The 57,671-nt window shown below is 45.2% G+C and carries 48 protein-coding genes (1 of these 48 running past the window's edge); 17 read left to right on the top strand and 31 right to left on the bottom strand.

The features are described from left to right. Positions 1 to 207: 207 nt before the first annotated feature. Complete coding sequence (locus IAQ59_RS18835; protein WP_209332404.1) at positions 208 to 429, bottom strand: antitoxin VbhA family protein; 222 nt, start codon at positions 427 to 429, stop codon at positions 208 to 210. A gap of 652 nt (positions 430 to 1,081) precedes the next feature. Then, the gene (locus IAQ59_RS18840) at positions 1,082 to 1,846 is read right to left on the bottom strand and encodes a hypothetical protein (protein WP_209332405.1); all 765 of its coding nucleotides are present in this window, start codon (positions 1,844 to 1,846) and stop codon (positions 1,082 to 1,084) included. 358 nt (positions 1,847 to 2,204) lie between these two features. Between IAQ59_RS18840 and IAQ59_RS18845 the strand changes: the two genes are divergently transcribed. Continuing rightward, on the top strand, positions 2,205 to 2,684 hold the full coding sequence (locus tag IAQ59_RS18845; RefSeq protein WP_209332406.1) for a hypothetical protein: 480 nt from the start codon (positions 2,205 to 2,207) through the stop codon (positions 2,682 to 2,684). Here IAQ59_RS18845 and IAQ59_RS18850 read toward each other — a convergent pair. The 13 genes from IAQ59_RS18850 to mutY form a co-directional block, all read right to left on the bottom strand. Beyond that, positions 2,681 to 2,995, bottom strand: a complete 315-nt coding sequence (locus tag IAQ59_RS18850) for a DUF6804 family protein (RefSeq protein ID WP_209332407.1) — start codon at positions 2,993 to 2,995, stop codon at positions 2,681 to 2,683. The two genes, IAQ59_RS18845 and IAQ59_RS18850, sit on opposite strands and share 4 nt — an antisense overlap. Continuing rightward, positions 2,985 to 3,524, bottom strand: coding sequence for a tellurite resistance TerB family protein (locus tag IAQ59_RS18855; RefSeq protein WP_209332408.1), 540 nt, complete (start codon positions 3,522 to 3,524; stop codon positions 2,985 to 2,987). The genes IAQ59_RS18850 and IAQ59_RS18855 overlap by 11 nt, the downstream gene beginning before the upstream one ends. A 2-nt stretch (positions 3,525 to 3,526) precedes the next feature. After that, positions 3,527 to 5,302, bottom strand: a complete 1,776-nt coding sequence (locus tag IAQ59_RS18860) for an AAA family ATPase (RefSeq protein WP_209332409.1) — start codon at positions 5,300 to 5,302, stop codon at positions 3,527 to 3,529. Further along, a complete protein-coding gene (locus tag IAQ59_RS18865; protein WP_209332410.1) occupies positions 5,303 to 5,848 on the bottom strand; it encodes an SH3 domain-containing protein in 546 nt (181 codons plus the stop codon). It abuts the gene before it with no gap. A 12-nt stretch (positions 5,849 to 5,860) separates the two neighbouring features. Next, entirely contained in the window at positions 5,861 to 8,386 is a 2,526-nt protein-coding gene (locus IAQ59_RS18870) for an Hsp70 family protein (protein ID WP_209332411.1), read from the bottom strand. Positions 8,387 to 8,399: 13 nt separating this feature from the next. Beyond that, positions 8,400 to 9,341: a hypothetical protein gene (locus tag IAQ59_RS18875; protein WP_209332412.1), complete on the bottom strand. Its 942-nt coding sequence runs from the start codon at positions 9,339 to 9,341 to the stop codon at positions 8,400 to 8,402. Positions 9,342 to 9,343: 2 nt separating this feature from the next. Further along, positions 9,344 to 11,359, bottom strand: a complete 2,016-nt coding sequence (locus tag IAQ59_RS18880) for a hypothetical protein (RefSeq protein WP_209332413.1) — start codon at positions 11,357 to 11,359, stop codon at positions 9,344 to 9,346. 343 nt (positions 11,360 to 11,702) lie between these two features. Next, on the bottom strand, positions 11,703 to 12,128 hold the full coding sequence (locus IAQ59_RS18885; RefSeq protein ID WP_209332414.1) for a hypothetical protein: 426 nt from the start codon (positions 12,126 to 12,128) through the stop codon (positions 11,703 to 11,705). Continuing rightward, positions 12,100 to 13,578 carry a glutamate synthase subunit beta gene (locus IAQ59_RS18890; RefSeq protein ID WP_209332415.1) on the bottom strand — a complete coding sequence of 493 codons (1,479 nt, stop codon included), beginning with the start codon at positions 13,576 to 13,578 and terminating at the stop codon, positions 12,100 to 12,102. Before IAQ59_RS18890 ends, IAQ59_RS18885 begins: the two co-directional genes overlap by 29 nt. A 1-nt stretch (position 13,579) precedes the next feature. Then, the gene (gltB, locus tag IAQ59_RS18895; RefSeq protein ID WP_209332416.1) at positions 13,580 to 18,070 is read right to left on the bottom strand and encodes a glutamate synthase large subunit; all 4,491 of its coding nucleotides are present in this window, start codon (positions 18,068 to 18,070) and stop codon (positions 13,580 to 13,582) included. 369 nt (positions 18,071 to 18,439) lie between these two features. After that, the gene (gene gldE / locus IAQ59_RS18900; protein ID WP_209332417.1) at positions 18,440 to 19,783 is read right to left on the bottom strand and encodes a gliding motility-associated protein GldE; all 1,344 of its coding nucleotides are present in this window, start codon (positions 19,781 to 19,783) and stop codon (positions 18,440 to 18,442) included. Positions 19,784 to 19,919: 136 nt separating this feature from the next. After that, positions 19,920 to 20,366, bottom strand: coding sequence for a single-stranded DNA-binding protein (locus IAQ59_RS18905; protein WP_209332418.1), 447 nt, complete (start codon positions 20,364 to 20,366; stop codon positions 19,920 to 19,922). A 52-nt stretch (positions 20,367 to 20,418) separates the two neighbouring features. Then, positions 20,419 to 21,492, bottom strand: coding sequence for an A/G-specific adenine glycosylase (gene mutY, locus IAQ59_RS18910; protein WP_209332419.1), 1,074 nt, complete (start codon positions 21,490 to 21,492; stop codon positions 20,419 to 20,421). 161 nt (positions 21,493 to 21,653) lie between these two features. On the opposite strand from mutY, the gene IAQ59_RS18915 reads away from it, so the two are divergent. The 3 genes from IAQ59_RS18915 to IAQ59_RS18925 all read left to right on the top strand — a co-directional run bounded on the left by IAQ59_RS18915 (position 21,654) and on the right by IAQ59_RS18925 (position 24,579). After that, the gene (locus tag IAQ59_RS18915) at positions 21,654 to 21,962 is read left to right on the top strand and encodes an HU family DNA-binding protein (RefSeq protein ID WP_035807102.1); all 309 of its coding nucleotides are present in this window, start codon (positions 21,654 to 21,656) and stop codon (positions 21,960 to 21,962) included. A gap of 26 nt (positions 21,963 to 21,988) precedes the next feature. Beyond that, complete coding sequence (locus IAQ59_RS18920; RefSeq protein ID WP_209332420.1) at positions 21,989 to 22,807, top strand: tetratricopeptide repeat protein; 819 nt, start codon at positions 21,989 to 21,991, stop codon at positions 22,805 to 22,807. Positions 22,808 to 22,998: 191 nt separating this feature from the next. Further along, positions 22,999 to 24,579: an Rne/Rng family ribonuclease gene (locus IAQ59_RS18925; RefSeq protein ID WP_209332421.1), complete on the top strand. Its 1,581-nt coding sequence runs from the start codon at positions 22,999 to 23,001 to the stop codon at positions 24,577 to 24,579. A gap of 30 nt (positions 24,580 to 24,609) precedes the next feature. Here IAQ59_RS18925 and IAQ59_RS18930 read toward each other — a convergent pair whose 3' ends face one another. The 8 genes from IAQ59_RS18930 to IAQ59_RS18965 all read right to left on the bottom strand — a co-directional run bounded on the left by IAQ59_RS18930 (position 24,610) and on the right by IAQ59_RS18965 (position 34,745). After that, positions 24,610 to 25,305: an SIMPL domain-containing protein gene (locus IAQ59_RS18930; protein WP_209332422.1), complete on the bottom strand. Its 696-nt coding sequence runs from the start codon at positions 25,303 to 25,305 to the stop codon at positions 24,610 to 24,612. Positions 25,306 to 25,362: 57 nt separating this feature from the next. Beyond that, positions 25,363 to 26,148 carry a tRNA pseudouridine(38-40) synthase TruA gene (gene truA / locus IAQ59_RS18935; protein ID WP_209332423.1) on the bottom strand — a complete coding sequence of 262 codons (786 nt, stop codon included), beginning with the start codon at positions 26,146 to 26,148 and terminating at the stop codon, positions 25,363 to 25,365. 79 nt (positions 26,149 to 26,227) lie between these two features. Next, positions 26,228 to 27,580 carry an enolase C-terminal domain-like protein gene (locus IAQ59_RS18940; RefSeq protein ID WP_209332424.1) on the bottom strand — a complete coding sequence of 451 codons (1,353 nt, stop codon included), beginning with the start codon at positions 27,578 to 27,580 and terminating at the stop codon, positions 26,228 to 26,230. Between the two features lie 84 nt (positions 27,581 to 27,664). After that, positions 27,665 to 28,933: a galactonate dehydratase gene (gene dgoD / locus IAQ59_RS18945; protein ID WP_209332425.1), complete on the bottom strand. Its 1,269-nt coding sequence runs from the start codon at positions 28,931 to 28,933 to the stop codon at positions 27,665 to 27,667. Positions 28,934 to 28,953: 20 nt separating this feature from the next. Continuing rightward, a complete protein-coding gene (locus IAQ59_RS18950) occupies positions 28,954 to 30,198 on the bottom strand; it encodes a mandelate racemase/muconate lactonizing enzyme family protein (RefSeq protein ID WP_209332426.1) in 1,245 nt (414 codons plus the stop codon). Between the two features lie 212 nt (positions 30,199 to 30,410). After that, entirely contained in the window at positions 30,411 to 31,601 is a 1,191-nt protein-coding gene (gene fdhA, locus IAQ59_RS18955) for a formaldehyde dehydrogenase, glutathione-independent (protein ID WP_209332427.1), read from the bottom strand. A 198-nt stretch (positions 31,602 to 31,799) separates the two neighbouring features. Continuing rightward, the gene (gene lysS / locus IAQ59_RS18960; protein WP_209332428.1) at positions 31,800 to 33,524 is read right to left on the bottom strand and encodes a lysine--tRNA ligase; all 1,725 of its coding nucleotides are present in this window, start codon (positions 33,522 to 33,524) and stop codon (positions 31,800 to 31,802) included. Positions 33,525 to 33,533: 9 nt separating this feature from the next. After that, a complete protein-coding gene (locus IAQ59_RS18965; protein WP_209332429.1) occupies positions 33,534 to 34,745 on the bottom strand; it encodes a proline dehydrogenase family protein in 1,212 nt (403 codons plus the stop codon). A 623-nt stretch (positions 34,746 to 35,368) separates the two neighbouring features. Here IAQ59_RS18965 and IAQ59_RS18970 point away from each other — a divergent pair. The 13 genes from IAQ59_RS18970 (at position 35,369) to IAQ59_RS19030 (ending at position 51,805) form a co-directional block, all read left to right on the top strand. After that, positions 35,369 to 38,797, top strand: a complete 3,429-nt coding sequence (locus IAQ59_RS18970; protein ID WP_209332430.1) for a hypothetical protein — start codon at positions 35,369 to 35,371, stop codon at positions 38,795 to 38,797. A gap of 47 nt (positions 38,798 to 38,844) precedes the next feature. After that, complete coding sequence (locus tag IAQ59_RS18975; protein ID WP_209332431.1) at positions 38,845 to 40,584, top strand: glycoside hydrolase family 3 protein; 1,740 nt, start codon at positions 38,845 to 38,847, stop codon at positions 40,582 to 40,584. A gap of 35 nt (positions 40,585 to 40,619) precedes the next feature. Then, positions 40,620 to 41,894: a glycosyl hydrolase family 17 protein gene (locus IAQ59_RS18980; protein ID WP_245189708.1), complete on the top strand. Its 1,275-nt coding sequence runs from the start codon at positions 40,620 to 40,622 to the stop codon at positions 41,892 to 41,894. Between the two features lie 53 nt (positions 41,895 to 41,947). Continuing rightward, the gene (locus IAQ59_RS18985; protein ID WP_245189709.1) at positions 41,948 to 44,281 is read left to right on the top strand and encodes an MFS transporter; all 2,334 of its coding nucleotides are present in this window, start codon (positions 41,948 to 41,950) and stop codon (positions 44,279 to 44,281) included. Between the two features lie 2 nt (positions 44,282 to 44,283). Beyond that, the gene (locus IAQ59_RS18990; protein WP_209332432.1) at positions 44,284 to 45,168 is read left to right on the top strand and encodes a glycoside hydrolase family 17 protein; all 885 of its coding nucleotides are present in this window, start codon (positions 44,284 to 44,286) and stop codon (positions 45,166 to 45,168) included. A 95-nt stretch (positions 45,169 to 45,263) separates the two neighbouring features. Further along, positions 45,264 to 46,838, top strand: coding sequence for an alpha-L-arabinofuranosidase C-terminal domain-containing protein (locus IAQ59_RS18995; protein ID WP_209332433.1), 1,575 nt, complete (start codon positions 45,264 to 45,266; stop codon positions 46,836 to 46,838). A gap of 435 nt (positions 46,839 to 47,273) precedes the next feature. Further along, positions 47,274 to 47,471 (top strand): hypothetical protein, encoded by a 198-nt coding sequence (locus IAQ59_RS19000; RefSeq protein ID WP_209332434.1) that lies wholly within the window; start codon positions 47,274 to 47,276, stop codon positions 47,469 to 47,471. A 364-nt stretch (positions 47,472 to 47,835) separates the two neighbouring features. Then, entirely contained in the window at positions 47,836 to 48,111 is a 276-nt protein-coding gene (locus IAQ59_RS19005) for a hypothetical protein (protein WP_209332435.1), read from the top strand. Between the two features lie 1,732 nt (positions 48,112 to 49,843). Continuing rightward, positions 49,844 to 50,167: a hypothetical protein gene (locus IAQ59_RS19010; RefSeq protein WP_209332436.1), complete on the top strand. Its 324-nt coding sequence runs from the start codon at positions 49,844 to 49,846 to the stop codon at positions 50,165 to 50,167. A 27-nt stretch (positions 50,168 to 50,194) separates the two neighbouring features. Beyond that, on the top strand, positions 50,195 to 50,557 hold the full coding sequence (locus tag IAQ59_RS19015; protein ID WP_209332437.1) for a hypothetical protein: 363 nt from the start codon (positions 50,195 to 50,197) through the stop codon (positions 50,555 to 50,557). 7 nt (positions 50,558 to 50,564) lie between these two features. Beyond that, on the top strand, positions 50,565 to 50,771 hold the full coding sequence (locus IAQ59_RS19020) for a hypothetical protein (RefSeq protein WP_209332438.1): 207 nt from the start codon (positions 50,565 to 50,567) through the stop codon (positions 50,769 to 50,771). A gap of 97 nt (positions 50,772 to 50,868) precedes the next feature. Further along, complete coding sequence (locus tag IAQ59_RS19025) at positions 50,869 to 51,015, top strand: hypothetical protein (RefSeq protein ID WP_209332439.1); 147 nt, start codon at positions 50,869 to 50,871, stop codon at positions 51,013 to 51,015. Between the two features lie 244 nt (positions 51,016 to 51,259). Next, positions 51,260 to 51,805 (top strand): hypothetical protein, encoded by a 546-nt coding sequence (locus IAQ59_RS19030; RefSeq protein WP_209332440.1) that lies wholly within the window; start codon positions 51,260 to 51,262, stop codon positions 51,803 to 51,805. Positions 51,806 to 52,312: 507 nt separating this feature from the next. On the opposite strand, the gene IAQ59_RS19035 is transcribed toward IAQ59_RS19030, so the two are convergent. The 8 genes from IAQ59_RS19035 to IAQ59_RS19070 form a co-directional block, all read right to left on the bottom strand. Beyond that, positions 52,313 to 53,575 carry a replication-associated recombination protein A gene (locus tag IAQ59_RS19035; RefSeq protein ID WP_209332441.1) on the bottom strand — a complete coding sequence of 421 codons (1,263 nt, stop codon included), beginning with the start codon at positions 53,573 to 53,575 and terminating at the stop codon, positions 52,313 to 52,315. Between the two features lie 162 nt (positions 53,576 to 53,737). Next, a complete protein-coding gene (locus IAQ59_RS19040) occupies positions 53,738 to 54,208 on the bottom strand; it encodes a DUF4252 domain-containing protein (protein WP_209332442.1) in 471 nt (156 codons plus the stop codon). An 89-nt stretch (positions 54,209 to 54,297) separates the two neighbouring features. Next, on the bottom strand, positions 54,298 to 54,834 hold the full coding sequence (locus IAQ59_RS19045; RefSeq protein ID WP_209332443.1) for a DUF4252 domain-containing protein: 537 nt from the start codon (positions 54,832 to 54,834) through the stop codon (positions 54,298 to 54,300). Continuing rightward, the gene (locus tag IAQ59_RS19050) at positions 54,831 to 55,271 is read right to left on the bottom strand and encodes a hypothetical protein (protein WP_209332444.1); all 441 of its coding nucleotides are present in this window, start codon (positions 55,269 to 55,271) and stop codon (positions 54,831 to 54,833) included. Before IAQ59_RS19050 ends, IAQ59_RS19045 begins: the two co-directional genes overlap by 4 nt. Continuing rightward, positions 55,261 to 55,749 carry an RNA polymerase sigma factor gene (locus IAQ59_RS19055; RefSeq protein WP_209332445.1) on the bottom strand — a complete coding sequence of 163 codons (489 nt, stop codon included), beginning with the start codon at positions 55,747 to 55,749 and terminating at the stop codon, positions 55,261 to 55,263. Before IAQ59_RS19055 ends, IAQ59_RS19050 begins: the two co-directional genes overlap by 11 nt. Before the next feature lie 181 nt (positions 55,750 to 55,930). After that, entirely contained in the window at positions 55,931 to 56,950 is a 1,020-nt protein-coding gene (locus IAQ59_RS19060; RefSeq protein ID WP_209332446.1) for a threonine aldolase family protein, read from the bottom strand. A 27-nt stretch (positions 56,951 to 56,977) separates the two neighbouring features. Then, positions 56,978 to 57,403, bottom strand: coding sequence for a DUF2721 domain-containing protein (locus IAQ59_RS19065; protein WP_209332447.1), 426 nt, complete (start codon positions 57,401 to 57,403; stop codon positions 56,978 to 56,980). Positions 57,404 to 57,539: 136 nt separating this feature from the next. Further along, positions 57,540 to 57,671, bottom strand: partial view of an anti-sigma factor gene (locus IAQ59_RS19070; protein WP_209332448.1) — the 3' end only. It continues 696 nt past the right edge of the window; 132 of the gene's 828 nt are visible here — the last part of the coding sequence; its start codon lies off the right edge, out of view — the gene reads right to left on this strand; the stop codon is at positions 57,540 to 57,542.

Below are 57,671 nucleotides of genomic sequence, written 5' to 3' on the forward strand. Positions count from 1 at the left end.
AAGAAGAGGGTGGTCAAGATCACCGGATTGGTGGTCAAGATCACCGGAATTTACATCGGATTATTATAAAGCTCTTGAAGTCGTTTTGTAATGGCACCACTTTCAACAAATAGTAATACATCTGAATCTGTAATTCCTTGCAGATTTTTTAAAATTCCTGTTTTTGGGTCAATGTAAGTATAATCAAAGTCTATGTATTTATAGGAATCAGACATATGCCTTTTCTTCTGCAAATTTCACTAATTCGCTCAATGAAATTCTTCCTGTTACATAATCCCTGATTATTTCAACCCCTTTTGGAGTTGGTTTAAACCCTTCAAACATATTACTTCCTAAAGCATTTGCTGTGCTTTCTAATGTCTTTAGATCTGAAAATTTCACTCCCATTATAGTGAGATTATCCCTGTCAATATCGATGGTATTAAACATATGTTTTGATTTTAAACCTTCTACTAATTTACAAAATTTCTCGGACATTTACACTTATACCTCTCTGTTTTAGAATAGTGCACAACGGTATATCGCTTCCATCTAAGCGGAATTTATGGCGGAAATCCTTGTGATGCAATGAAAGTACCTAAAATCCACGAAGTTGCCAAGGCGCGGTTGGGCCCGCTTTGATGGAAGTGACTTGTTGTGTGTTGTTTTCCTCCAGGGCCCTTTTTTGCGCGTTGGCCCAATTTTGATCTAGCAGTGGAGGAAAACACGTCAGTTTCTAAAAAACGCATCCTTCACTTCACTTGCCCGGTGCTTTAGCTTTTGCAATGCCTGTAATCCTGGGATTATTGTCGTTACAAAAGCGGGGTTGCGGCCCCATCACAATCCCATCCGAGGGGCGCTATGCCTGACTTTGGGGCCCCGGAAAAAGCTGTATCGCCCGACGGATTCCGATCGCAACCCAAAGCACGGAAAGTGATTATTCGTTTTTTAGAAATTGCACCACAACGGTTCTCATATTTGCGAAGGCGGGGATTTTTAGCACAAATGTTCAATTGAAAAACTAAACTTGAACCTTGCAATAAACTTTCATAGAAGCACGCCCCCCCCGCTTTTGCAAATATGATGTTGTGTGCTGCCATTCTCATTTTAGTCTTGATTTTAGTCTTGTTAAGCCGTCATTAAGTTCGTTTATATATTTTGTTTCTTGTCTTTGCATTGCTTCAAAGAACTCAACGCATTTTTCGTTACCAATTTCACCTAATACATAATATACCAAGTCTCTATGTTCATATTCTGGAACGGTCAAAAGGTGTAAAAGAGGGATAATAGAATATTGTCCTAAATGTAGAAACGCACCAAATATTTCAGGTGCCATTTCTTCGTCCGCACATACAAACAAGTATTCAAGTAATGGTGCAATAGCTTTTTCTCCGTATGTCGTAAGAGTTACAAAGTCTCTTGAGTGTAAGTAGTAATTTATTGACTGTTCAGTATTTTTGGGTTGAAAATTATTCTCTTTAAGTTTTAAGGTTGCTTCATATTTTTCCTTGTAAGTTCCATTTATTAATTGGTTTTCAAAGTCAGAAATTGTTCTGCTGTCAGGATAGACCCTTTTCTCAACTATTGGTGGGACAAGAAAGTTTTCAAGTTTTCTGAACTTTACTTTTTCTCCATTCAAGTCAGTTGAAAGTTCATAAATGTATTCGTCAAAGTCCATATAGTAGCTGAAACTTTCTACTCTTAATGGTCTTAGGCTAAGCACTTTTTGGTCAAGGGTGCTTACAAACAAAGGGTGCTTTAAAAATTTCGGAAAAAAACGAAAGTATTTGCTTCTTTCATTTTCTAACTCAATTCCCATCTTTATCATTAGAATTTCCCCTGTCTTGTATTTTGGATTATTATTCATTCTTTGTCAGTGTCTTTTTTATGGTTGCACACAACGGTATGTCGCTTCCATCTGAGCGGAATTTATGGCGGAAATCTTTGTGATGCAATGAAAGTACCTAAAATCCACAAAGTTGCCAGGGCTCGGTTGGGCCCGCTTTGATGGAAGTGACATGTTGTGTGTTGTTTTCCTCCGGGGGGCATTTTGTGCGTTGGCCTTCATTTGATCTGGCAGCGGGGAAAACACGTCAGTTTCTAAAAAACTCATCTGTTTCTTCACTTGCCCGGTGCTTTAGCTTTTGCAATGCCTGTAATCCTGGGATTATTGTCGTTACAAAAGCGGGGTTGCGGCCCCATCACAATCCCATCCGAGGGGCGCTATGCCTGACTTTGGGGCCCCGGAAAAAGCTGAAAACTTGACTTTTTGGTCGGATTCGACTAACTTCGTACAAGTCCGTTGTGACGTTTATACGGCAACAAACACGGGTTTGAGCGGTCTAACCGCCAACGGACTTGAAAACAGCCAATTTTTTGCACTTTTCCCCAAAGCTGTATCGCCCGACGGATTCCGATCGCAACCCAAAGCACGGAAAGTGATTATTCGTTTTTTAGAAATTGCACCACAACGGTCAAGTATAAGAGCAGTAGCGGATTTCAAGGCGATTACCTGTCCGCCACCACAAAAGTTTATTGAATGCACAGACCTTGATTTTACCACTGCACCCGCTATTGCTCTTATACAATGTTGTGCGGTCGTACTTTTTCTTTTTCTGTCCGTCAGCGTTGGCAAAGACATACTCTTTTGCAATTTTTGGTTGCGGCTTGGGCTTGTGCGAATTGCAAATGTGTATGGCTTTTAGCGTTGGCTTTTCGATCTCGTTCTATTCATAATTAAACTTCCAATTAGTCCAACTCCGACAATGACGTCTACAATATTCCACATTTCTCTTCCAAGTGCTATTTTAAAAAATGGTTGAAAGAGTAGGGCAAGTCCACCGTAAATAATCATTTCTGTTTTCTGATTCTGTTCATTTGCTTTGTATGCTAATATTCCGAAACCAATGAGAGCAACAAAACGGACAAATTGATAATATCCGTATGGCATATCCAACAGGCACAAAAACAGCAGAGTTGCTAGAGCAATCTTTATCAAAGCTTCACTATTCTTCATTTTTGTCTTTAACGTTAACAAAAATATCATCATCAATTTCACTTATCAACTCAAATTCATTTGAGATATGTGTGTCAAAGAAATCATCTTGCAACCTTGATAAATAAGAATCAGTAATAATATCTTGCTCCAAATAATCTTCAAAATCAGGATGCTTATTAAGAATTGGCTCGTTGTCAATTTTCAGCTTTGAACGAATAACTTTAAAAAACTTGATTTCGCTGTATTCAACTTTATCGTCTGCTTTAATTGTGTCAATTGCAACTTCAATAAGTTTCAGTTCATTTGCTTCTGTTAATTCAGTAGTTGTAAGCTCATTGAAATAATCTTTTAAAAATTGTTGACCGTCTTTATTGATAGCAAGTAACAAAGTGTCTAATTCGGCATTGATGTCAATTTCTCCAAAGGTTTTACGTTCCTTTTGTAATTGCTTAATAAGTTTGACCTCACGTTTGTCAATATCGCCATCACAAGCCATACAAGAAAATGCAGTCTTGAGCAATAGTTTATTGAAATGTAATGTTCCCATATCTAATTGTTTTTAAAACCGATTCTTGGTCGGTCGTTATTTTCGTTTTCTTCAGCACCTTCCATTTTTGCTTTTATTGCTCTATATTTCTTTAATTCTGAAATAGTTGAGCTAGGACGAGTTAAACTAATTGTATCTAACAGTAGCTTCATTGAAATCCGTTCCTTTAAACGCAAAGCTTGTCTCGATGCTTCATCACAGATGTTCTTTATATCCACCGATGCATAATTCTCAGTAGCTTTTGCAAGCTGTAAATAATCAATACCTAATTCAACAGGTCTTTTTTGTAAGTACATTGTGAATATTGATTGGCGAGCTTCTATGTCTGGTACAGGAACATATATTTTTTTATCCAACCTACCTGCTCTCATTATTGCAGGGTCAATACTGCTTGGTAAATTAGTTGCTCCAATTATAAAAATGCCATCATCTCCGCAATTATTCATTTGTGCTAAAAACTCATTTACAGCACTTGTATTCATATGATTTACATTTGAGTTGTCGCGATTGGGAACAACTGCATCTAATTCGTCAATGAAAATGATACTTGGTGCATTTTCACGAGCTTCATCAAAAAGGTTCTTGATTTTTTCCTGTGATTCGTTTACATACTTACTCTGAATATCAGATGGTTTTAACTGATAGAAATTAAACCCTATTTCTTCTGCCATTCGTTCTGCAAAAAACGTTTTACCACAACCTGGTGGGCCATAAAGCAACATTCCGTTTGGAATGGTCAAGCCATACTCTGCATAACGTTCTTTTTCGTTTAAAGCATCAATTACATCAAGTTGGATAGTGTCTTTCAGTTCTTGCATTCCTGCTATTGCTGAAAACCCTTTTCCTTTTTTTATTTCCTTTAATTTCGGTTTAGATACTTCTTGCGGTGATGAAAGCTCTTGCACTTCCATTTCTCCGTTTATTGATTTTATGAGGTCTTTGACACTATTAAAACGACTTTCAGCATTTGGCTGTAATGCTTTGTTGATTATGTTTTGGGTTTGTTGGTCTGTAACTGACGAAAACTTTAAAGGCTTTTTTCGTTCTTCAATAACAGCATCTTCTAACTTTATGGAATCTGCTTTATATTTTGAAATTTCAACGAACCAAGGTGGTAATCCTTCTAACAAGTGATAATATAATGCACCAACCGAAAACACATCACTTTGAACTGAAAATACTTTATTGAAGGCTTCATTGGCTTGATAAAATGGATTTAATCCGTCCTTTAAAAAGTCCTTGTTGGACTGACTTAAAAAACGAGCATAACCAAAGTCAATGATTTTCGGAATTGCAATTTTTCCCGATAAATCCAACATCACATTCAAGTTTGTAATGTCGTTGTGGATAATTGGATTTTGAAGAGAATGTAAGTAGTTCAATCCGTTTAAAACGCCTGAAATGATGTTTTTAGCTTCATACGGGTTAATGGTTTGTTCTCTTTTCAATTTGTCCGCCAAGGTTTCACCACTGATGAAATCAAGAATTACGTAAGCATATTTTTGACCATCTAAAAGAAGTTCGCCACTATCAGAGTATTTAACCAAATTTGGGTGCTTGATATTCTTTAAAACCTGAATCTCTAAAACGTCACCATTTCCATCAAATTGAGTTCTGTGTAACTTTGAATAAGCAAACAGCTTCAATAATTTGGTCTTTCCTTCTTGGTCTTTTATACGATAGGTTTCGGCATAGCTTCCTTTTTTGAGAAAGAAAGTCACCTTGTAATTCTCCTTAATCGTTTGACCTTTAGCTAATATGTGCTCCTTTTGATTCATTTAATTCCTAGAAGTTGAGACGTAAAAACTCCATTCGTACTCATAATTACTTTGCATATTCTCTGTTCCATAATCAGGTAAAACGCCTGGTGCTGATGCTCTGTAAGTATATGAGCCTGATGATAAAGTCAATGTTTTTCTTTCTTGTGGCGAAAAGGTGTACAAATCATTATTCAGCTTTAAAGTAAGCGTAAGACTTGTATTGTTATGTATTTTGATAATTGGTTTTGTAGAACTTGTTTTCCCGACAGGTGTGAAAATACCATTCTCATTTTTGGGTAGCATCTTATCGAGTTGAACAAAACTCGAATGGACAAATCCTTCTTTGTTGGTTTCAATATTTAGAACCTGATAAAATCCGTTTATTTTATCTTTTGAAATAACAAAAAGTGTGGTACCTCTTGGTAAAGATGAGATAATCTCACAGCTAGTATTTGATTCAGTTCTGAAATTCACTTGTTTAGTCACATACCCTAAATAGCTCTGAGCATTTGAAAGGGTAATTATACTCAAGAATAATATCAGCGACAATATGTATTTTTTCATTTCGTATAAATTTTAACCAACCAATACAGAATCATCTCCACTTGGTTTTTCTTCTGTTGGAATCATATCATATAATGGAATTAAAATTTCTCTTAATTCCTCTTTGTCTGGACCATTTGCGATTTTTTCCATACCTGAATTAACCAATTGCCTTGCTTTGGTTGGATTACTCCAAGAGTAATCTCCAAAATTCTCATTGAAGTTTCTTATCATTCCGATAAACTGATATATCTCTGTCAATTTAAAAAAGAACATACCAATCTCTTCTAATAGTACATTTCCAAGTTTAACATCTTTAGCACGAATTACTTCATCCAATTGTGAACGAAATTGATTGACAACTTGTGTGGTTTTTTCATTGCCTAAATCATTATTTACTTTTTCTAGGCGATAAAACTCTTCTTTTAAAGTTTCTTCCAATTTTGGCCACTCGGTGGTGTCGTTCAGTTCATCAATTGTTTTTAATGACTTTCTCAAATTGGTTAAAACTTCTTGTTTGCCGTCAACATCATTTTTGTTATTCTCAAACGCTTTTTCAATTTTATCTAACTCGGCTTCAATCTTTTGTAATTGACCGTTATCAGAGTTACCATCTTGTTTTAATTCAGCAATACTTCCTTTTGCTTTTCTAATTTCATTTTCCAACCAAGATGTTTCGATTGATGAAACCGTTCTTTCAACTGTCGCTTCATAGGTGAAATCTAAATAAGGAAAGTATGCTGTAACCGTAATTTGTTCTGACCTGTCAATATTTATAGTTAAATCTACATCTTGATTTTCAGGCAGTAAGGAAGGTAAATCGGCTCCGCTTATAATAATATCCTTAACGTGGTCGTTATAAACTGCTCTGGTTCCTTCTGCTCCATAAACTCCTTCATAAATTGGAATTTTGATAAAGTCGGAATCCATTCCTGGTCGAATTTGTTTTTGGGTCTTTAATCCGTTTCTAGTTCCTACTGCTGGAATAGAATTATTTTTCTCTAAACCTTTTACGGTTACAAATCTAATCTTACCTGTTGTTCGATCTTTCAGTTCTATCCCAATACTATGAGCTAAAACCGCACTTCCGATTTTAGAACCTTGAATGACGCTGAAACTTGATGGCTCACTTTCTAAAATATTTCCTTTGTCGTCAAACAGAACAACTTCAAAAATGTTAGTTTTTCCTTCGTTTAGTTGAATCTCAACAACTTCGCCAATCGTGTTAATTTCAACCTTACCGCTTGACCAAGCTTTGTCGCCTCTGGTAACTTCTGCAAATACTTTTTCAGGAATCTCTCCTTCTGTTTTGTCAGCTAAAATCTTGATAGGAACAAATTCTTCGGTTTCCACCGTTGATGATTCATTGGCTATTTCCAATTGAATCTTTGTTTTGTCTCTGGTTTGCTCTCTTACTTCTTCTGAAACATCAACCGTTGATGCATACAAGGCTGCACCCTTTGAAACTACCGTCATTGGGTCGGCACTTGTATCGGGTTTACAAATTTGTTCTTCCAACATTTTTCTTAAAACAGGTGAAAACGTTGGGCCACCAACAAGTATTAATGAATCTAATGAAGAACCTTTAAGGTTGTTTCTTTCCAATAGGCTTAAACTAACATCAATTGCTTTTTGGAAAACGGGCGAAACCGCTCTGGCAATGTCATTTTGAGTTACGGTAATGTCTAATTCAAATTCTTCGCCTTCATCGTCTTCACCGGGAATATCTCCCAAATCAGATAAGATATTATGTGTATCATTGAATGAAAGCTTGATTTTAGTTTCTTCTGCATAAAATTTCATTGCATTACGCAGAATTTGCTTTTTTGTATCATCCGCCAAAATAGAATCAATCACAAAGTTTTCTTGGATGTATGGCAAGATAATTTCATCTACAATTGCGAAGTCTAAGTTTTTACCACCAAGATAATTATCGCCTTCGGTGTCAATCACTTTCATTATTCCTTCTTCAACTTTTAAAAGTGCTGCATCAAAAGTTCCTCCCCCGAAATCGAATACTAACCAAAAACCGTCTTTTTTATTGGAATCTAATCCGTAAGCCATTGAAGCGGCAACAGGCTCTTGCAACAATTCAATATGATTGAACCCTGCTAATTTTGCAGCTTCTCTTGTTGCTTCTTTTTGGTTGTTTTTAAAGGCTGCTGGAACAGTGATAACAATGGAATTGACATTTTCATCTTTCACGAAAGACTTCAGGGTTTTCAAAACTTCTGCTGATAATTCTTCTGAAGTCAAATCCTTTTCAAAATTAGAACTGGGATACTTTTTATCAGTTCCCATAGTCCTTTTGAATTCAATGAAAGCATTATCATCTTCTGAATCCCAACTCTTCATTGCATTCAACTTCTGTCTTTTTAGAGCATTATAAGCAGTTTGCCCAATTTGGATAGCTTTTTTCTTGTTGATATAAACACAAGAGGGCATTGTGTCTGCTTGCATATCCGTTTTTTTAATGGTTGCTTCTCCATTTTCCATTCTTGAAATAGCGGAATTCGTTGTTCCTAAATCAATTCCGTAGTCAATTTTAGTTCTTGCCATTGTTTAATGTTTTTTATTCTCCTACACTAACTTCAATTTGAGCAGCTTGGATCATTGCTCCTTTAAAGTTTACTTGTGGTTTTATGATTCGTGTAATAATTTGTTTTCCCGTTTCTAAATCTTCACTTGGGACAAAGTTTGCTGATACTTTCATACCGTCATTGTATTCTTTCCCAAGCATATCAACTAATTCGTAGCCATTAGATGCGAAATTGTCTTGAATCCGTTGCACAGAAGAATTTAACTGTTTAAGTCCTTTTGTGCTTTCATCCATTCTGCTCAAATTCTTTTGAATTCGAATAATCTCATCTGCCACTTTTAAAGCCAAAGAATGGTCGGCTTTTTCGTTGGAAGCAACTGTCTGTGATTTAGTCGTTTCTTGTTGAAGTTTAAGTTGTGTTTCCAAAACTTCTACCAATTTGTTATCCAATTTCACGCTTTCTTCTTCCAAAGAAGCTTTGGTGTTTCTGATTTGGGTTTCGACATCTGTCTTGCTTGATTTAATGCGTTTGCCCAATAGCCAATAAACCAAACCACCTAATAAAAGTGTAGCCAAAGTGGCAATAATCCAATACAAGCGGTTTTTCTCTACACTATTATCTAATTGGGCTATTTGAGTGTCTGCTTTTTGCCCTGTTTCTTGGATTTTAGTTCCAAGCTCTTTGGAATTGGTTACAATGTTTTGGCTGTTGGTTTGGATTAGTTGGCTTAAACTATCAATGGATCCATTTAGATTGGAATTTTGCTCCTGCAAAACTGAGATAGTCTTGCTCTGCTTTCCAATTATATAATTTTGGTCATTCAGCTTTTTAGTCAAAGCATTAATCTCTTGTTGTTGCTGAAATACGTTGTTTTTTATGGTTGGTATTTCCTTAACCAAAATTGAATCCTGTTGCTGTTGAGCAAAAAGATTGGTTGCTCCAAAAAAGAGCGATATGAGTACAATTTTCTTCATAGTTAATATTTTGCTACTGAAAGCTCCATTTTTAGTTTGTAAATTTTTTCTTCCTGAGTTCGGACATCTTTTTTCTTTTCTTCTTTGGCTTGCTGAATGAGCTTGTCAATTTTAGCCTGTTGTGCTTGAATTTGACTTTGCTTTTCTGAGCTTCCTCTAAACAATTTGAATTTTTGAATTTCGCTCATTTCATTTTTGGCAGACCTGATTTCTGATTCGTAATAATCAGTTTGATTTATCTCCCTTAGTTTCTTTTCTGCACTAGCTATTTCTTTCTCTAACTTTTCAGATGGTGCTAAATCAACTTTGTACTTTTTAGTGTGGATTAAATATTCATCTACATAAACTTCTATTCGATGCTCACCAATATCGTAAGTACATTCATCGGCATTTCCCCATCCTGCAAATGAGATAGTTCTTGAATTTTTATTTAGATTTTTTGTATCTAAGCGAGTGTAACCGTTTGGGGAAGATTTTTTGTTCCGATCAACTTTACCTTTTGGATTGATGTATTTAAGATAAAATGTGACGGTGCTTTCTTGCAGCACTTCTACATTGACTTTTAAACCAATGTATCGTATATACTTAGTGTAAAGTGGTTTGCTATCGGTGTTGGTTATTTCAGACGATACAATTTTGAAGGATAGTTTCGGTGGTATTCTTTTATATTTATCAATGATTCTGCTAATCACAGAATTACTTTGAGAATACTCTTTAAGCCAATTAGCTAGTTCTGTAAATTCAGATTTGAGTTCGTTTTTAGTACTTGCTTTAATTCGTTCTAAACTCTCATCGGGTAAAATTTCTTTTAGTAATTCATTCACTTTACCCCAATCAATAGAATTCTTGATATTATCTTCAACAGCGGACTGGTTAATAGTTCTGTGTCCAAGTTTTATCAATGGGTCACTCTCTTTAAGATCTTTAACTTGTTGTCTTATTTTTTGCTCATTAGTTTCATAAGCATCTTTCACGGATTGTAATAAGGCAATTGCTTGTGCAACCTCTCGGTCTCTCATTTCTTCAAGAGTGGCAAGACTGTCTTTTGCCCTATCTCTTGTTAACTTTCCAGCCGCAATTGACAACGCTGTCTCATTTAATTCCTGGGCTTGTTTTAAGGAATCATCACTCGAATCATTTTCTTGGCTTTCATTGAAATAGTCAATACCACATTGCATTATTTCATTTGCCAATTGGTCAGCTACTGCTTTGTATTTTAAGTCGCTAGTACCAAGTAATGATTTGAGAAGTGATAAATCGTCTTTTGTGTTTGTGAATAATTTTAAACCAAATTCATAAGCTCTGCTTTTGTCTGCTTTTCGTTTCTTTTTACAGCTCTCAATTTGGCTTTCGATTTTGTGTAATGGCTCTTCTGTAAACTTTTTGGAAAGATACCTTTGAGTAGTTCCGTTGCATCCGCTGAACAATTGCAATGTTTCTGAACTTGAATATTGATTTTTGAATTGCGTCAGCAATTCATCAATCAATTTTTCAGATTGTTTCTGGTTGTCAATTGTATAAGTTTCATCCGCAACAGAATGCACAAAGCTTTCAAAGTAGTCTGATTCAATCAACTTGATTTTTGCTTCAATCCCTTTTTTAATATCTAATTTGTCCCTGCTTAAGAGTTTGTATGTACCCAAATTGTTGAATGCAGAGAAGTTTTTGGAATTAACATCCTTGTCGTTTGTCACTTTCTCCCAAATTTCAAGTGCTTTTTCTTCATCACCATTTTTCAGGTATTCAATTGCGGTGTTGTCAAATGGACTGACATTTAAGAACCAAAATAAGGCATAATTTACTTTGTCTTGGTTTTGCTCAACATTTGAAAATGCTTTGTTTACAGATTCTTCCGTTCTGTCAATATTTCCGAGAAATTGAAAGTCAAAGTCTGATTTGATTTCTTTTCCAACCTTTGTGTAGGCCTTGATTTTAGTCTTTTGCTTTTGTAGTTCTCTTTCCGTTGCGTTTGAGAGAATACCTGCAATTCGATAAGGGTTATTTTGAATTAACTCCATATTTCTTCGGGCGGCTTTAAGTTCCTAAAAATACTATTCATTCTACTTCTATTTTTACGGTTTCCCATATTCTGTTCAATTTTCTGTCGAGCGTTGGCAAAAAAACAGCTCTTTTGGTTTTTTCAGCGTTGGCTTTCGTGTCGGCAAAAACCAAATGTGCTGTTTGTGCGGTTGGCTTTTCTTGTATGCCGCACAACTAGTAGCTAACCGCAATCCCTTGCGGTTAGCTGTCCTATGTACCTAGTACCTAGGCACTCTAAAGATAGGGAATTTCCGAGTATGTGCAACTAGCTTTTTCATTTCAATACCTATTAGCTACCTAAAAACCAATACAGAACGGCGGCTAGCAGGTGTCTCCTGCCGAAGGTCCGTACACCCACCCCCCTTTTAGCAAGGCCAAATCCGAATCGACCCCTAGAGTTGCGTTATCCACTTCCCCCTCCCCGATACCATGTACTTCCAAACAACCCCCTCTCTTATTGGGAAAACCGCATAAAAACGGATCCAAGTCTTCCATTACCGGGAGTCCAACGCTTGCTAAATACAAAAGTAAGGTACCAAAGCTAAAACAGATAGCCGTGTTCCTACACGTGTATAAACGTTTATACACGTGTAAAAACACGGATAAACCCCGTCCTCCCCTACAGCCTCCTAAAGCCCATGTGTCGTGATAAGGAGCGCATAAAAAAAGGCCGCCCTCTTCGGACAGCCTCTCTTTTGCATGGATAGCCGTGGGACGATCAAACGGACATTTCCGCGTCAGTCTCATAGGAAAAGAAGGATTGATCCCTCCTGGGCAGCGAAGAAACACCTCCATTGAGAAATTTATCCACCTCCACCGCGCACTCCCTGCCCTCAGCGATTGCCCACACGACGAGCGACTGACCACGTCGCATATCTCCTGCCAAGAACACGCCCGGTACGTTACTCCTGTATTTATGGGACTTGGGAAGGGAATTCTCTTGAAGCTCCACCTCAAAAGCTTCCAACAGCCCCGTCTTGGGCCCTAGGTACCCAATGGCCAAAAAGGCCAAATCACAGAGCAATACCTCTTCGGTACCGGGAATTTCCACAAATTTCATCCTTCCGTTCTCTTCCTTCCACTCAATCTCTACGATCTTAAGACCCGTCACCTCTCCTTTGTCGTTTTTCGTAAACTCCTTGGTAAGTACCGACCAAAACCGCTCAGCTCCCTCTTCGTGCGAACTGGAAGTCCGGATCGTCATGGGCCATTCCGGCCAAGGGTTCAACTCGGTACGAGCGGCAGGCGGCTTGGGCAATAGCTCCAACTGCGTAATGGACGCCGCGCCGTGTCTGTTTGAAGTACCGATGCAATCGGACCCGGTATCGCCTCCGCCAATGACAATGACATGCTTGCCCTTGGCATTGATCGGATTTTCGGCTATCTCACCGGAAACGACCTGATTCTGACGCCCGAGAAATTCCATAGCGAAGTAGACGCCCTTGGCTTCCCTGCCTGGGATAGGGAGGTCCCTTGGCTTCTGTGCACCCGTGGCCAAAACTACCGCATCATAATTTGCGAGAATATTGTCTGCTTTGACGTTAAAGCCTACCTCAGTATCCTTGCTGAAGATCACACCTTCCTCATTCATGATGTCTACCCTGCGGTCGATCACCCACTTTTCCAACTTGAAATCCGGGATACCATAACGCAGCAAGCCACCCACTTCCTTGTCCTTTTCGAAGACGGTCACCTCATGACCTGCCTGATTTAGTTGATCCGCAGCAGCCAAACCTGCTGGACCGGAGCCTATCACCGCCACTTTTTTGCCGGATCGCTCTTCCGGAATCCGTGGCTTGGCAATGCCTAGCTCATACGCCTTTTCGGCAATATTCTTTTCAATCAGCTCAATGGCTACAGGATCTTTGTTGATACCGAGCACACAGCTAGCCTCGCAAGGAGCCGGACAGATCCTACCGGTAAACTCCGGGAAGTTATTCGTACCCTTAAGGATCTGATAGGCCTGCTCCCACTCATTGTGGTACACCGCATCGTTAAATTCCGGAATCACATTTCCCAAAGGACACCCATTGTGGCAAAATGGTATACCGCAGTCCATGCACCTGGCAGCCTGCTGGTTTAGCGTCTTGGGGTCGAGTGGCTGGTATATTTCTTTGTAATCGTTTATGCGATCCTTTGGTGGTCGGGACTTAGGCAATTCCCTCTTGTATTTCAAGAAACCTTCTTTATCCGCCATATTACACTAATGTTTTAGATTGTTCTAACGCTCTTTTTCTCAGTACTTCTTTGTAATCTCTAGGGATGACTTTGATAAACCTATCTTTGGCTTCATCCCAATTCTCCAACAATTGATCGGCAACCACACTTGCCGTAAACTGTAGATGATCTTTGAGTGCTCTTTTGATGGTCGCAAAATCATCCTCGTTAAGCGGGTCAAGATCCACCATCTCTTGGTTGATGTTACCCATATTCTCTTTAAAGATATAGGCCAACCCTCCGCTCATCCCTGCGGCAAAGTTTCTTCCGATTTCGCCCAAGATCAGCGCCATGCCGCCAGTCATGTACTCGCAGCCATGATCCCCGATTCCTTCCACCACGGCTTCCACACCGGAGTTACGTACGCAAAAACGCTCACCGGCCTTGCCACGAATATAGGCTTGTCCCGAAGTCGCTCCATAAAACGCCACGTTACCGATGATGATATTTTCCTCCGCGACAAACTGTGCATTTCGGCTGGGGTATATGATAAGCTTGCCGCCGGAAAGTCCTTTGCCAAAATAGTCATTTGCCTCCCCTTCCAACTCAAAGGATATCCCCTTGGCCAAGAAGCCACCGAAGGTCTGCCCAGCAGATCCCATAAACTTGTATTTGATCGTGTCCTCCGGTAAGCCTACGCTGCCAAAGATCTTTGAGACCTCGTTGGATAGCATGGCACCTACGGTACGATCCACGTTTTTGATTTCAAACTTACCGGTCACAGGATTGGCTTGCTCCAAAGCGGGCAGGGCCTCCTTGATCAATTTTCTATCCAATACCCTCTTCAGCTTAAAATCCTGATCGATTTGCTTGTAGATACCCACATGGTCTGGCACTTCCACCTTGTGGAAGATGGGGCTAAGATCCAGCTTGTCCCACTTCCAGTGGTTAAGGTAACCGGTTGCCTTAAGCACATCGCTCTGTCCTACCATCTCGTCGATGGTCCGGAATCCCAAGGACGACATGATCTCCCTGAGGTCCTCGGCAAGGAATCGGAAGAAGTTCACCACATCCTCTGGACGGCCGGTAAACAGCTTTCTCAGCTCTGGGTTTTGGGTAGCGATACCCACGGGGCACGTATTCAAGTGACACTTTCGCATCATGATACAGCCCTCTACCACCAAGGCGCCCGTAGAGATTCCCCACTCTTCCGCGCCTAGCAGCGTGGCAATGGCAATATCCCGGCCGGTACGTAGCTGACCATCGGTCTGCAGTACCACCCGGCTTCTCAGGTTATTTTTTACCAACGTTTGGTGGGCTTCCGATAGGCCTAGCTCCCATGGGAGGCCAGCATGGCGTATGGAACTCAATGGAGAGGCCCCAGTACCACCATCCGCACCGGAGATCAGGATCACATCAGACTGTGCCTTGGCAACACCCGCTGCCACGGTACCCACACCTGCCTGCGATACCAACTTCACGTTGATGCGTGCCTTTCGGTTGGCATTTTTTAAATCGTAAATCAATTGGGCCAAATCCTCGATGGAATAGATATCGTGATGGGGAGGGGGCGATATCAACCCCACACCTGGCGTGGAGTGTCGTACCCTGCCTATCCAATCATCGACCTTGTGCCCTGGAAGCTGACCACCTTCACCTGGCTTAGCGCCTTGGGCCATTTTTATCTGTAGTTCAGCGGCGTTAGTCAGGTAGTTACTGGTCACTCCAAACCTACCGGACGCGACCTGCTTGATAGCAGACCGTTCCCAGTCACCGTTTTCCTTTACTTCAAAGCGGATTTCGTCTTCTCCACCCTCTCCGCTGTTGCTTTTGGCCCCTATGCGATTCATCGCGATGGCGAGCGTACTGTGCGCCTCGTGCGAAATAGACCCGAAGGACATGGCACCCGTCGCAAAGCGTTTCATGATCTTCTCTGCAGGTTCCACCTCATCCAAGGGGACAGAGATACGTTTTTTGAACTCAAACAACCCACGCAGCGTCAGCGCATCCCGGGTTTGGTTGTTGATTTTCTCCGCAAATTTCTTGTAGAGTTGGTAATCGTTATTACGCGTCGATTTTTGCAGGAGGTGAATGGTCTCCGGGTTGAAGAGGTGCTTCTCTCCCCGGCGTTTCCACTGGTATACCCCACCAGTCTCCAACAGCGGACTGTCCGTCTTATAGGCTGCTCGGTGCCTGAGGAGTACTTCCTCCGCCAACTCGTCAAAGGAGATACCACTGATACGGCTTACCGTGCCTTTAAAGCAGCGCTGAATCACCTCAGGACCCAATCCGATTGCCTCAAATATCTGGGCACTCTGATAAGACTGTAGGGTACTGATACCCATCTTGGAAAGCACCTTAAGCAAGCCTTTGCCTATAGCCGTTTTATAATTTTCAAACAATTTCTTTTGAGGCAACTTCTTGGACAGCAGTTCCTCCTCGTTCATGGCCACCAAGGATTCCAACGCCAGGTATGGATTGATGGCGCTGGCACCATAACCGATTACAGTGGCAAAATGGTGCGTCTCCCGGATATCTCCTGCTTCCGCCACGATACCTGCCTTTGTTCTGATCTTTTGGTTTACCAAGTGATGGTGAACGGCTCCTACGGCCAGCAGGGAAGGAATTGGCGCTGTATCCGTGCAGCATTCCCGGTCAGAAATGATCAGGATGTTTTTACCATTTTTGATTGCCTCTTCGGCTTCGTTGCAAATTTTATCCAGTGCCTCCAAAAGCCTACCAGGCTGCCCGTCAGCCACGAAATGCGCTTGAAGTGTATGGGCATGATAACCCTTCTCTTCCAAGTTTCGAAGCTTCTCCAAATCTTCGTTCAGCAACACGGGCTGAGAGATGTGTATTTGCTTGGTATGCTTGGGGCTTTCATCCAGTATATTGTGGCTTTCTCCAATGCGGGTAAACAAGGACATCACCAAGCGCTCACGAATGGGATCAATCGGCGGGTTACTAACCTGCGCAAAAAGCTGCTTAAAGTAATTGGAGATATGCTGACTTTGCTTGGACAGCACTGCCAACGGCGTATCTGCACCCATGGAGCCTACGGCCTCATAGCCTGTATCTCCCATGGGAGCCAAAACGACCTTGAGGTCTTCAGAAGTATAGCCAAAGATGGTCTGCCGCTTTTTGATATGCTCGGTGGTATAGGGGAAGTGCAGCTCCTTTGGGGCCGGAATCAGGCGCAGCTTTAAGCGCTGCTTTCGGATCCATCCTTCATAGGGCTTGTTTTCACATACTTCCTTCTTCACCTCTTCGTCAAAGGAAACCTTTCCTTTCTCCGTATCTGCCAACAGCATTCTTCCCGGACTCACCCTGCCCTTTTCTGTAATAGTAGATTCCCGTATAGGCAGTGCACCAGCTTCGGAGGATAGGATGAGCCGATCGTCGGAGGTAATGAAATACCTCAATGGACGCAGCCCGTTACGATCTAAAGTAGCACCCAAGGATTTCCCGTCAGTAAACAACAGGGCTGCGGGACCATCCCAAGGCTCCATGAGTGAGGCATGGAACTTGTAGAATGCCTTGCGGCTTCGATCCATCGTCTTGTTATCCTGCCAAGCTTCCGGCACCAACATCATCATTACGTGTGGGAGACTTCTGCCACTCAAAGCTAGCAACTCCACCATAGCGTCAAGGTTGGCAGAGTCGGAGTTTTTGGCGTTGGTAATAGGCATTAGCATCTGCAACTCGTCATCGGTAAAATGTACCGACTTCATCAGCGTCTCCTTGGACCGCATCTTGTTGAGGTTGCCTCGGATGGTATTGATCTCTCCATTGTGGGAGAGGTACCGGAACGGCTGTGCCAACCGCCAATTGGGAAAGGTATTGGTAGAAAAACGGGAGTGAACTACGGCAAGTGCTGAGGTAAGCTTGTTGTTCTGCAAGTCCTTGTAAAAGGGTAGCACTTGATCGGTACGCAATTGCCCTTTATATATGAGGGTCCTGCTGCTGAAACTCGCAATATAAAAAGCGTCGTTTACTCCGGGAATGCCCAGGTTAATCTCTCTGGTGGCGTAATTGCGCAACACATAGAGCTTCCGCTCCAAGTCAAGATCCACCAAACCATCCTTGTGGCGGACAAAGACCTGCTCGATGATCGGCATCACCTCCAAGGCTCCCGATCCCGGCACGGTTTCATCCGTAGGCACTTCCCTATATCCAATCAGTTCAAAGTTGAGGTCTTGTATTAGTTTATTGAAATGCTCTTTTGATTTTTTATACAACTGCCTGTTTCGGGGAAAAAAAACCATCCCAACGCCGTAACTACCTTCCTCAGGCAGGGCAAATCCCAGCCGAAAGGTCACTTCCTTCAAAAAGGAATGAGGCAATTGAATAAGTATACCGGCACCGTCGCCGGTTTTAGGATCGCTTCCTCTTCCTCCCCTATGCTCCATATTACTCAGCATAAGTAGCGCATCGCTTATCGTTTCATGGCTTTTTACGCCTTTCACGTTAACAACGCCACCTATACCACAAGAGTCGTGTTCAAAATGCGAACGATATAATCCTTGAATCATTATATTTTTAATTTTATAAACAGGTCCTCAATCAACTTGTATAATTTACAATAAATTTTTCTTTTTTTAAAATCTAGGCATTAAAGGTAACACAAAAATGAAAGAATAACCGATATCTGGCGAAAAAATTATCATAATCGGAATTACTGTTTCGGTCAAATACGAAACCTATTTTTGGGTTTTTAGCGAAAAAAATAAAAAATACAATTGTTTTTTTAACCCAATTTCAGCAAAAATGTTTGAATCACCATGGGAATATCCACCGTATTACCGAACTTTAAATATAAGAAAAAATTTCTGAAAAAATATTTTTTGCGGTCACCCATCAACGGAACCCCCCCATGATTTCCATTTTTGCAACCGACTGATTTAGGAGGTATTGACGTTCGTTTCTCCTTCGGGATCGATCGTCACCTTTACCTTCTTGATTTTGCGGGTATCCACTGCCAGAACCAAAAACTCAAAATTCGCATACCTGATTTTTGTTCCGTTCTTTGGAAAGTTGGAGTTTAACTCAAGCAGCAATCCGCCCAAGGACTCGCTATCACCCTTCACGTCATCAAAAAGCTGCATGTCCAAATCCAGTTTCTTACAAAAATCATTGAGCGACACCTTTCCCTCAAACACATAGGTGTAATCATCCAGCTTTTTGTAGTTGATGTCTTCGATATCATCAAACTCATCATTGATTTCCCCGATGATCTCCTCTATCAAATCCTCCAGGGTAACCAATCCGGACGTGCCTCCGTACTCATCCACCACGATCGCCATATGGACGCGCTTATCCTTAAAATCCTTCAGCAGCGAGTCCACCTTTTTGTATTCCGGCACAAACAGCCCCTTTCGAATCAACTTCTGCCATTCAAAATGTTCATCTTCTTCGATATGCCCCAGGACATCTTTGATATAAAGGATTCCCTTGATGTGGTCGATGGTTTCCTCGTAAACTGGGATGCGGGAATAGCCACTCTTGTTGATTCTATCCATCAGCTCGTGAAAATCCATCTCCAGATCTACTGCCGTAATATCCATTCTAGACCGCATCACCTGCCGAACAGAAAGTGTCCCAAAGTTGAAAATACCTTTCAGAATATCCTTTTCGCCCACGCTGGAATCATCAGCGGTAATTTCCAGCGCTTGGTGGAGTTCGTTTACTGACAGTGCATATCCTTTCACTTCTATCCGCTTTTCGATCACATTGCTAATGGACATAAGCAATTTGGAAAAGGGATACAAAAGGGTAGAAAAAAACCGGATATAAGGGACCATGGACTTGGAAAAAGACATCCTGGCATTGTTTGCATAGACCTTTGGCACGATCTCACCAACAAAAACGATCAAAAACGTAACACCTACGGTTTGAAAAATAATGATGAGAAGGCCTTTTGCATCTGCCCCAAAAAGGGACCAGGAAACAAAGGTAGTAAGGGTAACGATGCTGATATTAATCAGGTTATTAAGAATCAGAATGGTACTTAGTAGCAACTGCGGTTCCTGAACCATCTTGAGTACTTGCCGGGAAGCAGGGGTATTCTCCTCTTCAAGGTCACTCAAATTTTTATGATCTAATGAAAAAAATGCGACTTCTGAGCCGGAAACCAGCGCTGAACCAATCAGCAGCAATACAAATAACACCAAATTACCAAGCAAATAGCCGGTAGACACTGCCTGAAATTCCACTAGGGATAACAAACTCGGGTAGGGGTCGTCCATCAACGATTTTTTTTCTACAAAATTAGACAATAATAATTGAAAATCGAGGCAGGGAAAAAGCGGAGAAAGCCTTCCAAACCGGTTTTTCCTGCCTCGTCATAAATGAATTCCCAATAAATCCTCAAACACCTACAAATCAAAATGGCAAATCGTCCATTTCTTCATCCATACCGGTGTCAGGTGCGGCGGGAACCGGCTTTCTCTCCATTGCCATAGCAGGAGTGCCTCCTGCTTCACTATCGCCACCGGCGGCCCTTGACCCGAGCATGGTAAAGCTGAGCACACGAATCTTAACCCTCTTTCGGTTATTTCCCTGCTCATCCTGCCAGGTATCTGTCTTAATTTTTCCCTCTACATAAATCTGACTTCCTTTACGCAGGTACTGCTCGGCTATTTTAGCCTGCCCGTCCCACAGCTCCAAGTCGTGCCATTCGGTGTTTTCCACGCGATTTCCGCTACGATCCTTGTAGACCTCTGTGGTGGCCAATGTGAGATTTGCCACCACGCTACCGCTTTCCAAATGCCTCACCTCGGGATCCTTGCCCAGGTTGCCTACTAAAATTACTTTGTTTACTCCAGCCATTTTTTCGTTGGTTTAACGGTTGATGAAAAGTTTACCGTTTAAATTTATTAAATTATTTCTGTTCCGTCAAATACCTTACGATGAGTTTTGGTTTCCCCATTTCTTCCAATTTACCGGAAGCCACTACTTGGTAGGCACGCCGCTCCGCCCAGCGGATCAGATCGGCTTCCCGATCCTCCGAAACCTTCACCTGCACAAAATCCGCCATCAACTTCTGATGGCTCAACACATGCTTGAAAGAAGGTAAATCCTCAAGGCTTACTGTTGGATTAAGAGCGCTAAGTTCCATCAGCATCAAGCTTCGGTCTGGGTCTGGACGCTGGTCCGATTCCGACTCCTCAAGGGGGAAATCAACGAGCCCTTTCCAAATATCGTTCCCGGTCCGGTGGTTTACCACGGTTTTATCTCCACAGGTGATATGGAAATAGTGCAGAAACCTGCTTTTCACTTTGGTGCGCCCCAGCTTCACCGGCAATTCCTTCATTTCTCCGTAGCGGAACGCATGGCAGGCGCTGGCCAAGGGGCAGGCCGGACAGTCAGGTTGATGTGGGGTACACTGCAGCGCACCAAACTCCATGATCGCCTGGTTGTACTGATCCGGAACCTCCCGGGGAATGAGCTCATTAGCGAGGCGTTCAAATTCGCGCTTGCCCGCGCCGCTGCGGATATCGGTGGCAATGCCAAAATACCTCGCCAAAACCCGGTAGACATTCCCGTCGACAACCGCTACCGGTTCCTGAAAGGCGAAAGAAGCGATGGCCGCAGCCGTATAGGGACCCACCCCCTTTAGCTTAAGAAGCTCTTGGTAAGTTTGGGGAAATTCACCACGCCGCTCCCGGACGATCTCCTTGGCGCATGCATGCAAGTTGCGGGCCCTGCTATAGTAACCAAGCCCCTGCCAACAGCGGAGCACCTCCTCTTCCGGGGCGGCAGCCAAGTCCTGGACTGTGGGAAATCGCTCCACGAAAACTTCAAAATAAGGCAAACCCTGTGCTACACGGGTCTGCTGCAGAATGATTTCAGACAACCAAATGAAATACGGTTCTTTGGTTTTTCTCCAAGGCAGGTCCCGCCGGTGAGCCGGATACCACTTCAACAGTTGATTTGTAAAGAGACTGATATTCAAAATTTTCGGTTTTTGGTGAATGCCGCAATAAAGGACAAAACAAACTAATTTTAGGCAATATATTTTTTAATTGATTTGGAAGGTGTAAATTTGCACTCCCAAAATTAGTTGGTTAATAGGCAATTATGCCTGGTTTAAAGCAAACATAAATTTTAAAGACAGTGACTAAAGCAGAGGTAATCACAAAGATTTCGGAGAAAACCGGTATTCAGAAGGACGACGTAACTCAAACCGTTGAGGCATTCTTCAAAGTAGTAAAGGACTCCATGGCAGAGGGAGAGAACATTTATGTCAGAGGATTTGGCAGCTTTATCAATAAGAAGAGAGCCAAGAAAATCGCAAGGAATATCTCCAAAAACACTGCTATTGTTATTGATGAACATTATGTTCCTGCCTTTAAACCTTCCAAGACGTTTATTGACAAGATCAAAAACAGCAAGAAGGTAAAAGAACTGGCTCCACAGGACTAAGTGGGGTATAACTTCCAATTGATCCCATGAAAAAATCCCAGATCATTTTCCTTCTGTTTGGCATCGTGCTAATCGTCGTGTTGTACTCCCTTCCCATGGTAGTGGTGGACAACCAAAACGAGGGCGTGGTAGACGAGGAAGCTGATCTGGTAGATTCATTTAGTTTCGACAACCAACACAGTTCCTCCTTGACGCCCGAAGCCCAATCGCTCATTGAAAAGCTGAAAGGGGAAATGGAAATAGCGGAAGATACCGAAAAATTTGCTATATTCGCCGATTCGACGGCGGCGATCTATGCTGAACGTGGTAAGTTGGATAGTGCGGCCTACTTTTACGGTTTAGCAGCGGACAACGCCCCTACCGTAGAAAAGATTGAAAAAGCGGGAAATGCCTATTACGAGGCGTTCACCTTTGCGATGGATGAAGCGAAGACGACTGCAATGGCCGGCAAAACGCGGATGTACCTCAACAAGGTATTGGAAACCAATCCGGAAAGGCTGGATCTAAAAACAAAGGTAGCGATGACCTACGTGTCCACCTCCAATCCCATGCAGGGAATCACCATGCTACGGGACATTCTGGAGCAGGATCCGACAAACGAGTCAGCACTATACAACATGGGCATCTTGTCCATGCAGTCGGGACAGTACAAGCGTGCGGCGGAGCGGTTTGAAGAGTTGGTAAAGCACCATCCAGGCAATGTGCAGGGTCAGTTTTACTTAGGGGTAAGTTATTTTGAATCCGACCAAAAAAACAAAGCCCGCAAGCAGCTGGAGTCGATGAAAGAACTGACGGATGACGAGCAAATTTTGGCGGCCGTCAGTAACTACCTGGAACGAATGTAATTTTAAGTATTATTAACCCATAAATAGTTAGATTATGCCTTGTGGTAAGAAAAGAAAAAGACATAAGATCGCTACCCATAAGCGAAAGAAGAGACTGAGGAAAAACAGACACAAGAAGAAGTGATAGGCTTCTTCTTTTTTGAATTTTACAAAAACAAGTTCTTTAACATTTTAAACAAAGGAGACACGATTTGAGCACGGAATTAGTAATTGATTCTTCTCAAAACGGTAGTCGAATAGCCCTTTTAAGAAACAAAAGCTTGGTAGAACTCCACGTTGAAGCGGAGGACAGCAAGTTTAAGGTTGGGGACATTTATTTAGGATCGGTCAAGAAGATCGTCAATGGGCTGAATGCCGCCTTTATTGACGTAGGCTATGAGAAGGATGCCTTCCTGCACTATCAGGATTTAGGCCCAAACATCAACAGCCTCAGCAAGCTTATCAAACAGATCAAAAATAACGGTTACTCCGGTCAGAACCTAAAGGGCTTTGAGAAAGCACCTGAGATCGATAAACTGGGGAAGATATCCCAGGTATTGGCCAAAAACAACCAAGTCTTGGTCCAGGTGGTGAAAGAGCCTATTTCTACAAAAGGCCCCCGACTATCCTGTGAGCTCTCCTTAGCCGGAAGATTTCTGGTATTGGTTCCCTTTACAGATTCTGTCAGTGTTTCGAAAAAAATCCGAAGCGCGGACGAACGTAAACGGCTTTCCCGTCTCATTACCTCCATCAAGCCCGCCAACTTCGGAGTAATCATCCGAACGGTGGCTGAAGGGCAATCTGTAACCGAACTCGACAAAGATCTGAGAAATTTGGTACAGACGTGGGAAGAAGGGATGAAAAAGCTCACCAAGGCCAAGACCAGAGACAAGGTAATAGGAGAAATGGGCATGGCATCCTCCATCATCAGGGACCTGCTCAACGAATCATTTGATGCAATCACAGTAGAAGAGGAAGAGGTATACGAGCAAATCAAGGCCTATATCCGATCCATTGCCCCAGAGAAAGAAAAAATTGTTCGGCTTTACAACGGAAAAGCCAAGCTCTTTGAAAGTTTTGGTATTGAAAAACAGATTAAAAGCCTCTTTGGACAGGCTGTCAGTCTTCCGCAAGGCGGGTATCTCATCATCGAGCATACCGAAGCCCTGCACGTGGTAGATGTAAACAGCGGTAACAAGTCCAATCAGGAAAGTGATCAGGAAAACACCGCATTGAAAACCAATTTGGTGGCTGCGAAGGAAATCGCCAGGCAACTCCGCCTCAGAGATATGGGCGGAATCATCGTCATCGATTTTATTGATATGAAGAAAGCCGAAAACAAGCGCGCAATCTTCGACGCCATGAAAGAGGAAATGAAAAGTGACCGGTCTAAAAATACCGTATTGCCATTAACAAAGTTTGGTCTTATGCAGATCACACGGCAGCGCGTAAGACCGGAAATGAATATCATCACCAAAGAAACCTGTCCATCTTGTAACGGGACAGGCAAAATACAAGCTTCCATTTTAGTTGCGGATAAACTGGAAAAAGACCTGGATCACATCGCAGTTAACCAAAACACGTCAAAAATAAAAATCGGCCTGCATCCATACTTGCATGCCTACTTTACCCAAGGAATCATCTCCAAGCGGGTAAAATGGTTTTTTAAATATTTCAAATGGGTTCAATTGATCAAAGACTCTTCCCTACCGGTGACGGAGTACCATTTCCTGAGCGATTCGGGAGATACCATTGAAGTCTTAGTAACGAACGAAAATAGCGAGTCTGAATAGACTCGCTATTTTTTTTGAGCACCCGGCAGCCTAAGGCACCTCAAAGCGAAACGTGACCCGCACCGCGTCGGAGATGGTTTGCTCATCCGCTTGAAGCGTAGGCCCTACCCGGTCATCGGAAGCCTTCATCATCATAGCCTCGGCCCTGTACATGACGGGCGGAAAAGTAGTGCTTGAGGTATAGTCCACCTGATGCACCTGATATTCGGAGATACCCATCGCCTCTGCGATCACCTGTGCCTGCCGCTTGGCATCTTCTAGCGCCCATGTCAACAGCTGCGTTTCGTAACCTTTTCGCTTGCCTTCCGAAATGCGAAATTGGAGCTGAAAGCTCAGATCCACGGCCTGCTGCACAGCTTCCATCGCCTTGACCAAGCCCTCTGAGGTGTCTCCAACTACCACACGTATCAACTGAGAGGCCACGTACCCGCTATCCTTGGCCGTGCCTTTCGTGTAGATACGGTTTACGTTTACGTAGTAGTTTTCTGCCGAAAAATCATAGTCTTTCACACCCGATTTTTTCAGTGCTTCACTTACTTCCTTCGCCTTTTTGTTTAACGCATTGGTCACCTCGGAAGTCGTCATGGCCGTCTCAGAGAGTGTCAACAGCAGCACCGCCTCATCGGGCAATACCTTCATTTCACTCTTTCCCTCTACCAAAATCTGCTGGGAGTAACCCAAGCAGGTGCCCGCAGTAAGCAGGATCGTCAATAGGAATGTCTTCATTTTTTCTCTTAGTTAACAACAGCGATAAGATACGCAAAACCCAGGCCAAAGAGCGGGTTAAAGTTCGTTAAAAAAAACCTCCTCTAAAACCAGTCCTTGTGCCGCTGCCTTTGGACTTACCGGACTGAGCGTAGGATCAGATAAAGCTGCTTTCACCGCCTCCACACTCAACTCCCCACGCCCCACCATAAACAGGGCCGCTGCCATTCTCCTCACCTGATGCATCAAGAAGCCGCTACCGTCTACTCGAAAGACATAGGTATTCTCAGAAGGCCAAAAAACGGAAGTCTTCCCTAAAGGCACCAACTCCGAAACAAATATTTCCCTCACAAAATCGTCCAACTGCTTGCCATGGGTACAGAAACGTCGAAAATCATGGCGTCCCACAAACAGGGATGAAGCCAAGCGCATGCGATCAAAATCCAAGCTTCTACCTGCATAAGCAAGCGCCCCACTTTGCAAGGGATGAGGCTTCTCTCCCAAGGAAAAGTAATAGCCGTAACGCTTTTTGGTAACATGCTGTATGATGTTAAAGCTCCGGTCCACCGCCTTGGCATACAGCAAGCGGATATCCGCAGGAAGGTGTTCGTTGCATTGCTCCAGGAGTCCGCTCCATGACGCTTCCTCCCTGAGGTAAATAACAAAGGCCCCATTCAGACAGGAAACACCGCTATCTGTGCGACTTGAACCCAAGATCGTAAAATCCTCATGCCCCATCACATACCGAAATACACGCTCCAATGTGCCCTGAATGGTTTTCACGCCTTTCTGCGCCTGCCATCCATGGTACCGTAACCCTAGGTATTGAATACCAATCAAGTAGGAAAAGGGACGTGTCAACATGTGACAAAATTAAAAAAGTTTACCGACTAATCGAACAACCGAAGGCAAGTACCGGACAATGCAATGGGACCTTGGGAATCTAGGGTCTGATGATGGTACCGTCAAACTTCCTTACCGTCCAATTGGATCGGGTATGCATGGGATACTTCGCGGCTAATTTTTCGTCAATATCTACCCCCAGGCCAGGCACCTCGTTCACATACATGTAGCCATCTTTCATGGTAGGTGACCCGGGAAAAATCTCCCGTTGCAGATCGTTGATACGGGCAGCTTCCTGAATGCCAAAATTCCATACCGCAAAATCAATGTGCGCATTTGCCGCGTGTCCCACCGAAGACACATCACCTGGTCCATGCCAGGCCGTCCGGACACCATAGAACTCACCCAGCCGGGCCACTTTCATCGCCGGAGAAATACCCCCAATTTGAGAAATGTGAATTCTGATGTAATCAAACAGCCGATTGACCATCGGTTCCTTGAACTCATTGATGTTATTAAAGAGTTCTCCCATGGCAAGGGGAACCGTAGTCGAGTTGCGCAGTTCCTTAAACCACTCCATCTGCTCGGGAGAAAAGGGATCTTCGATGAAAAAAGGATGGTAGGACTCCACACTTTTCACCACCCGAATGGCATCTATGGGATCCAGCCGTTCGTGGATGTCGTGGAGTAGTTCCACTTCCTCTCCGCATTGTTTTCTTACCGCTTCAAACATTTTGGGCACAGACCGTATGTATTTTCCCTGATCCATGTACTGATCCGACTCCCTGGCAAAGCCTGCATTTTTAAAATCAGGGGTCTTTGTGAGGCCCGTACCCCCATAGCCTCCCTGTTGGATACGAACGTATCGGTACCCCTCTTCCATGTACTTGGTGACGTTGTCGGCAATTTCTTCTGGAGAATTACCGCTCGCATGCGTATAGCATGGAATCGCAAACCGACATTTGCCACCCAATAGCTGATATACCGGCATATTGGCACGTTTACCTTTGATATCCCAAAGGGCTTGGTCCAGCCCACTGATGGCATTATTCAACACGGGGCCGTTCCGCCAATAGGAACTGACAAAGGCCGCCTGCCACATATCCTCGATATTGTCTACGTCTTTGCCCACGCAGAAGTCCTGTAGGTACTTTTCAATGGCGGTTATTACCGCAAACGCTCGCTGCGTAAAGGTAGCACAACCCAGTCCGTAAAGACCCGGCTCGGAGGTCTCTACCTTTACTACTATGAGGTTGGAACCGCTGGGTGCTGTTCCTATCGCCTTCACATTGGTGATCTTCAGGGGCGGTAATCCTCGCAGGTAAGATGGCGTTTCTTTTTCTTCTTTGGCTTGGGCAATCTGGCCAGGATAAAGGCCCAACATGCCTGCCATGGATCCTAGACCTAGGCCTTTGAGCAACTTTCTTCGGGTAGGTTGTTTCGGTGTATTCATGTTGTATGGATTATTAGGTTTATGTTTATTAGAGAAAAACGGGATAACCTCGGTAAGGCCATGCCACTGCAAAAGGACCGGGCACTACCAGTCCACCACAGACCCATCAAAGGGATGATAGGTTTCAGGATTCTTCCAGTCATGGCCGATTTTATCCTGGAGGGCATCCTCATCTAGTTCTACGCCCAAACCTGGTCCCCTTGGGATCAATACGCTACCATCAGATTGCAACTTAAAAGGGTTTTTCAGGTACCCTTCTCCTAGGGACACCTGCTCTTGAACCAGGAAATTTGGTATGCTGGCAGCTAGATGCAAGCCGCATGCAAGCGAAATGGGCCCCATGGGGTTATGCGGGGCGATGGCTGCGTAATAGGCTTCCGCCATACCCGCTATCAAACGACATTCCGTGAGGCCTCCTGCATGGCAAATGTCGGGCTGAAGTATACTTGCGGCACCCTTTTCCAAAATCTCCCGAAATCCCCATTTGGTAAAAATCCGCTCTCCCGTGGCAATGGGCAGGTGGGTACCTCGGGCAATGTCGACCATCACATCGACATTCTGGGCCTGACAGGGTTCTTCGACGAACATGGGCTGATATGGCTCCAGTTCTTTGATCAGCAGCTTGGCAGTCTGTGGGGAGATCGCCCCGTGAAAGTCAATGCCAATATCCATTTCGGGTCCCCCGGCCTCACGCAACGATGCAAAGTTATCCGCGGCGTATTGGATAAACGCCGGATTCTCCACAATTCCGGCAGGCTGTCGCTTGGCAACCCCAGTTTTAATCACGGTATAGCCTTCCGCTTTGCGCTTTTTCATGTCTTCCGCATTGCTGGCACGTCCATAGATACGGACCCGGTCTCGGGTAGGCCCGCCAAAAAGCTCATAAACAGGCACTCCCAGAAGCTTTCCTTTAATGTCCCATAAGGCTTGATCTATCCCGCTCAGCGCAGAGGTAAGAATAGGGCCGCCCCGATAAAACGCGTGTCGATAAATGGCCTGCCAGTGGTGGACCACTTGCCGTGGATCTTTACCGAGCAGATAGGGTTCGATTTCCTGAATGGCCGTTTGAATCGTGAGGGCTCTACCTTCCAGCAACGGTTCGCCCAATCCCACCACGCCCGCATCCGTGTGAATCTTGAGGAAAATCCAGCGGGGTTTTACTAGGAAGGTTTCCAGGCGGGTGATCTTCACCTCCCCATACTTGGTAGAGGAGGGTGCCGGCTGTTCGGCATATGAAGTTAATGGCAAGAGTAAACCTGTGCCAGCCAGTCCCAACACCGATTGGATGGCTGCCCGGCGGGAGGACTGCGGGGAAGATTTGACTTTTGGGCTGTTTGGGTTTTTGTTTTTCATAGGATGTGGGTTTGCTTGAATTACCAATTATGTATGGACCCATCCGGTGCCAACAGGAAGGGGTGGGGAAACTTGGTGTTCTCGGTTATTTCAAATTGGAAATCTGCCTTGGAGGGGTCAAACTGCACCCCCAAACCTGGCAGCGGATTTAGGTATAACTTCCCTTCTCTAAAAATCAGGTAATCCGGATTAAAATAAGCCGGATATTCCGGTTCGCCACCGGCAAGTTCCATCATACACCGGGTGGGGCTGGATGAACCGAGGACGTGTACCAAAGCCGCAGAAGACAAGGGACCCGTAAAATGGGGAATAATACCTACATAGTGCGTTTCGGCTATGGCCAAGATCTTTTTCAGTTCCCCAATGCCTCCTGTATTGGGGAGCGTCACCCGGCTATAGTCTATCAGGTGATTTTCAATCAGCACATTCGTATCCCATCTATCTCCAAATTGCTCGCCGACCGCAATGGGTACCTTGGTCATGTGACGTATCCTGCGATAAACCTCGGGGTTTTCGGACCGAATGATATCCTCTACAAAGTATGGTTCCAGCTTTTCCAGCGCATCGCAAATCTTAATCGCCTCCGGCGTATCAAAACGTGTATGGAGGTCGATGGCCCAATTGCCGTTGCCGCCTACCGCCTTATCCAATGCCTCGCACATGGCAATGGTCTTTTTGCTGTGGACGTAAAAGTCAAAAGGCTCTTCCCCATTTCCACCTGTAGGCCCTATGCGGTAGCTGCGAAAGCCTGCCGCCAGGCAGTCTAGGGCGCGTCCCTCCATAGTAGTAGACCTGGAGTTCCTAAATCCTGTTGCATAGCACTCGATGAAATCCCTTGTTTTTCCACCCAGTAGATCGTAAACGGGCACACCAAGTGCCTTGCCTTTTAAGTCCCATAAGGCCATCTCGATCGCTCCCAACGCATGGAGTTTTTCCCTGCCGGGCGGATAGAACATACTTCGGTAGGCATGCTGCCAAATATGCTCGATCCGAAAGGGGTCTTCTCCGATGATCATTTCTGCGATTTGGCGGACCATATCATTGCTACCCCCCTCACCCACTCCGATAAGGCCAGAATCCGTTTCAATCTCCACGATCCCTCGGGCTTGGTTAAATAAGGGTTTGTTGTAACCCGGCGCCGCATAATAGCGGATTTTGGCTATTTTGAAATCCGAGACATCAAGTCCAAGTACCGGGGAAACGACGCCGGAAGCTAGGGCTGCAGCACCTAAAGTCCCCAGCTTCATAAACTTTCTTCTATGCATGAGTAGGTTCTGTTAAATGGACAAAGGAAAGCGATGATAGAAATATAAAATCACCATGAATATTCTAAAAATTACCCCAAAAAGCAACTTTCCTGTTTCCCTATCCTTAAAAAGAAACTATAAGAAGTGGATATGCAGCTTCCGCAAATGGATTGCTGTGTGGGAAATATGTTTAAAAAAGCCATTGCCCGAAAGGACAATGGCTTTTTTTATCAATTTGGAATCATTCCATGGGGGTCAATCACAAATTTCTTGGCCGCCCCACCGTCAAAGTCCTTGTATCCTTGCACCGATTGCTGTAGCGAGATGATCTGTACGTTGACTGCCTTGGCAATTTGCACTTTGTCGTATAGAATCGCATTCATCAGCTGGCGGTGATACTTCATCACCGGGCACTGACCGGTATGTAGGCTATGGGACTTCGCCCAGCCCAACCCAAGCCGGATGCTTAAGCTGCCAATTTTAGCTGCCTCATCCACGGCACCAGGATCTCCGGTTACGTACAAACCGGGAATGCCAATGCTGCCGCCGGCACGGGTGATATCCATTACCGAGTTCAATACGGTCGCTGGCATCTCCTTGCTGGCATCGGCACCGTGGCCCCTTGCCTCAAAACCCACACAGTCCACCGCACAATCCACTTCCGGCACACCCACGATCTGGGCGATCGCTTCATCCAGCGGTGTTTCATTACGAAGGTCGATAGTCTCACAGCCAAAACTACGTGCCTGCTCCAACCGCTCGGGAATCATGTCCCCAACAATTACCACCGCCGCACCCAGCAAGTGACAGGAAACTGCACAGGCCAAACCAACCGGCCCCGCACCCGCTACATACACGATGGTACCCGGACCCACGCCGGCAGTCACCGCCCCGTGAAATCCAGTAGGGAAAATATCCGAAAGAAGGGTGAGGTCCCGGATTTTTTCCATCGCTTGATCCGAATCAGGAAACTTCAACAGGTTAAAATCCGCGTAAGGAACCATCACGTATTCTGCTTGACCGCCTACCCAGCCGCCCATGTCCACATACCCATAAGCTGCTCCGGGACGGGCGGGGTTCACGTTCAGACAGATGCCCGTTTTACCTTCCTTGCAATTCCGGCATCTTCCGCAAGCGATGTTGAAGGGCACTGAGACCAAGTCCCCGACTTTGATAAACTCTACATCGCGACCTGCCTCAATCACCAGTCCCGTGATCTCATGTCCCAAAATCAGGCCCTCCGGGGCGGTGGTCCTGCCGCGGACCATGTGCTGATCGCTACCGCAAATATTGGTGGAAACTATTTTTAATATGACCCCATGATCACATTTCCGGTCGCCCAAGGCGAGTTTAGGATAATCGATTTCACGTACTTCCACTTCTCCGGGCCGTACGTACGCTACTCCGTGGTTTTTACACATTTTTCTGTTGGGTTTAACGAATTGACGAGCAATACCAATCTATCAGGAGCAAAACAAAAACACTCCTTCGAAACTGTAATGGGTTAAGCTAGAAAAAAAATACCGCAACTCTGTGGCAATCAGAAAGGAATCAAAAAAAAACCTACCCAGGAAAAAAGAATCCTGGGTAGGTGGTATCATTCAGGGACAAATGGACGCCTATTTGGCGTTGATCCAAGCCTTCACTTCTTCTTTGGTGGGATTGGCCACGTCGAGCTTTAGCTTTTTTCGACGACCGCAAACATCGTTAAACAGTTTATTGGCGTCTTGGGATTTAAGCTGCTCAATCGTATGGATATTTAAATCCCGCAATGCAGGAATCAAACCGGCATGCACCCCAAGTGCTAGGAAGTCTTCGTCTGTGGCAATCTTGATTTTCTTCTCAGGTTTCATTTGAGGGAAAAACAACACTTCCTGAATCGTATGCTTATTGGTCATCAGCATGCATAAGCGATCTATCCCTATCCCCAATCCAGAGGTGGGTGGCATACCATATTCCAGGGCGCGCAAGAAATCCTCGTCCATTGCCATCGCCTCATCGTCTCCCCGCTCGGCCAACCTCAACTGATCCTCGAAACGCTCGCGCTGATCGATGGGGTCATTCAGCTCGGTGTACGCATTCGCAATTTCCTTACCATTGACAAACAACTCAAAGCGCTCTACCAGGCCCGGCTTGTCCCGGTGCTTCTTGGCCAATGGCGTCATTTCAATCGGATAATCAGTAATGTAGGTGGGCTGTATGAGATGGGCTTCCACTTTTTCGCCAAAAATTTCGTCGATTAGCTTGCCTTTACCCATGCTGTCGTCCACCTCTATGCCAAAATCCGCACATACCTGCCGCAGTTGCGTCTCATCCATCGCACTCACATCCACGCCGGCATATTCCTGGATAGATTCAAACATGGTCAGGCGGCGGTAGGGCCCTCCAAATTCAATCAAGTTGTCGCCTACTTGCACCTGAGTGGTGCCTAATACCGATTCGGCAATTCTACCCAACAGGTCCTCCACCATCTCCATCATCCAGTGGTAGTCCTTGTAGGCCACATAGATTTCCATGGAAGTAAACTCCGGGTTGTGTGTTCGATCCATGCCCTCGTTTCGAAACATCTTGCCAATTTCATAAACCCCCTCAAACCCCCCCACTATCAGGCGCTTCAAGTAGAGCTCGTTGGCAATACGGAGAAAAAGTGGAATATCCAGTGCATTGTGATGCGTATCAAACGGCTTGGCTGCCGCCCCTCCATGTACCTGCTGAAGAATGGGCGTCTCTACCTCCAACCAGCCATGTTCATCGAAATAACGCCTCATGGCGGAGATGACGCGGGACCGGGTTATGAAGGTCTGCTTTACCTCTGGATTAACCACCAGGTCCACATACCGCTGCCGGTACCGAAGCTCAGGGTCGGTAAATCCATCGTAGACATTTCCTTCTTCGTCCCGTTTGACGACGGGCAGTGGCTTGATGGATTTTGACAGCAAGGTAAGCGCTGTCACATGCAGGGAAATCTCCCCTGTTTGCGTGGTGAAGATGTATCCAGTCACCCCTATATAATCTCCTATGCCCAAAAGCTTTTTGAATACCGTATTATAAAAGGTTTTATCTTCACCGGGGCAGAGGTCATCCCGCCTCAAATAGATCTGAAGACGGCCGGTAGCATCCTGAATTTCACCAAAGGAGGCAGAACCCATGATCCTACGGCTCATTAGCCTGCCTGCAATACTGATGTTTTTGTAATCGTTTTTTCGGTTTTCGTAGTTTTGGTGGATGTCTTCTGCGGTCACGTTTACCGGAAACGAGATGGCCGGATAAGGATCAATACCCATCTGCATCAACGCTTCGCGGTCTTTGCGGCGCTCAATTTCCTGTTCGCTTAATAATTGCATATCGCTGGATTAATTTTTACCTATAGTTGGGAAACTGGACCGAACGGTTTTTCTACGGACCAACTCCTGTTTAATTTGTTTGTATTCCCTGCTACGCTGTCCCGCCATGCCGGAGTTTTCCTCTACCCTACGACTAAGGTAAGGTAGCACCTCTGCTACGGGTCCATAAGGAAGGTATTTGGCTACGTTATAGCCTGCCCTGGCCAAGTTAAAGGAAATAGCGTCACCCATACCGTAAAGCTGGGCCGCATATACGCGGGCGTCGTTTCGCTTCATACCATGTAGATCCACCAATTCGCAAAGCACCTGATTACTGAGTTCGTTGTGGGTGCCACTCACCAAGAAAACACGTTGCTTGTTGTTCATGCAAAACTGCAAGGCCCTATCGTAATCCCTATCGGTAGACTCCTTGTCCGGCTGTATGGGAGAGGGGTAACCTTTCGCCTTGGCCCGCTCCCGCTCCTTTTCCATGTAGGCTCCCCGCACTAGCTTGGCACCAAGGAAGTAGCCGTTGGCTACCGCATCGTGGTGAGCGTCTTTCAGCCGTCTCAGCATATCGTGGCGGTATAGCTGAAAGGTATTGTACACCATGGCCGTCTGTCGATTATAGGTTGCCATGGCTGCCAATACCCACCGATCGATTACGTCCTGAAACCAGCTCTCTTCACCGTCTACCATGATCCGGACACCGGCCTTAGCAGCAGCCTCAAATATTTCGGCAATTCGCTTCTCTGCACGTTCAAACGCTTCCGTCTCCGCCGGATCCAGCGCCTCACCCGCCTGCACCTTCGTCAATACATCCACGTTGGCAATGCCCGAAACCTTAAATACAGCAAACGGCAAATGCGGATTGCCACTCCCTTCACGGATAGTCTGAAGGATTTGATCCTTGACGTGCTCGAAGCTGGAAATGGTCTTCTTTCCCTCTACGGAATAATCCAAGATGGTGCCTACACCGTAGCGGGCCAGTTCCTGCACACGAGCGCCGCACGAAGCAATATCTTCACCCCCACAGAACTGCTCAAACACCGTGCTTTTGATCAGCCCTTTGATGGGAAGCCCCCGTTTGAGCCCCCAATTGGCCAATTGGATACCTGCATGAAGCCAAAAGGGATAATGCATTAGCCTGAACAGGAGCCGCATTCTTTTAAGCATCGCATCCGATCTATGTGCAAATGCAACGGCTGTATTTTCAAAAGAAACGTTGGGTTTTGGCTCCATCCTCGTTTTTCAAGCTGCAAAGATATTAAAAAAACAGGTATACAGAGGCTTTTGTTTGTCCATTTTGAATATGGAAACACCTCTACGCTTCCATCCTACGGCATTCCTATCTGACGATTTTGGAACTGTCCCCCTAGGAATATAGGTAATCACACGGTATGCTGGAAATAACACCTTGAATCGGCATTGACTCTAAGATCATCAGCGGTCTGTAACCTAACGAGGTATACCGGCCTATCAAACTCGGAAAAACCTAACCGCAGTGAAAACCCGTGGAAATCGAAAAATAGCACCTAACCCTCCTTCTGGGCTGCTTTTGCCACGCTACGCTACAGCAGTTGAGGTTTTGTAGTAGTGCAAAGAAAGAATTGATGTATTGATATTTTTTTTAATGCAGCATAATAGCCTGACCTTCAACATCACTTTTGACACGCTGGCGAATCTTGTGTGAGGTGCTGTGTGAAAAAAGCAATTTCTATTCAGGCTGTTAAATGAAACCAATCGCTTCTGCCAGCGCTGATAGATCCCTGTAATTTGGCTTACCAACCCACTATAACGCTTATTACAAAGAGGGACATAAGCAACACTTGTCAATCCATCATTGAACCCAAATTCATTGTCTGTTGAAAAATAACGAAACTCCTCAATTAACCTCCATACAACGTAACGGTGAGATTTATTACCGGATATCCGACATCGATCAGATGCGGCCATTTTTTATGAGCATCATCAGCAATTCAAACCATTGGTTGTTTATCGGTAGCAACGGTGGATTGAGTGCAGGAAGAAAAGACCCGGAAAATGCCCTATTCCCTTATTACACGGATGATAAGATCATTGAATCCTCTGAAATCACGGGGTCAAAAACCATTCTGAGGGTGCAAAAGGATGGCAACGTACATGCATGGGAACCTTATTCTATCCATTTCGCTGACCGATACCGCATCACCCGCAATCTCTACAAAAACACCTTCGGCAACAAAATTATTTTTGAGGAAGTCAACCATGACCTAAAGCTCACCTTTCAGTATCAATGGAGCACGAGCGATCGCTATGGCTTTGTAAAAACCAGTACCCTGACCAATCAGGCAGACGTGGAAACATCGATTTCAATGCTAGACGGCTTCCAAAATATCATGCCCTATGGCGTGGGCAGTGCCTTGCAAAACCAACGAAGCAATCTGGTCGATGCCTATAAACGAAACGAACTTGAGAAGGAAAGTGGTTTGGGCATTTTCGCCCTAAGTGCCATTATCGTAGACAAAGCCGAACCCAGTGAAGCATTGAAGGCTACGGTGGCCTGGTCGATGGGGCTGGAAAATGCGCAGCGTCTCCTCTCCTCCACTCAGCTAAAGGCTTTCAGAAACGGCGAAAAGGTGAGCCAAGAATCCGATATCAAAGCGGAAAAGGGAGCCTATTTTGTCCACGCGGAAATGAAACTTACGGCCGGAGCCAAGAAAGAATGGATGCTGGTAGCAGACATCAACCAAAATGCTTCCCAGATTGTCGCCTTAAGCAAAGCCATCCTCCAAGACCCACACTTGATGGACAAGGTCAAACAGGATATCGAGGCAGGAACGCAGCAACTTATCGGATTAAACGCAGCAGCTGACGGTCTTCAAATGACCGCTGATCATCTGAGGGATACCCGCCATTTTGCCAACGCCCTATTCAATATCATGCGGGGTGGAATCTTTGATAATAACTACCAGATCGAAAAAACAGACCTGTCAAATTACCTTGCCAAAGCTAACCTTCCACTATTTGAGCGGCATAAGGAAACCATCGAGGGATTACCCCATCAACTATCTCTAAGTGAACTAAAACAACTGGCGCTGCGACTAGATGAAAAAGACCTTAAGCGGTTGTTGTTTGAATACCTGCCACTCAAATTTAGCCGCAGGCACGGTGACCCAAGCCGTCCTTGGAACCTTTTCTCTATCAATACCCGCAATGAACAGGATGGTACGAAAGTGCTGGATTATGCAGGCAATTGGAGGGACATTTTTCAGAACTGGGAAGCGTTGGCTTACGCCTACCCGGAGTTTATTGACGGCATGATATTTAAATTTCTAAATGCCTCCACTTTTGATGGGTACAACCCTTATAGAATCACCAAACATGGGATTGATTGGGAAAGGATTGAAGCAGATGACCCTTGGTCCTACATCGGGTATTGGGGAGACCATCAGATCGTATACCTTTTGAAGTTTTTGGAGTTTGCTGAAAACTTCGCTCCTGGCAGACTGGCGGCTTTTTTTAACGAGGAAGCATTTGTATATGCCAACGTACCCTATAAAATAAAGTCTTACGAGCAGATTCTTGCCAACCCCAAGGACACAATAGACTTTGACCACCACCTTGATCAGGCGATCCAGGGCAGATGGGCGAGCATAGGTTCCGACGCTGCCTTACTGCTAAACAAGCAGGGAGAAATCCACCACGTAAATTTCATCGAAAAAATCCTCGCCAGCATTTTATCCAAAATGTCGAATTTCATTCCCGAGGCAGGCATATGGATGAATACACAAAGACCCGAATGGAACGATGCCAACAATGCCTTGGTAGGAAACGGTGTCTCCATGGTCACGCTCTATTACATGAGAAGGTTTACGCTCTTTCTGATTGAAATACTGGAAACCAGTGAATTGAAGGAGTTTGGTGTATCCGAGGAATTATTCACCTTTTTTGAAAACATCCAAACAACCCTCCAGCAGTACCAAGGCCATCTGGATGGGCCGATTTCCGACCTAGACAGAAAAGGGATATTGGACAGCTTGGGACAAGCCGGAAGCCACTACCGGCAGCAGATCTACGGGCAGTCCTTTTCAGGTCAAAAAAGTCATTTGGCCAAACGAGACTTGGCCGAGTTTTCCAGCCTTTGTCTCAGGTACCTGGATCATACCATCCAAGCCAACAAAAGAACAGATGGGTTGTATCATGCATACAACTTGATGACCGTAGAAAATGAAACCGAGGTCTCCCTTTCCTACCTAGATGAAATGCTGGAAGGACAGGTGGCCGTATTGAGCTCCGGTTACTTATCTTCCAAGGAGGCCCTGGAAACACTCGATAGCCTAAAGGCCAGTAAACTTTTCAGGGAAGATCAGTACAGCTATTTGTTGTATCCAGCCAAGGAGCTTCCCGGATTTCTACAAAAAAACACCCTTTCGCAATCCGAAGTATCCACATCGGTGCTTTTGACCGAATTGCTTCGGGCGGGAGATACCCGCATCGTAGAACAGGACGCTAATGGAGATTTCCACTTCAACGGAAGCTTTAAAAATGCCAATGACCTTCAAAAAGCATTGGATAAACTCGACGATAGCAGCCTTTCAAGTGCCGAACGCAAAAAGGAAGTGCTCCAGCTATTTGAAACAGTCTTCAATCACAAAGCTTTCACTGGAAGGTCGGGCACCTTCTATGGATACGAGGGGTTAGGTTCCATCTATTGGCACATGGTCTCCAAACTGCAATTGGCAGTGCAGGAATGTTGCCTCAAAGCCCTTCAAGAGGAGGAAAATGACGTGCTCGTTGGTAGGCTTTTGGAGCATTACTACGAAATCAACGAAGGTATTGGGGTCCATAAATCCCCCTCACTCTACGGAGCCTTTCCGACAGACCCCTACTCTCACACTCCGGCAAACAAAGGCGCACAACAGCCCGGAATGACCGGGCAGGTCAAGGAAGATATCATTTCCCGGTTTGGTGAGTTGGGTGTATTCGTTCGAAATGGGCTACTGAACTTTAAACCCTGCATGCTGAGACGGTCCGAATTTCTAACGAAAGCAGCGGTTTTCCACTATGTAGACGTCAGCGGGGTATCTCGAGAGATGCCCGTAAATGAAGACTCCCTGGTTTTCACATGCTGTCAGGTACCGGTCATTTACCAACTCGGTCCCGTTAATGACATCCATGTGTATGGGAAAGATGGTTCAAAAAAAGTATTTGATAGCCTCCTACTGGATAAACAAACAAGCGACGAACTATTTCAGCGCTCAGGAAACGTACTACAGCTAGTGGTTCAATTGACTGCGTCGATGCTACGATAATTACCTCAAGAAAAAGGATGAACTGACCTCTTCTGTACCGAAAAAAAATGAGCAGCACCCGAAAAACGGATCCGACCATTGATGTAAAGGTAGAAGCACTTCTAAAACAGATGACCTTGGATGAAAAAATCGGTCAGATGACACAAGTGCGCCATTTTGACGATATCAGGCTGGAAGATGTTAAGTCAAAGTTTATCGGTTCGGTCATACATACCCAAGGCCCGCTGCCCGGAAGCGATGCGTTGGAGTGGCAGGCCAAATTCGCGGCTTTTCAACAGGAGGCATTGTCCACGCGGTTGGGAATTCCGCTGCTTTTTGGAGTGGATGCAGTGCATGGGCAGAACACCTTTGAAGGGGCTACCATCTTTCCCCATAACATTGGGCTAGGTGCCGCAGGCAATGCCGGGTTGGTGGAGAAAGCCGCTGCCATTACCGCTATTGAGGCTAAAGCTACGGGGTTTCAATGGGTGTTTTCTCCCTGCGTGGCCATCCCCTTCAATGAAAAATGGGGGCGGGTATACGAAGCATTTTCAGAAAGCACGGAATTGACGGCGGAGTTAACGAGGGCTTCCGTAAAAGGACATCAAGGTAGTGACGGGAAAATGGGGGTGATGGCTACCGCCAAGCACTTTATCGGAGATGGAGCCACGGATTTTGGCGTGGAAGGAGGACATACTTCCCTCAGTAAGGAAGAAGTTCTTGAGTTGTTGATTCCTCCCTATCAGGCTGCGATCGAAGAGGGAGTAGCTGCTATTATGGCCTCTTTCAACACGCTGGACCAAATTTCCATGCATGCACACAAGGCCATGCTTACCGATCTTCTGAAAGAAAGGCTGGCATTTGACGGTATTTTGGTGTCGGATTGGAAGGCCTATTCCCGGTTTGGTGAGAATGACATCATCCTCGCGGGAATAGATATGGTGATGGCCGTGGACGGAGATCTTGAGATGTTTCAGGAGGGGGTAAAAAAGGGCGTCAAAAGCGGCGATATTCCCCTTGGGCGAATCGATGATGCCGTCCGCAGGATCCTGCGTCAGAAATTCAGGTTTGGGCTTTTTGATCAGCCCTATCCGGACAAAGAGCTGATAAAAATGATCGGAATCCCCGAGCATCGGTCGGTGGCAAGGCAGACGGTAAGGGAATCCTTGGTGCTCCTCAAAAATGAGAAACAGGTTTTGCCCCTCAAAAAGGATCAAAAGATAGTCGTCGTGGGAGAATTTGCGGATAATGCGGGACTTCAATCCGGAGGATGGACGGTAAACTGGCAAGGTACTTCTGAAAACTATACAGGTGCGACCACCCTCTTGGAGGGAATCAAAAAGTTTGCTAAAAAGGAGGTCTATTATGACCCGGACGGAAGTGCCGATTTTCCAGATGTGGACCTTGCTTTGATTGTGGTGGGAGAAACCCCTTATGCGGAATTCTTCGGCGATATCGGAGGTGAAATGGATTTATTCCAACATACGCTCACTGAAACGCATCAGAACTACCTCAGAAGCTATGCCGAAAAAGGTATTCAGACAGTGGTGGTTTTGATTTCGGGCAGACCTCTGCTCGTTACCGATCAAATCAAGCAGTGCGATGCGTTTGTTGTCGCATGGCTACCCGGGTCTGAAGGAGACGGACTGGCCGAAGTGCTGTTTGGCGAATACGATTTTAAAGGAAAACTTCCCCATTCCTGGCCGAAATCAATAGCGGCATATACCGGAAAATTTGGTCCCAACTTCTGGGATCCTTCCGCTGACCCGCTCTATCCATTCGGCTATGGACTGACCTATGCTACGTAGATGACCGATGTATCCATATTTAAAACGACTCCCGTATGAAAAAAGCATTGATTAAACCGCTTTGGTTAGGAATGGCCCTGACAGCAGCATTTTCGTGCAGCAGCCCAAAAACAACAGAATTATCTGACAAACCAATAAAACAAATGGAAGTGACGGCAAAAGATATTTTAGGAAATCCCTACTACCAAGCAATCTCGTACGAAGGCTACCGGGAAAATTCAAGAGAAATCCAGCCTACCGTAGGACAGCTAACGGAAGACGTGAAAATTTTGTCTGCCATGGGAATCAGAATATTACGGACGTATAATGTACAGTTTCCCCATGCTGCCAACTTACTAAAAGCGATAAAGGAGCTACAGGCAGACGATCCGGATTTTGAGATGTATGTGATGCTGGGTGCATGGATAGACTGCAAAAACGCCTGGACAGACCTTGAACCCGATCATTATGCCGAAAGTGAGCAAAACGAAGGAGAGATCGAACGTGCGGTTGCCTTGGCCAACCAATATCCCGACATAGTCAAAATATTGGCTGTTGGTAATGAAGCCATGGTCAAATGGGCCACCACCTACCATGTGCAGCCTTCGGTGATTCTCAAGTGGGTCAACCACCTTCAATCCCTCAAGGAAGCAGGTAAACTGCCAAAAGACCTTTGGGTCACAAGCTCCGACGATTTCTCATCCTGGGGCGGTGGCGATCCCCTTTACCACACGGAGGATCTAAAAAAACTGGCCCATGCAGTGGATTACATCTCCATTCATACTTACCCGTACCACAATACCCACTATAATCCGGACTTCTGGAAGGTGCCCGCAGAAGAAATGCAGCTCGATGAAATCGAAAAAGTAGATGCCGCCATGCTTCGGGCAAGGGATTTTGCCAAATGGCAGTATGATTCGGTGGCCAACTACATGCAAAGCATCGGAGTAGACAAACCCATCCACATAGGTGAAACCGGCTGGGCCAGTGTTTCCGACGGTTTTTACGGCACCGAGGGATCCCGGGCAACTGACGAATACAAACAAGCCCTATATTATCAGCACATGCGCGACTGGACCAATGCTGCGGGTATTTCCTGCTTTTATTTTGAAGCATTTAACGAGCCTTGGAAAGACGAAAAAAATCCGATTGGTCCGGAAAATCATTTTGGCATTTTTACGGAATCCGGACAAGCCAAATATGCGATATGGGATTTGGTAGACCAAGGTATATTCAGCAACCTCAGCAGGGATGGTAACCCGATTGTAAAAACGTATGGAGGTGATAAAGACAAGCTACTTGAAGAAGTGCTCTCACCTCCCGTCAAATAACCTCCACCTAAACTACAATCCATTCCAAACAACAACTTCAAACCCCAATGACCATGTCTACAATTACCCAAAAAGTCCCTATGGGCCAAAAGATTGCTTTTGGCATCGGCATGCTAGCCAATCAGATGTTCCCGGCCGTATTGGGAATATTTATGGTGGTGCTGGTACAAGACCTCGGATTTCCCGGTTGGATGTGGGGAATCCTGTTCTTCCTTCCCCGCGTATTTGATTCCATTACTGACCCGATAATGGGATTCATTTCGGATAATACCAAGTCCAAATGGGGAAGAAGAAGGCAGTATGTGTTCGTCGGTGCCGTTCTGTTGGGAATTTCCTTCGTGGTGATGTGGCAATTGTATCGGGAGAATGGCGTGGAATTCAATTTCCTGTACTTCCTATTTTGGTCTTTTATCTTTTATCTTGGGTTGACCATTTTCAGTGTCCCCTATGTGGCCATGGGCTACGAAATGAGCAACGACTTTCACGAGCGCACTGACATCATGGCCGTGGCGCAATGGATCGGGCAATGGGCATGGGTGATCGCACCTTGGTTTTGGGTGATCATGTATGACCCCACCTGGTTTGAATCAGCGGATGTTGCCACCCGGCAGCTGGCCTTTGGTGTGGGATTTGTCTGTATGATCTTCGCGTTGGTTCCTGCTATCTTTATTAAAAGTGAATCCACTTTGCATGAAAATTATTCTCCGCTAACGGTTAAAACCATCGGTTCAAGTCTCAAGGAAATCCTACAGGGGTTTAAAGAGGCCTTTACTTCTATCCCATTTCGGAAGTTGTGTATCGCCACATTTCTTATTTTCAATGCCTTCAACACCATCGCCGCCTTTTCCTTCTTTATCGTGGTCTATTACCTATTTAATGGCGATGCGGGTGCAGCGGGTGTCTGGCCAACGCTGTTTGGGAGTGTCGGCGCACTGGTGACCACCTTCATCGTGATTCCCATTGTCGCCAAGATTTCCAAAAAGATAGGGAAGAAAAGGGCTTTTATCCTTTCGCAAGGCATTTCGGTGTTTGGATATATCTTGTTGTGGTTCCTGTTCATTCCCGGTAAGCCTTACATGTTCCTTTTTGCGCTGCCTTTCTTTTCCTTTGGGATAGGCAGCTTATTCACCCTGATGATGTCCATGACCGCTGACGTGATTGATTTGGATGAGTTGAGCTCGGGAAAAAGACGGGAGGGAGTTTTCGGCGCCATCTACTGGTGGATGGTTAAGTTTGGCTTTGCCATAGCCGGCCTGCTAAGCGGGGCTATCTTGACGGTGGTTGGTTTTGATGCAACCTTGGAAACGCAGACGGAAGGAGTTGTGTTGGGACTTCGCGCATTTTATTCAGGGTTGCCTATTCTTGGCACCTTGGTGGCCATGTACGTGATGCGGGACTATGATCTGACAGAGGAACGGTCCAACGAAATCAGGGCGATACTGGATGCCCGCAAGGCCCCTCAGCCCACCAATATAGTCCCGATTTATCAACCCAAGGAACCCCTGATACTTGCCGGTAAAACCACCCTGAAAACGGATATCGGGTTTTCCGAAAATGCGACGCGGGACATCAAAACACTTTTCGGCAAAATGCTCCATGAAGGCCTCCACGGAATCTGCTTTAGCCCCTATCAGGAAGGACAGAACATAGGAGAAATCCTGTCGGAGGAGCAGATACAAAAGCGGATGGAGATCGTGGCACCCCATACAAATTGGATTCGGTCATTCTCCTGCACGCAGGGAAATGAGTTTATCCCAAAAGCTGCTAAAGCCAAAGGATTAAAGACTATGGTGGGAGCTTGGATAGACCGTGACAAAGCGAATAATGAAAAAGAAATCAACTCCTTGATCCATTTGGCCAATCGAGGGATGGTAGACATAGCGGTGGTCGGAAACGAAGTGCTCTTAAGAGAGGAATTGACAGAAGAGGAACTGCTATCCTACCTGAACAGGGTAAAAGAAGCCATCCCCGGTATTCCAGTAGGATACGTAGACGCCTATTATCAATTTAAAGCACATCCCATGTTAGTGGAAACCTGTGACCTTGTTTTGGTCAATTGCTATCCCTTCTGGGAAGGCAGCCACATAGACCACGCCACTGCCCATTTGGAAAAAATGTACTCCCTTGCCAAGGAAGTGTCCAACGGCAAGAAGGTGATCATTACCGAAACGGGCTGGCCGAATAAAGGAAACAGCAACAACCAAGCACATCCATCAGTTGAAAATGCCATGCGGTACTTTATCAATATTCAAAATTGGTCTCGTGAAGCGCAAATTGAACTGTTTTATTTTTCCTCTTTCGATGAATCATGGAAAGTACGGCACGAGGGAGACGTGGGCCAATCGTGGGGAATATGGGATAAAAACGAACTACTAAAATACCAATAACTATGTCGTTTAATGCGGAAAAAATTTTGGCACTTACCGGTAAAGACCTGCAAGGCTTCTCATTGGAAAAACTTGCGGAACTATTCCGAGCCACGCTGGATAAGGGGATGCATGGGCTTTGCTTTAGTCCCTATGTAGATGGACAGCAGCCTGGAGACCGACTCTCTGAAGAACAAATCCGAAGACGTTTGGAAATCATCCGTCCTTACACCCAATGGATCCGTTCTTTCTCTTGCACAGAGGGCAACGAACTGATCCCCAAAATCGCCAAAGAACTGGGTATGAAAACCCTTGTGGGTGCTTGGTTGGGAAAAGAAGCCAACATCAACCAAGAAGAGGTTCAAAACCTCATCGAATTGGCCAAAGAAGGTTATGTTGACGTTGCGGCTGTAGGCAATGAAGTACTCTACCGCAAAGACCTGCCTGAAGATCAACTGCTTGAGTTAATTATAAAGGTAAAAAATGAGCTACCTGATATCCCGGTAGGGTATGTGGATGCCTATTATGAGTTTGAACGCAAGCCCCTTATTACCAATGCCTGTGACATCCTACTTGCCAACTGCTACCCCTACTGGGAAGGATGTGCGCTGGACTATTCCCTGCTATACATCAAGGACATGTATGCGAGGGCATTAAGGGCAGGCAACGGGAAAAAAGTTATCATCACCGAAACCGGATGGCCCAGCCAAGGCACGCCCCTTTATGGAGCGGTACCATCCGATGAAAACTTCCTGAAATATTTTATCAACATCCAAAACTGGGCACATCAGGAGTCTATTGAACTATTCTATTTCTCGTCTTTCGACGAATCCTGGAAAGTAGGTACTGAGGGAGACGTGGGCGCCTACTGGGGGCTGTGGAATAAAGAGGAGCAAAAGAAATGGTAAAAATGGCCTTTCACCGCCAATCTAACTGTGTTCATTGGGGTGACTTATGGCTAAAACGATTATCTTGCTTCTCAGCATTTAATTGAAAAACACCCATGAACCTAAACCGAAGAAAGTTTATTAGATCGGCTGCTTTTGCAGGTGCCGGAATTGCCGCTACCGGGGAGTTACCCGCAAGCGCTGCCTCAGTCTCAATCCATGCGAAAGAGGGCATTGAAATTGACCCCACTCCAACCTTTGCATTATCGCCTCACCTATACATGCAATTTATGGAGCCACTTGGCCGTACAGATGGGTCTGTGGAGGCTGCCTGGGATTTTGATAAACACTCCTGGCGGGACGATGTGATTGAAGCTACCCGGGATCTGGCACCTGGGATGATACGTTTTGGCGGTATATTCAGTGCATATTACCGTTGGCGGGAGGGAGTCGGTAAGCGAAGTAGCCGACAACCCATGCAAAATATCCTCTGGGGCGGTTACGAATCCAACCAAGTGGGAACTGCTGAGTTCGTCGACTTCTGTACCCAAGTGGGGGCCGATCCGCTCATGTGCATAAATTTCGAATCGGAAGGTGATTCCGGATGGATTACCGACAGCATGGGGAGTGACCGGCGGGGCAATGCCCAGGAAGCTGCCGACTGGGTGGACTACTGCAATAACCCGGACAATGCGTTAAGAAAAGCGCATGGGATCGATAAACCCCTGAGAATCCCCTTCTGGCAAATAGGCAATGAAACTTCCTACTCCAAAGACCGTTTCCCACTGGATACGGCCGCTCAAAAGACGGTCGAATTCAGCAAAAAAATGCGCCAAACAGACCCCTCGATCAAGCTGATTGGCTGGGGAGGTTTACAGCGCTGGGGAGAGGGGAATGGAACCTACTGGGCCAAGGAAATGATCGAACGCGCCGGCGAACAGCTGGATTATGTGGCGTTTCACCACATGTTCAACCCCTACCGAAATGATCCCCACAATCCGTTGGAAGGAGTGGCATATCGAAAAGATCCCGCCCGAACCTGGGAGTACTTGATGAATACCAGTCAATTTCACGAGAAAAAAGTGGCCACCATGCGGCAGGAGGTGGAGCCATACGGCATGCCCATGGCCCTAACGGAATGCCATTATACATTTTCTGGACGAAACCGAAATGAAGTAATGTCTACCTGGGCTGCCGGTGTTTCGTATGCACGTCTTGCCAATATAAACCAACGCCACGGAGACCTGCTCAAGATTGCCACCCTTGCGGATTTTTGTGGCACCCGTTGGCAGGTTAACGCCTTGATGATCCCTATTCCGAGGTCCTACGGCGAAGCATTCCTTATGCCCGTTGCCAAGGTGATGAAACTCTACAGGAAGTACAGCGGCTCTCATTATTGCAAAACGATCCTAACACCTAATTACCTGGACGTAGCCGCTAGTAGAAAAGAGAATACGCTTTTTGTTCACGTGGTAAATACGCAAAGGTCATCGCCTGTAAAAACCACCTTGTCCGTGAAGGGTGCTGAAATTGCGGCCATCAAAGTACATGAGATGGCTACCGACCCGGAGTTTGAGGTGATCGAACGTGGGCCCGACCCGCTCCAAATACAAACAAAAGACGCTCCAACAGACGGCACCTGGACCTTCCCTGCCGCCTCGGTATCGGCAGTGGAAATCCAACTCAAGTGAAGGAATTAGGGAAGAAGGCCAAGCGGATGAAAGCAACGTCAGCGTAAGATACAAGCTACATGGATTTCAGAAATAAAAATAGCTCCCAGACTGAAATGAAATTTCAGTGGGTAGAGGGTGTTTTTATTTTTCGGCCAATTACCTCCAGAAAGTGAGTTCATTCTAGAACATTTTGTCTGAAACCACACGAACAGTCTGAGAGGTGCTGGTTGAAGTGCTGTATTTCCTTGAACTAAACGAAGGCATTGTGGACCGATTTAGGAAAAGACTTAAGATTGTAAGTGTTGGCTTTGTGCTTGTTTTGATGACGTTTGGTTCCCATGGGTCGTTTAATCCGGCGGAAGTCGGGTTTTATACGTCCATAGGAGCCGGGATACTTTATTATTTTCTCACTTTATACGGTTTTCGAGCACTGGTTGAAAAAAGAATCAAAAAATGAGAAGGATCTTATTGAAACCAAAGGTAGGAATTGCATCAATGAGCGTTATGTTTATGTGGCTAATGCCCTTTGGTACCTTTGACTTTACGGAGCTTGGATGCTATATCTGTATCGCACTTGCAGCCTCGTTGGAATTCAGCATTCGCTTTGCCTTGAAGAAATTCCAGACGGATTATTTGGATAAAGTAAAATAGCCTTGCCATGGATTGGAATAAAACTATTCTCTTGATTGGATGCGTTATCTACACCTTGGTTCTGATGTCGTTTGAGTCCAATGGTTCGTTTGACCCAAGGGAAATCGGGTTCTATACTTCAATATTCGCTGGAATTTTTAATTATTTTTTCTTACGGTGGTGGTTTCGTGGTGCGTTAAGCCAAAAAAACCAAGGAAAGAACCAGTGAATCAGACCCTTGAATTCTCCGTGATGGATCACCTTCAGTCGGTTTGAAGATGTCAGGGCTAAAGCCCCTAAACTAAACTCTGTTAAGATCGTTGCGTTGCCTTTGGGTATTTGCGTAAAAAAACGTCCGGAATCAAAAAAAATCTGGGTGACTGAAATGAAATTTCAGTGGGATGGATTTAGGTCTGGGCATTCAGTTAAATTATTTCTAACCAAAAATCAATTAGATATGAAAGAGTTAAGCATTGACAGAATGGCAGCAATTAATGGGGGAAATTGCGCCGTTGCAGTAGGTTTTGGAGTAGTTGTAGGTGTTGGTATGATAGCTTCAGCGATTTATGCCCCAGCGATATGGGCAAGTCCAAAAACATGGTTCGGTGCGGCATCGTTAGTTTCCAATACTGCTTTGGCAATTGATTATGCATGCAAATAATTTTTAGAAATCAGGCTATTTCGATTTATGAATTAGCCTGATTGTTTTAAATTTATAATATAATATTTAAATTACCGAACGAACAAATTTGCAACAAATAAAATATTAACTATGAAATCTAAAATCGAAACTGTATTCAATATCACATTGATATTGAATATTCTCATCTTAGCTAATTTTATCTTCAAATTAGTTGATATAAATTTTATGGTAATTATTGGGTTGTTGGCAATTAACCTATTCGCCTTCTTAGGAAGAACCTACTACTTTCGAAAAACTTAGAAAACCCTCATTCATAGATGAACGGACTTAAAGTGAGTGTAATTTATACAGAGAATACAGCATGACTCGTTACGCTTTATGGTGTTGAGGATGATGAAAACTGTACTATTAACACAGTGAAACATTCCTCCTAATACCTGATTGGTACCTTGCTTTGACATAGGTGATCCAATTCCGAACCTCGGATAAGGTTATTCTGGGTTTTAAAATCCTATCCTAAAATGTAATGGGTTTGTATTTACGTATGCGCACCAATTGAGTTGGTTTCAGCAGGACTATTTGGGTAAAATCAAATTTGCCTAGCCATCTTTTTAATGAGGGCCTATTACTAGCTGAAAACCTAGAAGTAATCCTCCACTATCGAAAGAGCGACGGGGTGGAAAGTACAAATCTTATCAATTGATAAAATTTGTACTTTCTACTATATAGGGCCGACATCTCCTACTTGCATTGCCATAGATCTCCAATTAAAAACAATCCCCATTCCGTGAGAAAAACATCCTGAATCAAAAATTTCTTTCTTACTGAAATTTCATTTCAGTGGACCGGAGTTAGCTTTAATAAACACAATATTTTCAGAGGCCCTACGCTTCACTTGGTCCATTGGTTACATGACAAAAATCCAAAAAATCCTGCTTCACGAATGGTTCGATATTTCGATCGCTTCCATCGGTTTGATGTGGTTGGCCCCTTGGGGTTCTTTCGACGTGACAAGCGTTGGGTTTTATGTGTGCATTGCCGTTTCTATCCTCAGTGTGAAAACAACCCGGTATTTTCTCAAGAGTCACCAAAACGGGTAAAGGGAAGGTATAATAACTAATCTACACGTCGAGCCGGAATTGTTTCACCCAACGAACGCAACGAAGCGGGAGGGACAAAACCTATTTCTACCCTGCGGTTTTCTTATCAACGATTCAGGGGTCAGAAGGGGGTGGATGTGGCACAACATCAACATATTCCGGCAAAGAGATGTCAGGGCTACGCCCCTAAACGTAAATCTTTTGCGGCCTCTGCGTCTATGTTGCAGCCGCTGTCTTTGTTCCCGGTCAGACGGCTTTGAACTGTCTGACTGGTTTTAAAACCACAAAAAGATGTCAGGGCTAACGCCGCTAAACTCAACCACTGTCCGCAACCATTAACGGTAAATACGTCATGGGTGCGGCCGTTGCGTAAACGACCTTTGATTGCTGCACCTTTGGTGCCAGCAATTAAATAAGCACCAAAGGTGCGGAATCATTAGCCTTGGGCAACGCCCAAGGAAGAATGGCAATACGCCACCCAAGCGCCAAAGGCGCGGAATCATTAGCCGGGTCCATCAACCAACATGCCCCTCCCATTGGAAAATCAGTAGGGCGCAGCAGCAAGCAGAGAGATGCCCTAATTCACCCCATAGGCTTTTACTTCTCAGCTAAATTAGGTATATTCAAACTTGCTCTAAATCCTCGGCAGAATGGATATAAACGACCTAAAAAGACACGATGGCAACCCAATGATGACGTGGAAAGGGTATGGATTTGTACTGCTTTGGCTGGAGCCCTACATCAAAGACCTTTCAAAAGATGCGTTTGTACACTTCATTGCAGGCATCAAGTTGAATGGCCTGTCGGATGAAATGAAAGACTCCATTCGGGAACGAAGGAAAAAATTCCCCCACATGATGCCGATCGATTTTGGGGCACTCCTGAATGTCACCTTTGACTGTATCATTGAGAATAACCTAGATGACTTCAAACGATTGGGGTATAAACTTACCCATGATGAAGTAAGGCTGTAATATAAATAAACCGTAATTGTATACTATATGTGGATAGCAACCGAAAATGGATTTTACTCAATCGTAAAAAACAATTTTTCTGATGAAAAAGAAAATGAATTAATCGTTCGGGCCAGAAAAAAAGAAGACTTGGCCAATGTATTTGATGCTGCAAGGATCGAAACCTCCACTCAGAAAGATTATGCCTACCGGGTTTTTGCGTCGAGAAAGGAAGTAGAGGCTTTACTAGTAGCCACAATCCACAACCTAGATTACGGCAACTTCAAGGATCACATCAAAAGCCTGCCCTCTCAAAAGGACAAGGTTCCGTTTTATAGCGAAATTTGGTCTATCATGAATGAATATCAAGGCCAGTTTATTAAAGGCCTCTATAATTTCACAAGAAAATAGTTGAAAAATGAAAGATAAGAAAATGAATATCACGAATGAAGAGTTGGACAGGGATATAAGGAACCTCTATCTAGATCCTGATAAAGATCAGCACATCCCCTTAGTAGACGATGAGTATTTTTATAAAATCTACGGGAAAGAAAATTTTGAAAAAATGAAGGCGGAGAGGGAAGAAATGATTAAAGAAGAAAAGCAGAGACTAGGACTTCTTTAGTGTTTTTCTTGATATTTTAACCAATTCGCCAAAGGAAAGATACCATCGAGTTTTAAAACTTAGTCCACGACTTTTTCAGGAAATACCGAACAGGCATATGGCAGGAAAAAGTGATGATATAAGCAAGTTCATTTCCCAAGGTACAGGAGTTGAAAATATCAATCAGACCTCAGACATTTCGGAACAGTTGTTATGGAACGAAAACCCGATGAATTCGGCTTTCAATATGGACTTCAAATATTGACATGATAAACAGCACAACACCACGGTACGGGGTTCATGGCCTTACTTGAGGCCGGGCGTCCCGATACCCTTATGGGAACTAAGCGCCTATTTCTTTACGGCCGATCATGATACACTAAATGACCCACTGCCCCAAAAACAAATCAAACTTGCTATTTCAAAATACCTTATATTTGACGTAGCCCACTTGGCATTTCGCCGATGTAGCTAACTAACTATTTTCTCACTATTTCAATATATTGGACATGCTTAGAATACTGATATTGACATGCGTTTTTATGTCATGCGCCTATCTATCCAAGGGGCAAAGCAATACCCCTCAATTTAATACCCACCATAAAAATATCTATGGGGAATTGTTAGGCAGCCATATACTTGCGGGGATCAATTACGACATGAGGCTAAATAAAGGCAGAATGGACGGAATTGGATTTAGGGCAGGAATCGGCGGACTATCGGCAAGCGAGTTTGATCAAAGTGCCAGATTGGGTCTGGTGACATTTCCACTGGAGTTCAATCACCTGGTCGGCAAGAAGCGAAGTTCCTTTGTTACCGGTATCGGACTGCTTCCAGTATACGCAAGTTTAAGTGCGAATGGGGCTTTAACCGACTATGAGTACGTCCAAGGCGACGGCTTTGGATTAGTCGGAGGATTTATGACCATGGGATACAGGCTTCAGCCAAAAAAAACAGGGGTCATGTTTCAAATAAATTGGAACCCGTTGATTTTGAGGGGGAGTGGCTTCAATGCCGGATGGCTTGGCATTGGATTGGGAGTTGGATTCAAGTAGACTAAAGTACCCTAAAGACCAATATCAGAGGCGATGACGACAGCTACATCATCAAAAAAGTGACGCGACGCGAAAGATGTGGTTTCGTAAATTGACCTCAAAAGGCAACGTAGCCCTGTATACCTTTGGTCACTTGGAAACTTCCTCGTTAGAGGAACGGTGAATGAGCGTACCAAAGCCTCACTATCGCGCGAAAATTGCGGATTGGGATACAGTAGGAGGGAAGTTACCGTAAGCACCGACAAACCCTTGGTAATGCAGGCTTATGGTTCTTCATTACCGGTATCCTACTCGCATATTCCATGGAATTATTGGACGGACTTCCTATGCATGGTTTTGGAGGCCAGTTATGTATAAAAGCTCTGGGCGGCCTAAAAGAACTTCGAACGGTCCAAGAACAGCCCGGTATTTTGAACACCCCACTCGACGTAAAACTTGTGAGTTAGGGCTACGCTTACCCCCACCTAGCAAAGCTTCTTGGATCGCACGACTAATGCAGCGGCAGCATCAATAACCATACTTCTTACCCCACAACTTTTGGAGGTATTTGCGGAGCTCATTTTCCCGTGGATTGGCACCGGGATCGTACAGCCTAGCATTTTTCAGTTCGTCGGGCATGTATTCCTGGCTGATGAAGTTGTTTTCATAATCATGGGAATACTTGTATTCCTTACCGTAGTTGAGATCCTTCATCAGTTTGGTCGGAGCGTTTCGTAAGTGCAAGGGAACGGAGAGATCTCCCTGCTGTCGGACGAGGGCCTGGGCCTGATTGATGGCCAAGTAGCTCGCGTTTGATTTTGGCGAAGAGGCCAAGTAGGTCACGCACTGCGACAATATGATTCGGGCCTCCGGATACCCGATCACATTCACTGCCTGAAAGCAGTTGGTCGCCAATAGCAGCGCATTGGGATTGGCATTGCCGATATCTTCCGAGGCGAGAATGATCAGTCTCCTCGCAATAAACTTCACATCCTCGCCCCCTTCGATCATTCTGGCCAGCCAATAGACCGCCGCATTGGGATCAGAGCCCCGAATGGATTTGATAAAAGCGGATATGATATCGTAATGTTGCTCACCGGACTTGTCGTAAAGTGCCACTTTTTGCTGAGCAATCGCCATCACTTTATCGTCGGTAACCAAAATGGGATCACCCCCTATGCCCTCCAGGACAATCTCCAGCAGGTTGAGTAGCTTGCGACCATCGCCCCCGGAAATTCGTAGCAGCGCATCGGTTTCTATCAACTCCACCCGCATCTTCTTGAGTATTTCATCCTTGGACAGGGCCTGCTGTATCATCGCTTCCAACTCAGACTTTCCAAGGGCGTTTAAGGTAAAGACTTGGCAGCGGGAAAGCAAGGCGGCATTTACCTCGAAGGAAGGATTTTCGGTAGTAGCGCCAATCAGGCGGATGATCCCTTTTTCCACTGCCCCCAAGAGCGCATCCTGCTGGGACTTGTTGAATCGGTGGATTTCATCGATAAAAAGCACCACTCCCTGCTGGAAGCGAGCCCTTTCGATTACCTCCCGGATATCCTTTACCCCGGCACTGATCGCGCTAAGGGTATAAAAAGGAGCCTTCACCTCATTGGCGATAATGTTGGCAATGGTCGTCTTCCCTACCCCCGGAGGCCCCCATAAGATCAGAGATGGTACATTGCCGGCCTTGATGGCCCGATACAGGAAAGACTCAGGAGAAGATAGGTGTTCTTGACCGATGAGCTCCTCCAACTTGGAAGGCCTCATACGCTCAGCAAGTGGCATAGCATTCATAGCGGCCAAGTTACGACAAATTAAAGAGGGATAACAGCTGCCACTGCAACTACCCACTAGACAGCGAAATATTTGCCCTCCGTCTATGCCCCTCGCAGGTGGTGCGGCCAAAAACCTATAAGGAACACCGAAATGAATGAGAACCAGACCCCGCGCTTCAGGCTAGGCGCCCAGCTCGGAAATCAATCCGGGATCGAAGTCTCCTACGGCTTCGATGACCATCAGTTCTCCATCCTCATCCCGGACTATAAGGACGATATCTTTGATTCTAGCGCCCCCTTTTCCATAGATAATTACTCCCTCGTTCCGCTTACCGGCCTCCATCATCACTTCAAACCGTTCCTTCTGTAAGGATTTTTTAAGTGCATTGTATTCATTTGACAAAACTTCCGCCGTACCGGGAATTTTGAAAAGGCGGATTTTTTCCATGGACTGACTAATCTTCTTCTGGTCAGCCTCGTTGATCGTAACATTAAATGACTTGGCCAATCCCAGAAAATTTCCACTCAAATCCAAATTAAAAAAATCCTCACTGGACTTGTACTTTTGATATAGGGCATCGACACTTTTACTTTGGCCGAAAACGGCTTGGGCAAAGGCAAAAACAAGCATTAATAAAACAAGCTTTTTCATATTTACATGGATTTAAGGCGGATAGATACCTGGAGACGGATGGTCACCCCGATCTTTGCCCGCCGGTTGAAGTGTATGTTTTGCGTAATTTATTTTTTAGGGTTGTTCCCTTTTCCGTATTGGTCCATGCCAGGCATGTTTGTCTTTTCTGCCAGCATGTTCAAATCCTTGTAGGTAAAACTCCCTAACATGCTGAGAAGCGTGAAGCTCTCCTTGCTTCCAGTCAGCATAAGCAGCTCCTTCACCAAGCCGTTTTCCTCACGGATCATAAATTTGGTAATAGAGGTTTTATCTGCCACGTCCATTAGATCTTCGTAACGATTTCTACTAAGGGTATTCATTGCCTCAGAAAAAAGCTCTTGCCCTGCCACATTTTCTCCACTGAGAATCCGTATTCCCCTCACCTTGGAGATCAAGTCTCCCAGTTCCTCTGCCTCGGGATCACCTGCGGTAGCTCCGGACTTCAAAAAGCCCCCGGCCATCTGCATCATCTTGGGACTGATAAAGACGCGCGAGAAGCGATCATCTTCCATGTATTTCCCAAAAAACCTCTCAATAGCATCATCCTGCGCCTGTACGGCGGCAAATACCATCCAACATCCCAAAACTGCCAGTAACTTTTTCATTTTTCCTTACCCATTTCGTTTGTATTGAATAATTGTCCGGCGGTGTTCAAATGACGAAAATCAGCCATTACTTCCAGTTCGGAAGTACCTTTGGCCATGTGAAATTGAATCAGTTGAAAAGCCGCGACTACTTGCAGGTAGGCTTCCTCCTGTTGCCTTTGCCGTTCTATTGCCACCCAGTATCCAATCAGGAAGAGGCCTCCCAAAAAAACCGCAGCCACCCGCAGGTATACCGGCCAAGCAAAGGGGGCTTTCCTAGGTTGCGGCCGTTTGATGGTTGTTTCAACTTGGGCAAGCTCGCATGCACCTACAAGAAAATCCCGTAATTCCGGGTATTGATCCGTGGTTTTAAGCAGCTCTCTCAGCTCGCGCTCGTCCTCCAGGGAGCTTTCTCCCTCCCAGTATTTGTCTACCAACTCCTGTAACCTACTTTCCATATTTTGTTTTGATTAGAATTTCCCGAAGCGTCTTCCGGGCTCTATGGAGATTCACCTTTACCTGCTCAATCGGAACCTCCAGGTAATCGGCGATCTCCGCATAAGTAAGCCCTTCGACTTCCCTGAGTTGAAATACTTCCTGCTGCTTTTCCGGTAAGGACTGAATGAACCGCATTACCCATTTGACTTTTTGGTCTGTCAATTCTTCAATCGGAGGCACCTCCGTGAGTTCAATCCCCTCCAGCCCGGAGGTTCGACGCTGCAGTTTTAGCTGATACAACGATTCGTGTTTAAGGGCACGCACCATCCATCCTATTGGATTTTGGACCTGCTTTAAGGGATCCTCTTTGGTCAATGCCTTTTCGAAAACTGTTTGTAGGACATCCTCGGCCAATGCCCGGTCCTTTACCCAGAGGTAAGCAAGCCGGTATAGCTTGCTTCGAAGTGGCCAGATTTGATTCTCGAAAAACGAATTCATTTAGGAAGATGAGGATCGGGAAACCAAAATGTTACAGAAACCGCAAAAAAAAATCAAAAAAATGGCATTGAGTAGAAATCTATCCCCCTAAGATGCCTTAAACAGCGATTCATGCGACATAAGGTATTAACCACATAATCCTCCCACCAGGAACAAATGTTACTTTCAACCAGCTGCCACCTTAGCCGCGCATTTTACCCAGCCTCCTGGTAAACTGCTCCAGCATTTCATCGGTAAAATCGAGGTGTGTCACAAACCGGATGAGGTCTTTGCCAAACTTCACCGCTTTGATCTGTGACTCGGACAGACGGGCCAACATCTCCTCGGGCTTTATGCCTCTTAATCGGGCTATCACTATGTTGGTTTTTACCGGCAACACTTCCAAAAAAAAAGGATGATCCTCCAGCGCCCTGAGTACCCCCTGTGCACGCCGATGGTCCTCGGCCAGACGAGCGACATGGTGATCCAGCGCATACAGTCCTGCCGCAGCCAGCATCCCGGCTTGCCGCATGCCTCCACCCATTGCTTTCCGGATCTTTCGTGCTTGCTTGATAGCGTCTTTGGAACCCACCAACACCGATCCTACGGGACAACCGAGCCCTTTGCTAAGACACACCGATACCGTGTCAAATTGCTCCCCCCAAGCATCCGGCGAATCCTTGGTCTCTTCCAAGGCATTAAAAATCCGCGCACCGTCGAGATGCAGCTTCAACCCCCGATCTCGGCATAATTTGCGAATGGGTCGCACCTCCTCCAACGTGTACACGCTGCCTCCACCCTTGTTCATGGTGTTTTCCAGTGAAACCAGTACCGACTCGGGCGCATGGTCATCGTCCGGATTGATTGCCTCGGCCACCGACTGCGGGTCGATCTTTCCAAAGGGCCCCTCCAGCAATTTCACCGAAGCATGGGAATTTGCCATGATGCCTCCACCCTCGTAGAGGTAAATGTGGGAATCCCTATGACAGATAACCTCTGTTTGGGGACGTGTATGCACTCGAATAGCGATCTGATTGGTCATGGTACCAGAAGGGCAAAACAATCCAGCCTCCTTGCCAAACAACAGGGCCAGCCGGTCTTCCAAACGCCTCACGGTGGGATCCTCACCAAACACATCGTCACCCATTGGTGCCTGCATCATCGCCTCCCTCATGCCGAGCGTAGGCTGGGTAAGCGTATCACTTCTTAAATCAATAATCATGGTTTTTTTCTAGAACGCCAAAATGAACTAAAAACCGGACTTCCCGGCCTTTTTACTCAATACATCCACCATATCCGACAACTCCAAGTTTAGGGCATTGGTAGAAATATGAATCTCAGAAAGACTGATGGCCAAGGACACCAACAAGCTTAACATACTGGCCATAAAGGCAATATTCGCGGCCCTGTTTATTTCCTGATATAGAAGAAACATGCAGGCCACACAGAGCAAAAAACTTAATACACCGAAAATCTGCATGTTCTTGATCATATTCACCCTCTTTTTCAGGTTTTTGATCTGTTCAATAATCACTTTCTCATCCGGTGCCTTTAGGTATTGCTTGTGCAAGCCCCTGATCAGGTTAGCCATGGCCAAAAACCGATTGGTATACGCTAGCATCAGCAGGGTAATGGCCGAAAAAAGCAAAGCGGGAGTAGATAACTGGAGTTCCATGATATAAAATTAAGGATATCTTAAAAAAACCGCCCTATATGCCTGCATGATTTGTTGCCCAAGCGCAAGACCCTGAGCGGAAATAGGTCTGAAGGCGTCCCAAGCAACTCCCGTAAAGCCCCCAATACCAGAAGCATCAAACCTCACCGAGCACTACCAATTTTTCCAAAGTAGGCTGTGGGCTACCCCCTTTGGGTTCAATGGTGATTGCAAAAGCGCTTGCGTCCCGGACCGCCTGCATCTGCTGTAGAGACAGCCGATCGGCAGC

The organism is Lunatimonas salinarum, assembly GCF_017811155.1.
Taxonomy (GTDB): domain Bacteria; phylum Bacteroidota; class Bacteroidia; order Cytophagales; family Cyclobacteriaceae; genus Lunatimonas; species Lunatimonas salinarum.

Excerpts from the sequence above, each read along its gene's own strand:
- fdhA (WP_209332427.1), bottom strand. The coding sequence starts at position 31,601 with ATGTGTAAAAACCACGGAGTAGCGTACGTACGGCCCGGAGAAGTGGAA.
- IAQ59_RS18940 (WP_209332424.1), bottom strand. The coding sequence starts at position 27,580 with ATGAATACACCGAAACAACCTACCCGAAGAAAGTTGCTCAAAGGCCTA.
- IAQ59_RS18850 (WP_209332407.1), bottom strand. The coding sequence starts at position 2,995 with ATGAAGAATAGTGAAGCTTTGATAAAGATTGCTCTAGCAACTCTGCTG.
- IAQ59_RS18930 (WP_209332422.1), bottom strand. The coding sequence starts at position 25,305 with ATGAAGACATTCCTATTGACGATCCTGCTTACTGCGGGCACCTGCTTG.
- IAQ59_RS19035 (WP_209332441.1), bottom strand. The coding sequence starts at position 53,575 with ATGAATGCTATGCCACTTGCTGAGCGTATGAGGCCTTCCAAGTTGGAG.
- gldE (WP_209332417.1), bottom strand. The coding sequence starts at position 19,783 with ATGGACGACCCCTACCCGAGTTTGTTATCCCTAGTGGAATTTCAGGCA.
- IAQ59_RS19055 (WP_209332445.1), bottom strand. The coding sequence starts at position 55,749 with ATGAATTCGTTTTTCGAGAATCAAATCTGGCCACTTCGAAGCAAGCTA.
- IAQ59_RS19010 (WP_209332436.1), top strand. The coding sequence starts at position 49,844 with ATGGATATAAACGACCTAAAAAGACACGATGGCAACCCAATGATGACG.
- IAQ59_RS19060 (WP_209332446.1), bottom strand. The coding sequence starts at position 56,950 with ATGATTATTGATTTAAGAAGTGATACGCTTACCCAGCCTACGCTCGGC.
- IAQ59_RS18920 (WP_209332420.1), top strand. The coding sequence starts at position 21,989 with ATGAAAAAATCCCAGATCATTTTCCTTCTGTTTGGCATCGTGCTAATC.
- IAQ59_RS18840 (WP_209332405.1), bottom strand. The coding sequence starts at position 1,846 with ATGAATAATAATCCAAAATACAAGACAGGGGAAATTCTAATGATAAAG.
- IAQ59_RS19040 (WP_209332442.1), bottom strand. The coding sequence starts at position 54,208 with ATGAAAAAGCTTGTTTTATTAATGCTTGTTTTTGCCTTTGCCCAAGCC.
- IAQ59_RS18905 (WP_209332418.1), bottom strand. The coding sequence starts at position 20,366 with ATGGCTGGAGTAAACAAAGTAATTTTAGTAGGCAACCTGGGCAAGGAT.
- IAQ59_RS18865 (WP_209332410.1), bottom strand. The coding sequence starts at position 5,848 with ATGAAAAAATACATATTGTCGCTGATATTATTCTTGAGTATAATTACC.
- IAQ59_RS18990 (WP_209332432.1), top strand. The coding sequence starts at position 44,284 with ATGTCGTTTAATGCGGAAAAAATTTTGGCACTTACCGGTAAAGACCTG.
- lysS (WP_209332428.1), bottom strand. The coding sequence starts at position 33,524 with ATGCAATTATTAAGCGAACAGGAAATTGAGCGCCGCAAAGACCGCGAA.
- IAQ59_RS19030 (WP_209332440.1), top strand. The coding sequence starts at position 51,260 with ATGCTTAGAATACTGATATTGACATGCGTTTTTATGTCATGCGCCTAT.
- IAQ59_RS18880 (WP_209332413.1), bottom strand. The coding sequence starts at position 11,359 with ATGGAGTTAATTCAAAATAACCCTTATCGAATTGCAGGTATTCTCTCA.
- IAQ59_RS19005 (WP_209332435.1), top strand. The coding sequence starts at position 47,836 with ATGAAATTTCAGTGGGATGGATTTAGGTCTGGGCATTCAGTTAAATTA.
- IAQ59_RS18980 (WP_245189708.1), top strand. The coding sequence starts at position 40,620 with ATGAAAAAAGCATTGATTAAACCGCTTTGGTTAGGAATGGCCCTGACA.
- truA (WP_209332423.1), bottom strand. The coding sequence starts at position 26,148 with ATGTTGACACGTCCCTTTTCCTACTTGATTGGTATTCAATACCTAGGG.
- IAQ59_RS19045 (WP_209332443.1), bottom strand. The coding sequence starts at position 54,834 with ATGAAAAAGTTACTGGCAGTTTTGGGATGTTGGATGGTATTTGCCGCC.
- IAQ59_RS19000 (WP_209332434.1), top strand. The coding sequence starts at position 47,274 with ATGAGAAGGATCTTATTGAAACCAAAGGTAGGAATTGCATCAATGAGC.
- IAQ59_RS18950 (WP_209332426.1), bottom strand. The coding sequence starts at position 30,198 with ATGCATAGAAGAAAGTTTATGAAGCTGGGGACTTTAGGTGCTGCAGCC.
- IAQ59_RS18965 (WP_209332429.1), bottom strand. The coding sequence starts at position 34,745 with ATGGAGCCAAAACCCAACGTTTCTTTTGAAAATACAGCCGTTGCATTT.
- IAQ59_RS18985 (WP_245189709.1), top strand. The coding sequence starts at position 41,948 with ATGTCTACAATTACCCAAAAAGTCCCTATGGGCCAAAAGATTGCTTTT.
- IAQ59_RS18890 (WP_209332415.1), bottom strand. The coding sequence starts at position 13,578 with ATGGCGGATAAAGAAGGTTTCTTGAAATACAAGAGGGAATTGCCTAAG.
- dgoD (WP_209332425.1), bottom strand. The coding sequence starts at position 28,933 with ATGAAAAACAAAAACCCAAACAGCCCAAAAGTCAAATCTTCCCCGCAG.
- IAQ59_RS18855 (WP_209332408.1), bottom strand. The coding sequence starts at position 3,524 with ATGGGAACATTACATTTCAATAAACTATTGCTCAAGACTGCATTTTCT.
- IAQ59_RS18835 (WP_209332404.1), bottom strand. The coding sequence starts at position 429 with ATGTTTAATACCATCGATATTGACAGGGATAATCTCACTATAATGGGA.
- IAQ59_RS19015 (WP_209332437.1), top strand. The coding sequence starts at position 50,195 with ATGTGGATAGCAACCGAAAATGGATTTTACTCAATCGTAAAAAACAAT.
- IAQ59_RS19065 (WP_209332447.1), bottom strand. The coding sequence starts at position 57,403 with ATGGAACTCCAGTTATCTACTCCCGCTTTGCTTTTTTCGGCCATTACC.
- IAQ59_RS18870 (WP_209332411.1), bottom strand. The coding sequence starts at position 8,386 with ATGGCAAGAACTAAAATTGACTACGGAATTGATTTAGGAACAACGAAT.
- IAQ59_RS19025 (WP_209332439.1), top strand. The coding sequence starts at position 50,869 with ATGGCAGGAAAAAGTGATGATATAAGCAAGTTCATTTCCCAAGGTACA.
- IAQ59_RS18885 (WP_209332414.1), bottom strand. The coding sequence starts at position 12,128 with ATGAGACTGACGCGGAAATGTCCGTTTGATCGTCCCACGGCTATCCAT.
- IAQ59_RS19020 (WP_209332438.1), top strand. The coding sequence starts at position 50,565 with ATGAAAGATAAGAAAATGAATATCACGAATGAAGAGTTGGACAGGGAT.
- IAQ59_RS18975 (WP_209332431.1), top strand. The coding sequence starts at position 38,845 with ATGAGCAGCACCCGAAAAACGGATCCGACCATTGATGTAAAGGTAGAA.
- IAQ59_RS18995 (WP_209332433.1), top strand. The coding sequence starts at position 45,264 with ATGAACCTAAACCGAAGAAAGTTTATTAGATCGGCTGCTTTTGCAGGT.
- IAQ59_RS18875 (WP_209332412.1), bottom strand. The coding sequence starts at position 9,341 with ATGAAGAAAATTGTACTCATATCGCTCTTTTTTGGAGCAACCAATCTT.
- IAQ59_RS18860 (WP_209332409.1), bottom strand. The coding sequence starts at position 5,302 with ATGAATCAAAAGGAGCACATATTAGCTAAAGGTCAAACGATTAAGGAG.
- gltB (WP_209332416.1), bottom strand. The coding sequence starts at position 18,070 with ATGATTCAAGGATTATATCGTTCGCATTTTGAACACGACTCTTGTGGT.
- IAQ59_RS18845 (WP_209332406.1), top strand. The coding sequence starts at position 2,205 with ATGCCTGACTTTGGGGCCCCGGAAAAAGCTGAAAACTTGACTTTTTGG.
- IAQ59_RS19050 (WP_209332444.1), bottom strand. The coding sequence starts at position 55,271 with ATGGAAAGTAGGTTACAGGAGTTGGTAGACAAATACTGGGAGGGAGAA.